40 protein-coding genes (2 of these 40 running past the window's edge) are annotated in these 57,671 nt (G+C 52.2%); 12 read left to right on the top strand and 28 right to left on the bottom strand.

Features of this window, described 5'->3' with window-relative positions:
* From K7G70_RS12875 to K7G70_RS12895, 5 genes are all read right to left on the bottom strand, one after another.
* Nucleotides 1-1,518, bottom strand: partial view of a DUF2207 domain-containing protein gene (locus K7G70_RS12875; RefSeq protein WP_223789063.1) — the 5' portion only. Its footprint begins 348 nt before the window's first position; 1,518 of the gene's 1,866 nt are visible here — the first part of the coding sequence; the start codon lies at nucleotides 1,516-1,518; its stop codon lies off the left edge, out of view.
* 7 nt (nucleotides 1,519-1,525) lie between these two features.
* The gene (locus tag K7G70_RS12880; RefSeq protein WP_223789064.1) at nucleotides 1,526-2,104 is read right to left on the bottom strand and encodes a LemA family protein; all 579 of its coding nucleotides are present in this window, start codon (nucleotides 2,102-2,104) and stop codon (nucleotides 1,526-1,528) included.
* A 151-nt stretch (nucleotides 2,105-2,255) separates the two neighbouring features.
* On the bottom strand, nucleotides 2,256-2,846 hold the full coding sequence (locus tag K7G70_RS12885) for a hypothetical protein (protein WP_223789065.1): 591 nt from the start codon (nucleotides 2,844-2,846) through the stop codon (nucleotides 2,256-2,258).
* A 25-nt stretch (nucleotides 2,847-2,871) separates the two neighbouring features.
* On the bottom strand, nucleotides 2,872-3,459 hold the full coding sequence (locus tag K7G70_RS12890) for a hypothetical protein (RefSeq protein ID WP_223789066.1): 588 nt from the start codon (nucleotides 3,457-3,459) through the stop codon (nucleotides 2,872-2,874).
* 338 nt (nucleotides 3,460-3,797) lie between these two features.
* Nucleotides 3,798-5,252, bottom strand: coding sequence for a WS/DGAT/MGAT family O-acyltransferase (locus K7G70_RS12895; RefSeq protein WP_223789067.1), 1,455 nt, complete (start codon nucleotides 5,250-5,252; stop codon nucleotides 3,798-3,800).
* Between the two features lie 82 nt (nucleotides 5,253-5,334).
* Between K7G70_RS12895 and K7G70_RS12900 the strand changes: the two genes are divergently transcribed.
* Nucleotides 5,335-6,516 (top strand): serine/threonine protein kinase, encoded by a 1,182-nt coding sequence (locus tag K7G70_RS12900; protein ID WP_223789068.1) that lies wholly within the window; start codon nucleotides 5,335-5,337, stop codon nucleotides 6,514-6,516.
* A 67-nt stretch (nucleotides 6,517-6,583) separates the two neighbouring features.
* Here the strand turns inward: K7G70_RS12900 and K7G70_RS12905 are convergent, their stop codons facing one another.
* From K7G70_RS12905 to carA, 6 genes are all read right to left on the bottom strand, one after another.
* Nucleotides 6,584-8,557 carry a caspase family protein gene (locus K7G70_RS12905; protein WP_223789069.1) on the bottom strand — a complete coding sequence of 658 codons (1,974 nt, stop codon included), beginning with the start codon at nucleotides 8,555-8,557 and terminating at the stop codon, nucleotides 6,584-6,586.
* Between the two features lie 11 nt (nucleotides 8,558-8,568).
* Entirely contained in the window at nucleotides 8,569-14,586 is a 6,018-nt protein-coding gene (locus K7G70_RS12910; protein WP_223789070.1) for an autotransporter domain-containing protein, read from the bottom strand.
* Nucleotides 14,587-14,870: 284 nt separating this feature from the next.
* The gene (gene recJ, locus K7G70_RS12915; protein WP_223789071.1) at nucleotides 14,871-16,598 is read right to left on the bottom strand and encodes a single-stranded-DNA-specific exonuclease RecJ; all 1,728 of its coding nucleotides are present in this window, start codon (nucleotides 16,596-16,598) and stop codon (nucleotides 14,871-14,873) included.
* A gap of 21 nt (nucleotides 16,599-16,619) precedes the next feature.
* A complete protein-coding gene (gene greA / locus K7G70_RS12920) occupies nucleotides 16,620-17,096 on the bottom strand; it encodes a transcription elongation factor GreA (RefSeq protein ID WP_223789072.1) in 477 nt (158 codons plus the stop codon).
* A 38-nt stretch (nucleotides 17,097-17,134) separates the two neighbouring features.
* Nucleotides 17,135-20,347: a carbamoyl-phosphate synthase large subunit gene (carB, locus tag K7G70_RS12925; protein ID WP_223789073.1), complete on the bottom strand. Its 3,213-nt coding sequence runs from the start codon at nucleotides 20,345-20,347 to the stop codon at nucleotides 17,135-17,137.
* On the bottom strand, nucleotides 20,340-21,422 hold the full coding sequence (gene carA / locus K7G70_RS12930) for a glutamine-hydrolyzing carbamoyl-phosphate synthase small subunit (protein ID WP_255590055.1): 1,083 nt from the start codon (nucleotides 21,420-21,422) through the stop codon (nucleotides 20,340-20,342). Before carA ends, carB begins: the two co-directional genes overlap by 8 nt.
* Between carA and K7G70_RS12935 the strand changes: the two genes are divergently transcribed.
* Genes K7G70_RS12935 through K7G70_RS12945 form a run of 3 tightly spaced genes read left to right on the top strand, consistent with a single transcriptional unit; the run spans nucleotide 21,413 to nucleotide 23,899 of the window.
* Entirely contained in the window at nucleotides 21,413-21,706 is a 294-nt protein-coding gene (locus K7G70_RS12935; protein ID WP_223789197.1) for a hypothetical protein, read from the top strand. The genes carA and K7G70_RS12935 overlap by 10 nt on opposite strands.
* Nucleotides 21,707-21,742: 36 nt before the next feature.
* A complete protein-coding gene (locus K7G70_RS12940; protein WP_223789075.1) occupies nucleotides 21,743-22,864 on the top strand; it encodes a Card1-like endonuclease domain-containing protein in 1,122 nt (373 codons plus the stop codon).
* A 12-nt stretch (nucleotides 22,865-22,876) separates the two neighbouring features.
* Nucleotides 22,877-23,899: a threonine aldolase family protein gene (locus K7G70_RS12945; RefSeq protein ID WP_223789076.1), complete on the top strand. Its 1,023-nt coding sequence runs from the start codon at nucleotides 22,877-22,879 to the stop codon at nucleotides 23,897-23,899.
* A gap of 23 nt (nucleotides 23,900-23,922) precedes the next feature.
* Here the strand turns inward: K7G70_RS12945 and K7G70_RS12950 are convergent, their stop codons facing one another.
* From K7G70_RS12950 to K7G70_RS12995, 10 genes are all read right to left on the bottom strand, one after another.
* Complete coding sequence (locus K7G70_RS12950; RefSeq protein WP_223789077.1) at nucleotides 23,923-26,109, bottom strand: putative bifunctional diguanylate cyclase/phosphodiesterase; 2,187 nt, start codon at nucleotides 26,107-26,109, stop codon at nucleotides 23,923-23,925.
* A gap of 72 nt (nucleotides 26,110-26,181) precedes the next feature.
* Nucleotides 26,182-28,065: a DNA topoisomerase IV subunit B gene (parE, locus tag K7G70_RS12955; RefSeq protein ID WP_223789078.1), complete on the bottom strand. Its 1,884-nt coding sequence runs from the start codon at nucleotides 28,063-28,065 to the stop codon at nucleotides 26,182-26,184.
* Between the two features lie 10 nt (nucleotides 28,066-28,075).
* The gene (locus tag K7G70_RS12960) at nucleotides 28,076-28,633 is read right to left on the bottom strand and encodes a thioredoxin family protein (RefSeq protein WP_223789079.1); all 558 of its coding nucleotides are present in this window, start codon (nucleotides 28,631-28,633) and stop codon (nucleotides 28,076-28,078) included.
* Nucleotides 28,605-29,450 (bottom strand): BPSS1780 family membrane protein, encoded by an 846-nt coding sequence (locus K7G70_RS12965; RefSeq protein ID WP_223789080.1) that lies wholly within the window; start codon nucleotides 29,448-29,450, stop codon nucleotides 28,605-28,607. Before K7G70_RS12965 ends, K7G70_RS12960 begins: the two co-directional genes overlap by 29 nt.
* Nucleotides 29,451-29,474: 24 nt before the next feature.
* The gene (gene sufU / locus K7G70_RS12970; RefSeq protein ID WP_223789081.1) at nucleotides 29,475-29,921 is read right to left on the bottom strand and encodes a Fe-S cluster assembly sulfur transfer protein SufU; all 447 of its coding nucleotides are present in this window, start codon (nucleotides 29,919-29,921) and stop codon (nucleotides 29,475-29,477) included.
* Nucleotides 29,922-31,124 carry an aminotransferase class V-fold PLP-dependent enzyme gene (locus K7G70_RS12975; protein WP_223789082.1) on the bottom strand — a complete coding sequence of 401 codons (1,203 nt, stop codon included), beginning with the start codon at nucleotides 31,122-31,124 and terminating at the stop codon, nucleotides 29,922-29,924. It abuts the gene before it with no gap.
* Nucleotides 31,118-32,299, bottom strand: a complete 1,182-nt coding sequence (locus tag K7G70_RS12980) for a SufD family Fe-S cluster assembly protein (protein ID WP_223789083.1) — start codon at nucleotides 32,297-32,299, stop codon at nucleotides 31,118-31,120. The genes K7G70_RS12975 and K7G70_RS12980 overlap by 7 nt, the downstream gene beginning before the upstream one ends.
* Nucleotides 32,280-33,020 carry a Fe-S cluster assembly ATPase SufC gene (gene sufC, locus K7G70_RS12985; protein WP_223789084.1) on the bottom strand — a complete coding sequence of 247 codons (741 nt, stop codon included), beginning with the start codon at nucleotides 33,018-33,020 and terminating at the stop codon, nucleotides 32,280-32,282. The genes K7G70_RS12980 and sufC overlap by 20 nt, the downstream gene beginning before the upstream one ends.
* Nucleotides 33,020-34,504 carry a Fe-S cluster assembly protein SufB gene (sufB, locus tag K7G70_RS12990; protein ID WP_223789085.1) on the bottom strand — a complete coding sequence of 495 codons (1,485 nt, stop codon included), beginning with the start codon at nucleotides 34,502-34,504 and terminating at the stop codon, nucleotides 33,020-33,022. The genes sufC and sufB overlap by 1 nt, the downstream gene beginning before the upstream one ends.
* A 5-nt stretch (nucleotides 34,505-34,509) precedes the next feature.
* Nucleotides 34,510-34,938, bottom strand: a complete 429-nt coding sequence (locus K7G70_RS12995; protein WP_223789086.1) for an SUF system Fe-S cluster assembly regulator — start codon at nucleotides 34,936-34,938, stop codon at nucleotides 34,510-34,512.
* Nucleotides 34,939-35,111: 173 nt separating this feature from the next.
* Between K7G70_RS12995 and K7G70_RS17945 the strand changes: the two genes are divergently transcribed.
* Nucleotides 35,112-35,246: a hypothetical protein gene (locus tag K7G70_RS17945; protein WP_255590059.1), complete on the top strand. Its 135-nt coding sequence runs from the start codon at nucleotides 35,112-35,114 to the stop codon at nucleotides 35,244-35,246.
* Nucleotides 35,247-35,310: 64 nt separating this feature from the next.
* On the opposite strand, the gene K7G70_RS13000 is transcribed toward K7G70_RS17945, so the two are convergent.
* Both K7G70_RS13000 and K7G70_RS13005 read right to left on the bottom strand, forming a co-directional pair.
* Nucleotides 35,311-36,360: an efflux RND transporter periplasmic adaptor subunit gene (locus K7G70_RS13000; RefSeq protein WP_223789087.1), complete on the bottom strand. Its 1,050-nt coding sequence runs from the start codon at nucleotides 36,358-36,360 to the stop codon at nucleotides 35,311-35,313.
* Nucleotides 36,357-39,509 (bottom strand): efflux RND transporter permease subunit, encoded by a 3,153-nt coding sequence (locus tag K7G70_RS13005; protein WP_223789088.1) that lies wholly within the window; start codon nucleotides 39,507-39,509, stop codon nucleotides 36,357-36,359. Before K7G70_RS13005 ends, K7G70_RS13000 begins: the two co-directional genes overlap by 4 nt.
* A 215-nt stretch (nucleotides 39,510-39,724) precedes the next feature.
* Between K7G70_RS13005 and K7G70_RS13010 the strand changes: the two genes are divergently transcribed.
* From K7G70_RS13010 to K7G70_RS13020, 3 genes are all read left to right on the top strand, one after another.
* Complete coding sequence (locus K7G70_RS13010) at nucleotides 39,725-41,134, top strand: MBOAT family O-acyltransferase (RefSeq protein WP_223789089.1); 1,410 nt, start codon at nucleotides 39,725-39,727, stop codon at nucleotides 41,132-41,134.
* Nucleotides 41,135-41,136: 2 nt separating this feature from the next.
* Nucleotides 41,137-42,252 (top strand): SGNH/GDSL hydrolase family protein, encoded by a 1,116-nt coding sequence (locus K7G70_RS13015; RefSeq protein WP_223789090.1) that lies wholly within the window; start codon nucleotides 41,137-41,139, stop codon nucleotides 42,250-42,252.
* A 118-nt stretch (nucleotides 42,253-42,370) separates the two neighbouring features.
* Entirely contained in the window at nucleotides 42,371-43,969 is a 1,599-nt protein-coding gene (locus K7G70_RS13020) for an ABC-F family ATPase (RefSeq protein WP_223789091.1), read from the top strand.
* On the opposite strand, the gene K7G70_RS13025 is transcribed toward K7G70_RS13020, so the two are convergent.
* From K7G70_RS13025 to K7G70_RS13035, 3 genes are read right to left on the bottom strand one after another with little or no spacing between them, the layout of a single operon-like run.
* The gene (locus K7G70_RS13025) at nucleotides 43,966-44,256 is read right to left on the bottom strand and encodes a DUF6122 family protein (RefSeq protein WP_223789092.1); all 291 of its coding nucleotides are present in this window, start codon (nucleotides 44,254-44,256) and stop codon (nucleotides 43,966-43,968) included. The two genes, K7G70_RS13020 and K7G70_RS13025, sit on opposite strands and share 4 nt — an antisense overlap.
* 8 nt (nucleotides 44,257-44,264) lie before the next feature.
* Nucleotides 44,265-45,047 carry an esterase/lipase family protein gene (locus K7G70_RS13030; protein ID WP_223789093.1) on the bottom strand — a complete coding sequence of 261 codons (783 nt, stop codon included), beginning with the start codon at nucleotides 45,045-45,047 and terminating at the stop codon, nucleotides 44,265-44,267.
* A gap of 31 nt (nucleotides 45,048-45,078) precedes the next feature.
* Nucleotides 45,079-46,485, bottom strand: a complete 1,407-nt coding sequence (locus K7G70_RS13035; protein WP_223789094.1) for a WS/DGAT/MGAT family O-acyltransferase — start codon at nucleotides 46,483-46,485, stop codon at nucleotides 45,079-45,081.
* Nucleotides 46,486-46,590: 105 nt separating this feature from the next.
* Between K7G70_RS13035 and K7G70_RS13040 the strand changes: the two genes are divergently transcribed.
* Together K7G70_RS13040 and K7G70_RS13045 are read left to right on the top strand one after the other, a co-directional pair.
* Nucleotides 46,591-47,037, top strand: coding sequence for an SRPBCC family protein (locus K7G70_RS13040; RefSeq protein ID WP_223789095.1), 447 nt, complete (start codon nucleotides 46,591-46,593; stop codon nucleotides 47,035-47,037).
* Between the two features lie 7 nt (nucleotides 47,038-47,044).
* Nucleotides 47,045-47,410 (top strand): YbaN family protein, encoded by a 366-nt coding sequence (locus K7G70_RS13045; RefSeq protein WP_223789096.1) that lies wholly within the window; start codon nucleotides 47,045-47,047, stop codon nucleotides 47,408-47,410.
* 286 nt (nucleotides 47,411-47,696) lie between these two features.
* Here the strand turns inward: K7G70_RS13045 and K7G70_RS13050 are convergent, their stop codons facing one another.
* A complete protein-coding gene (locus K7G70_RS13050; RefSeq protein ID WP_223789097.1) occupies nucleotides 47,697-49,319 on the bottom strand; it encodes an amidohydrolase in 1,623 nt (540 codons plus the stop codon).
* Nucleotides 49,320-49,472: 153 nt separating this feature from the next.
* Between K7G70_RS13050 and K7G70_RS13055 the strand changes: the two genes are divergently transcribed.
* The gene (locus tag K7G70_RS13055; protein WP_223789098.1) at nucleotides 49,473-50,603 is read left to right on the top strand and encodes a PQQ-dependent sugar dehydrogenase; all 1,131 of its coding nucleotides are present in this window, start codon (nucleotides 49,473-49,475) and stop codon (nucleotides 50,601-50,603) included.
* A 2-nt stretch (nucleotides 50,604-50,605) separates the two neighbouring features.
* Nucleotides 50,606-52,675: a TonB-dependent receptor family protein gene (locus K7G70_RS13060; protein ID WP_223789099.1), complete on the top strand. Its 2,070-nt coding sequence runs from the start codon at nucleotides 50,606-50,608 to the stop codon at nucleotides 52,673-52,675.
* Nucleotides 52,676-53,780: 1,105 nt separating this feature from the next.
* On the opposite strand, the gene K7G70_RS13065 is transcribed toward K7G70_RS13060, so the two are convergent.
* A protein-coding gene (locus tag K7G70_RS13065; RefSeq protein ID WP_223789100.1) for a DNA repair ATPase crosses the window boundary here: on the bottom strand, nucleotides 53,781-57,671 show its 3' portion. The gene runs 1,440 nt beyond the window's last position; the window shows 3,891 of its 5,331 coding nt (coding positions 1,441-5,331); the start codon falls outside the window, past its right edge — the gene reads right to left on this strand; its stop codon occupies nucleotides 53,781-53,783.

Genomic DNA, 57,671 nt, shown 5'->3' on the forward strand with positions numbered 1-57,671 from the left:
CTGTTCGGCGGTGGATAAATACAGTTTAAAGCCTTCAATTTGATCCATCAATTCACGGCCAAATGGGGTGGGTGATTTCAGCAGGTATATGAACAAACCATTGAGTGCCACCAAAAACACACTCATGATGATGAATTCGATGGGGAAACCGCCCACCGAAATGCCAAATCCCACCACCATCATGATGCCATGAAACAGCACCGCAATGCTGTCCAACCAACCGCGAGTGGCCCGGAAGATGGTGCCCATGACAAACAAAGTGAATATCAGAGGTGCCCAGCTGCGGGCCAAGTGCGGTCCGCTGAGTAAGTTCATGTGCAACATGAAGAAAACCAACACCAGCACACTGATGCCGATGCCATAAAAACCGAGCATCTTGTTGTCTTTGAAGCACTTCTCCTTGTATTCACTGATCAGCTTTTTGCTGACTTGTTTGATGGCCGTTTTGACCCTGCTGTCATATTTCTTGTCGATATACAGGCTGTTGCGGCTGCCCAACAAGCGTTTCATGATGATTTTTTCACCTGAAGATTGGGGCGGTAATTGGTTGTCACTGCTGGTGATTTTGTTGATTTGATAACCCGCTTTGAATTTTTTGATGGTGAGGTAGCCTTTCACTGCCAAATTGATCAAAGCCGCGGTGAAATTTTTGTGGTTGGTTTTTTCTTCCAAAATGTAACGCATGGCGGCCGGTGAAACCCCTTTGGGGGGATAAAACAAGGGCATGATCACCCCCGGTTCAGGATCCCTGCCCACTTGGTGCCAGGCTTGCACATAAAACATCAGCAAGGCCACCAAGGTCAACACCATCAACACCCACATCAAATTGTCACTGAAAAAATCCAACAGCCAATGGCTGTTATCGACCAAGTGTCCCTTGGGAATTTCCAGACTGAAGGTCAAACCTTGATAGGGCTCCAAAGGCTTGGTGCTGGTGATCTGCAAGGTGTTGCCATTGATTTCGGAATCAAAATCGGCGCCGGTCTCGCCGGCAAAACCGGTCCACACACCGTGTTTGACCATCGACATGGATACACCATCAGGCAACCGCACGGTGGCGGTGACCTGGTTCATGGCAAAGCGCCAATCATTACCGGTCACATTCCAAGCAAAGCGATCATGTTCATCCAAAAAGGCGATTTGCCGGTTGGTGCGGTAGCGAATGACATAGGTTTGTTCGCCCCGATCCACATACCGATTGCGCTCACCGATGTAAATCCTGACGCCGTTGCTCAAATCTTCCAGGTGATGTGGTTCGGTTTGCCCATTGCGCAAGACTTCTGTGACGGCAAAATCAACCGTTGATTTGGTCAGCAAGGCGGTGTTGTAAATGGTCGGAAAATCCCGATAAATCCCCCGCTTGATTTGGTCGTGTTCGACCTGTATTCGGATGGTTTCGGTGACCAAAACATTCCCATTGGCTTGGACCGTGATGTCACTGTGAAAATGTTTGATGTGTTCGACAGCCCCAACTGGCCAGGCCAATAGGCACAACCACAACATCCACCATCCTCTCATGGATGGCTCAGAATTTAATTTCTGGGTTTTCCGCATGTTTGGGGTTTTCCAGTTCAAAAAACTCCGCTTCACGAAAGTCGTAACGGTTGGCGATCAAATTGGATGGGAACGATTGCACTGCGGTGTTGTATTCCCTGACGGCCCCGTTGTAATAGCGCCTGGCGTATTGAATTTCTTCCTCGATTTTTTGCAGTTGTTGCTGCAGTTCGATGAAATTGGTGTTGGCTTTCAAATCTGGATAGGCTTCGACTTGCACCATCAAACCGGCCAAGGCCTGTGACAGCTTTTGTTCATCTAGACTTTTTTGACCCGGGGTGGCTGCACCGGGCTGATTTCCACCGCGGGCGGCATTGCGCAGGTTGATCACTTGTTCCAGGGTGGATTGTTCGTGCTGGGCATATTGTTTGACCACATTGACGATGTTGGGAATCAAATCATAACGGCGCTTAAGCTGCACATCGATGCCACTCCAACCATCTTCCACATGGTTGCGTTTTTTCACCAAGCGGTTGTAGAGGGAGACCCCCCAAAACACCGCTGCCCCAATCAGCAACACCAGAAAAAACAAAAAATTGGCTCCTCGCATAATGCCTCCTCAATTTGACTCCCAATCATTATAACCATTCATGGCCACTTTTGAGTAGTGCCTAAAGTGATGCACGACAAAGACTTAAAGACCGGGCAAAAAAAGAGCCGATCATATGACCGGCCCTCTTTTTACCTCGTTTTATGGTTGCTCAGTATTCGAACTTGTGTGCAAATACCGTTTCAGCCGCATACTCAGGTGGGATGTAGCCGACCCTGATCATGCAAGGATTGCCCGAAGGGGTGGCTTCAACATTCCAACGAACCACATAAGACTCACCAGCGGTGGTGGTGTCCCACAAATAGGCTCCTGCAGATGCGCTACCGCCCCCGGCTGCTGGGGTACTGACGAAGGCGTTGGTTGCAAAGGCACCCAAACCATCAAAATTGTAAATTTCAACGTCACCAGCATCATTTCCACTGTTGTTATAAAAACCACCCACCGAAACCAGGATGGAGCCATCTGGAATGGTGATGTTTTCATCAATGAACAAAGTGGTTGCCGTCGTGTTGCTGATGCAACCACCACCGGCATAATCAAACGTCGTGGTTCCATTTCTGATGGTCTGCATGGAAGATGCACCATAGCTCAAGAATTGGATGCCTCCGGTTGTGGGAAAACCTCCCAACACCGAATCTGTCATCACTTCGTTTGTCAGATCAGGCTCACCACCGTTGTCCTCAGCCAAGGCCAACGATCCTGTGGTCGTCAATAAGAAACCAAATATATAATGTTTTTTCATGGTATTTCTCCTTATTCAGCCCAAATCAGTTGGGGTTAACAACGAAGCGCACACCACAAGCCTCAATCAGATTGTCATCAACACCCTCAAAACGCACGATCAAAGCGCCAGCGGTGTTGTCGACCACATGGGTGAAGGTGGTGAAGTCAGAACCGGCTCCAGTATCGGTACTCGATACAACAGAATCGATGCTTGTGAATGTACCGTCACCATTCATCTGAAAAAGAATCGCTTGAGTGGTATCGCTGGCTGTTGAATCGACATAGTAAAACCGCATCAAACCGATGCTGTGGCCTGAAGGCAGATTCAAGTTTTGGTCCAACCAGGCAGTGCCACCGTTGCCCACGGCATTCATACAACCGCCGCCGGCATAATTGGTGGTGTAACCTGATTCATAAGGTGTGGCGCTGGAAGCGGCCAAGAACACAAAATAAGAACCACCGGCTTTGACACTGTCACCGGCCAAGATGGCTTCTTCAATGGGCGTCAGCTCCTCATAGTACGCTTTCGGTTGGTATTGCTCCATACCCAACTCACTGCCACCATCGGCGAAGGCTGATTGTGCACCCATAGACAGAATGGCTAATGCCGTTAATTTAGATTTAATTTTCATTTTTTTACCCCGTTTGTAGTTAATTAATGGTGATTCCATTGTACTGAGGAGCTAACAGATATGTAAAATTAATTTGGGACATTCATCACGTTTTTGGTATTTTTTTGGTGAAAAAACGCCTTTCAATCTGTGTTTTCTGAAATTCTTATCGCATTTTTCTGACCATTTGTCGATAAATTCTGACAAGTATTCGGGGCTTTATCATTGATTGGTCCAAGCACACAATGGTTTATGGGTTCAGCCAATAGACAGGCAATGGCCAAGGGCATCACCATGGACATGGTCATAGGAAACACCACAGACACATCACATGCCCATGATGACGAAATGCGGCTTGATTATATGAAAGATTCGAACAGGTCTTCGTGCACTTCCCCGTCCCAGGGATGCAACATCATCAGTTCACGCAACTTGGCAAACTGTTCAGGAAAACGCACAATGACATGGTGCGGTTGGGGGACAGACTTCTTGTCCACGATCAAGCCAAATTCCACTTGGCCGTTGTATGACAGGATGCTGATGCCCATACCAATGGTACCGTTTTGTGGTACCCAGAACATGGTTTTCTCCACCTTGCAACCGGCGATGTACAAGGGCACCGAAGGACCTGGCACATTGGTCAGTACGGCGGTGGCCTTTTTAGAAAACAAATTCAGCAGTTTGTTTTGCACTGCTTGCGGCGCCAAGCCAATCATGCTGAGCAAGCCCAATGAAACCAAGGCTTGCTTCGATTTTTTCAATTCATTCATCTCATGATGAACATACGACAGGCGTTTCAGCGGGTTGTCTTCAAAAATCGGCAGGTTCAGAAACACCAGGCCGAAGTGGTTACCCAGCTCTTTGGCGTGCTTTAAGGGCCGTAAATTGACTGGTACGGTGGCCCGAATGACTTTGGCATTGGGGTCATCACCGCTTTCCAGCATGTATTCACGCAAAGCGCCAGCCAAATTGGAAATCAACACATCATTCACCGTGGTACCGGTGGCTTTGGCAATGGCTTTGACTTCATCCAAGGGAATGGACTGGGCCCAGGCCACCCGTTTGCGGGTACACAGCTGGGTTTTATAGACCGTTTGTGGATCATCACTTAAGGTCAATGCATTGAACAATTCCTCGGCCATGTCAATGGAGTCACCCACGCCCTTCTCGATCAAACTGGGGTCTTGCAAGATTTTCTTACCCAGTTCAGTCATGTCATTCATCATTTTCAGTGAATGGACCCATTGTTTTTTGGCGGGGTTGATCACTTGTTTCAACAAACCCAACTTTTGGTGTTGTTCTTTGACCGTTTCGTCGACATCGAAATCCAAACTCTTTTCTCGGCTGGTGCTGGTCATTGACAACAGCACCTGAATCAAGGCGATGCCATCGGCGTAACAATGGTGAATGCGGGACACGACCACCGGCCCCTTTTCATAGTTTTCAACGATGTGGAAAGACCACAGGGGCTTGTGTTTGTCCAGCGGTGTGGAGGCCAGGTTGCTGACATAGTCTTGCAACTCACGGTAATCGGCTTTACCAGGCAAAGCCACCCGCCTGACGTGTGCGGCCATGTCAAAGTATTGGTCATCCTGCCAGTAAGAGCCACTGGCATTTTGGTGGGCCAATTGCCGAAAGCGGCGGTATTTCAAAAACTTTTTTTCCAAGGCCTCGGTGAATTGGGCCAAATCAGGCATTTGATCCAGAAACATCAACCCGGTGATCATCATCAAATTATGCGGAGATTCCATCCGCAACCAGGCCGTATCCACCTTGCGCATGGGTTCTTTCTTGTCATCGATGTACTGGAACATGGGCTGAAATTTTTTTGGTTTATATTTGTCCTGCCTTCATTATAATAGAAAGCATGAATAAGTATACAGCCCTCTGTTGCTAATGGAAGAATCCTTCGACATTGAAATCCCGAACTTCATACTGGGCAAAGAAATCGGCCGTGGTGGCATGGCGCGGGTGTTCATCGGGGAACAGTTGGAGCCGAAAAGACCGGTGGCCATCAAGATCGTTACCCCCCAAGGCAACGACCCCAAAATCCTGGAAGACCTGCAAAAAGAAGGTGACACGGTGGCCCAATTTTCGCACCCCAACATCGTCACGGTGTTCTCTTGTGGGGTGATTGAACAAAATTATTATTTGGCCATGGAAATCCTCAGCGGTGGGGATTTGAAGAAAAAGATTGAAGAAGGCATCACCGAATTGGAGGCTTTCAACATCATGGTGGACATGGCCAAAGCCCTGGAACATGCCCACAAACGCGGTACCCTACACCGCGATATCAAGCCAGAAAACATTCTGTTCCATGAGGATGGCCAGGCGGTGTTGGTGGACTTTGGCATCGCCAAAGCACAGAACACCGTCAGTGAATTCACCCGCGTCGGCGCGGTGGTTGGCACCCCCCACTACATGAGCCCTGAACGGGCTTTGGGCAAAGAAATCGACGAACGCTCTGACCTCTATGCGTTGGGGGTGGTGTTGTACGAGATGCTGATTGGCAAGAAAGTGTTTGAAGGCAGTGACACCTTTGCCATCAGCTATGCCCATGTGCACGAGCCGGTACCCGATCTGCCCGAAGAAAAAGCCAAGTACCAAACCTTGCTGAATAAGTTGTTGGCGAAAAATCCGGATGACCGCTTCCAAACGGCCACACAGCTGGTGGCGCAGCTGAAAAAGTATTTGCGGCGGTTAAAACCGATCACCGACACCACCCATTCCTTCGCCCCACTGCCGGATCTGGCGGCGAAGAAAAAGTCCAGCCCCCTGCCCTTCATCATCACCGGTGTGATTGTGGTGGTGGCGGTGTTGGTTGGGGTGTGGTTCATGAATCAACAAGCAGCGATCGAAATCAACCAAACCGATTTGACCACCGAACAGCAGATAGAAATGTCGGACAAATTATTGGCCGCCGAATCCCAATTCAGATTGGGCAATGTGGCCATGGCTGAGCAATTGTATGAATCGGTGCTGGTTGACTACGATTGCAACAATGAGGAAGCCGGCAACCGCATGAAAACCATCAACAAAGCCAAATTGGATCAAATCATGGCCGCCTGCGAACCGTGATCACGCCGTGATTTGGGCACAAAAAAAGCAGCCAGTTGGCTGCTTTTTTTTGACCAGAATAAGCTGGTCAGATGCTGGCTGGCAAGAAGTAAAATTCACTGCCTTCATGGCCGGCATGGCGCACTGCGGTGTATTCAGGGCTTTGTTGGATGCCCGTCAACTTGGAGCGCAATCGGACCTGTTGGTCCAGTGCTTTGTACAAGCGATACCCTTCCATCACCCCGTCGTTTTCTTTCAACACGTCCAACAAGGCCGAGGCAAAGATGGAATGACCGTCACCGCCACTGTCCAGCACCGGCTGTAAGCCACCAGAGGTCAACACCGTGCGGGCCTTGACCCGGGAAGTGAAAAGGATGTCATTTTCCGCCACATCTTCTGGGAAGGGCCTAATGGCTGAGCCTGACATGGTGCCAGAATAACAAGAATCGGCGATCACCATCACGTGCTTGGCATTCATGCTGGACATGAACTCACTGATCACGTTGTTGGGGATCCAGGTTTTTTTGTCATCCAATTTGGCATCGGTGGGGATCCAATAACCGTCTTGCCGCTCATCAATCAAACCGTGACCGGCATAATAAACCACCAGATTATCCAACTTACCCAGTTTTTCCTGGTAATCGGCCAAGGCCTGAACGATCTCTAAATGCGTCGCGTTTTCCAGAATCTGGGTTTGGTAGCCGTAGTTTTCTGACAACACCTTGCCGACTTGTTGGGCATCATTGATGGCGGTGCCCAAGTCTTCCAGGTCGTTGTAATTGTTGTTGCCAATCACCAACGCGTGGTAAGTACCCAAATCTTGTTTGAAACGTTTGGTAAAAATGTCGGACAAGTAGCGTGGTTTGATTTGTTCCAGCAGTTGTCGCACCACCACAAAGCGTTCCACCGATTTGGAACCGTCATTCTTCACTGCTTCAATGCTCACCGGCGTGTCATCGTTCTCAATCAATGGCACATCCACACTGAAGATGCCGGTGTCGGTCAGTTTATCGGTGATGTTTTCATTGTTCAAAGTCAAGCCAGCCACTTCTTCAGGCGGATTGACACTGCCCATGATGGACATCGACTTGGCTTGGTTGTTGGCGATTGGGATGCTGCGAATGCCCCGGGTTAACAAGATGTCCGGCGTGATCACATTGATGCCAAATTGATCGGTGTTCATGGCCAACTCTTGACCATTTTCAGCAGCAATCTTGCGCACCAAGGTGGAAGCCAATTCGCGGCTTTCTGCATTTTTAGATGTCAGGTCTTTGACCTGTTGTTCCAATTCAGCAATTTGCTGCTTGACCCTAGGATCATCATTCTTCTCACGCAATTCGGCTTGCAAGCGTTGCAGCTCGGTGTTGGCTGATTGGATGTAGTCCTGGGTTTTTTGGTAATTTTCATTGACCGCTGACAACTCGTTTTTCAAGGTAAAGACTTGACGTTCCAATTGGATGCGTTGGTGTTCTTTTTCCCGACGATCCCGCAAATCTTGCTCAGTCACCAATTCCAACTTGGCCTCTGTGACGCCAGCTGCTTGGCGGTATAGGTTGATGGCTTTGACCGCATCCTGAGGCACACCCAAGCCTTTTTCATACAAGTTACCCAGGTTCAACTGCGCGGCCGACAAACCTTGATCGGCGGCCTTTTGATACCAGGCTGCGGCTGACTGATAATCGGGCGTGCCGTTGATGCCACGCTCGAACAATTCACCCATGTAATTTTGCGCGGTGGCATCACCGCCATCGGCTTGTTGCTTCCACACCTTGGCCACGGTGGCAAAATTGGACTCGTCATAAGCCACGTATTCACCGCCACGCAAAGCGCATTCCTTGGCCGTTAATTTGGCTGGTTTGCGCGGTGGAATGTAAGTGAAGTTTTGCCCCAACTGCCGAATTTGTGGCGGCAACAGACAATCCACAATGTACAGTTGGTCTGGCGTGATCTGACCTTGTTTCACCTCTGTGACCTTTTTCGACCGCTTGGCGCTGACATCGGTCACCACCATTGATGTCATGGCCAGGTAGACGCCGATGTATTTAAAGATAACGTTTTTCATGATTTCACCTGTTAAAACTCAAATCTGGCACCGATGTTGATGGTGCCTCGTGTAAATCCTTCCAACCCAAAGATGCTGCGGTAGTTGATATACGCTTGCTTGCCGTTGGCACCAATGAACACCAAACCCAAGCCGGCTGAGCCGAAGGTGCGGTCTGGTTCATCGGTGGCGATGAAGAAGATTTCATCATCCGGGGCATCAATGAAGCGGGCCTCAATGAAACCGCCATCGTTCTCAGTTTCGCGACTGATGTTGATGTCAAATTGCGGTGACAACACCCCGTTTTTCAAACTGATGGCTTTGGACACGCTGGTGCCCACTGACCACACCATGCTTTTCACTTCTTGGTCGGCAAAGGCAAAATTGAAGCCGCCAGCGCCGGTTTCCTGGAAGCCATCGATGGACGTTTTGACGTACCTGACCGAGGCATTGGGGGTGATGTTCCAAGAATTCTTATTGAAGTGATAGCCCATACTCATGGCCACCGAATACTGGTTGGAATCGGTCTTACCGGTGGCCACCCGGTCAACCGCGATGTTGTCCAAGTTGAAGTTGATGCGGCGTTTTTGCTCGAAGTCAGGGTTGCCGTAACTGATGCGGCCATCCACATAGAAATTGTCTTTGATGTAGAATGAACCATAGCCAGTCAGGGTCAGGCCGGTGGATTTGACCTCCGCTTCCCCTTCGATTTCAGAATCAAAATTGGCATAACCCAAGGCCACACCAGCCACTTTGGTGGGACTGAAGCGATAGTCCACCCCGGCGGTCAAGCCATAGGTGTCAAAATCAAAGCCCAGTTCGCGACCCGTGGCATCCCGCTCGCCCATGGAGATGGTGCCGTTCACGAACATGCCCCACGGCGAAACAAAGTCATTGATGTTACTGGTGGCAGCGGCTTCCTCGTCGTCATTCAAGTAAGCCAGCATGCCCAAGGGGATGGATTCATTGCCGTAACGAGCGGTCAAGCCGTTGACACTGAAACCGGCCCCGCCTCCGCCACGCAATTGCGCCAATCGCGAATCGACATTGCGGAATTGTGAAGTGATGATTTCAGCCGCAGACGTGGACTGGGCCGTGACCTCGTTGGGGGTGATTTCTTCCATCAGGTTGATGATGTCGCCCCGGTTGTCCGGACGGGCTCCGGCGATCAATTCTTCACACAAACCTTCAATGGCCATGAAATAACTGCGCGCACAGTAACTGGACACATTGCGGATGGTTTGCATCACGGTGTCACTGGCCCCGGAACCAACGGCTTCATCGAACAAGGCAAAGATTTCCTCTTCAGTCGGCGTGCGGCGCACTTCGTTGCTGAAACTGGCCAGGTTGTTGCCCGGCTGACTGTCCATGGAATCGGATTCGATGCTGGCGTTGAACACGATCGGCTGGGAAGTTTGCACCACTTGTTGGGTCACCACCCGCAAATCGATCTGTGAAGCGGTACCCACCATGAAATTCCCCGGATAGGCACAGGACAAGCTGGTGTTGTTCACCTGACAGGCCCAGCCACCGGCGTTCAGCACTTGTACGTTTTGGATCAGACCGGTCAAGCTCGCATTCAAACGCGCATTGACTGCCAAATCAGGTCCTTGGTTGCTGGCCAGGAATGACAGTTCAAAGGTGTCGCCTTGCTGGATGTCTTGTTGATCCACGTTCAACGACAGCGACAGATCGGCATCCAAATCTTCCACCGCATTGACGGTGACTTGGGTGGTGCTTTGGTTGTTGCTGGGGTTGCTGTCAATGGCATCAGACATGACTTCGACGTCGTTGATGATGACGCCACTGAAGCCTGCAGCAAAACTGCCCTCCAGCACGATCAATTGCACCTGGTTGTTGGGCAATGACAAGATGTCGCAAGTCAATGACATGGACAAAAGTGTACAGTTCACCCCGGAACCCACTTGCACCGAATCGGCCACAAAACCCATTGGCAATGGATTGGTCAATTGCACATTGGTGGCGGTGTCAGGGCCCATGTTGGCCACTTCGATTTCCCACGCAATGGTGTCGGTATTGAGTACAGTCGAAGCACTCGGCGCGATGGTCACGGCCAGGTCGGCTCGGGTCACGCCACCGCCGCCGCCTTGGCTGACATTGACCGCCACTGCGGAGGTGTCGTTGTCTGGGTTTTCATCACCGGCCAATGACACACTGGCGGTGTTGGTCACAGAACCGGGTGTTTCGGGGCTGATCACATTCAGTTGCAACTGACTGCTTTGCCCAGAAGGCAAGGTGCCGTTGAACGCGCAGTTGACCACGGTGCTGCCTTCACAAGACCATTCGGCGCCAACAAAATCTTGCAACACCATGCCAGCTGGCAAGGCATCAGACACGGCGAAGGCGGTTTGGGTCTCGCTGCCGACGTTCAACACCTCCAACACATAGCTCAATGGCGAATTGGTACCCACTTCTGACACCGGTGCCGTCTTGAACAAAGCCACATCATGGCGCGCATTGCCCACAATATTAACGCTGTCGTTGGCGGTTCTGATCAACCCATCGGCGTTCACTGTGACGTTGTTGCTGAACACCCCGCTGCCGCTGTTGATGAGCAAATCAACTTCGATGATGGCATTGCCATTGGGCAGCATCGGTGCCGAGTTGGTGCAGGTCAACACGCCACTGCTTGGCACACATGTGAAATCACTGCTGCTGGCTCCCAGCACCGTGATGTTGCTCGGCACATTGTAAAAACTGCTGATGTTCACCAAGGGGAACACACCGGTGTTGCTGATGCTGATGGTTTGGGTGAACGGCGTGCCCAAGGCCACTTGCGGCACCGAAGAGAACAGGTTCACAAACACGTCACTGAGGCTGAACACCACGGTCAAGCTGGCATTCACCGCAGCCACCAATTCATTGGCATCCAAGGTGGTGTCCAACGTGTAGCTTTGCCCTGCCACTGGGGAGGCGATGGCTGTGGTTTGGATCGACAGGTTGATGGTGCCACCGGCGGTCAGCGTTGGCGTGTAGATGCAATTGACCATGCCAGCGTTTTCGGCACAGCTGACACCTGGATCTGCGGTGAAACCCACATAAACAAAGCCCAATGGCAGCAGGTTGTCAATTTGCACCCCAGTCAAATCACCGGTACCGGTGTTGACCACCTGAACCGCGAAGTCAACCGCGGCTCCGGGGTCCACCGGCGATGGATTTTGGGCCAGATTCAAGCTGGCTGTGGCCGTGACAAAATTCAACACCAGGGTGTCGTCCACGGCGGCTCCGGTGTTGGTCCCAATCGCACTCATTTGATTGGTGACGCTGGTGACCGCTGTGTTGTTGGTGGCGGTCACGTCCAGCACAATCTGCGCGGTGCTGCCAGAGGCCAATGGCGCGGTCAAAGTACAGTCAATATCGGGACCTGGGTTACAAGCCCAACCAACAGACTGGGTGTTGTTCAAGGTCACATCTGCAGGAATCAGGTCGGTCACATTGACGTTCAAGGCATCCACCGGTCCGGTGTTTTGGACCTCCAAGACATACTCAAATGTCTGGCCATAATTCAACTCGGTGATGGGCACCCCAGCCACTGAAGCCGATTTGGTCGCCACCAGGGTGGTGGCTCCCCCGCCAGCAATCACCACCGTGGGTGCGGAACCCAGGTTGTTGCCAGTGGTGCCATCTGGGTCAACGGCAGTGGCCACTGTGGCCGAGTTGTTGACGTTGTTGCTGGCGACAGCGGCGGTGACGTTGATGTCAACAGTGACCGTTTCTCCAATGGCAAACGGCGCCCCACCCGTGTCACAAGTCAATACCCCACCGTTGGTGGCACCGTCGTGGACACAACTGAATGGCGTGCCCAAAGCGGTGCCAATGATGGTACCGGTGAAACTGACTTCATTGGGTAAGGTGTCGCTGACCACCACATCCACTGGACTGGCGGTGGAGCCCACTGGGTTGTCAATGGTCAACACGTAGGTGAAGGGGTCATTGATGGCAAAGTTGGTGCCACTGACGTTCTTGGTGATGCTGAAATCACTGGCGCCTGCGTTGATGTCATCGGTTTGGTTGTCGTTGTTGTTCAATAAATTGGAATCCGCTGTACTGGCGACATTGGCATTGACCAAAACACCCGTTCCGGGGGTCACTGCCACCACGTTGATCCTGAAATTGTGGGTGGTGAAACTGATGAAAGGTGAGCCACCGCGGTCACACAGCACGGTGCCACCATTGGTGGAACCGTCGTGGTTACAGGACCAGCCTGGGGCAGCGACCAAGTCGGTGTTGGAGAACCTCACCTCAGGCGGCAAGGTCACGTCAACCACCACATCGGTTGGGTTGGCTGAAGATCCCATGGGGTTTTCAACCAAGAATTCGTAACTGATGGGATCTCCTTGGGTGTAAACACCTGAAGTTGAGGTGAAAAACAAGGCCAAATCAGCATCACCCGGATTCACCACAAAGGGCCCAAAGTCGGTGTCGTTGCTGGGATTCGGGTCCAAGCCACTGGTGACCGTGGCGGTGGCACCGGTGCCGGTGGCATCCGAGTCGGCCAGGGCCAGAACCTGGATGAAGGTGTTGGTCCCAATCGGCACCGGGTTGCCTTGGCTGTCACAGGTGACATCGCCACCCACAGTCGAACCATCGTGGGTACACAACCAGCCGGTGGCATTGGTCACTTGCGCCGAATTGAAGACCAACTGCGACGGCAGTGAGACTGTGACCACCGCGTCGGTGGGTGCGGCACTGGAGGCAAAGGGGTTGTGCAAGGTCACATCCAAAGTGACCAAATCGCCCACGGTATAAACCGGCTGATCCGGCACGATGCCGATGTCCAAGTCAGCGGTGGGCGCCACCACATCAAACTGTGCCGAGTCCACATTATCGGCCGAATTGCTGTCGAAAAATGTGGAAGACGCGGTGTTGATGATGGTGTCACCGTCGTTACCAGTCACCTGCACCGTGATTCTCACGCCGTCCACCGCAGCGGTGTTCGGCAAGGTGGGCGCCAAGCAGTTCAAAGTTGGCGCCGTGAAAGTACAGGCAAAATTGGGTCCCAGTTCCACATGACTTTGGTATTGGACACCCGCTGGAAGGGTGTCTTGCAAATCCACATTGAGGGCGTCACCCACACCGGTGTTCCTCACTTGAATTTCATAATCCAAGCTGGACCCAGGTGCAGCTTGGGTGATGCCCCCGACCACCGATTTGAACACCTCGATTTCAGGGGTGCCACCTATACTGACAGTGAATGCCTGACTGTCTGAATTGTTACTGGGGAAGGGATCGGTTTCAGTCGCCGACACATCGGCAACGTTGGTTTTGGGCCCAGGCTGGGCATTGATGTCGACGATGCCAACCAAGGTGAAGACAAAGTCGTCCCCTGTGGGCAAGTCCAACAAAGAACATTGGATCACCGAACCGGTGTCATTGCATTCTGGGCTGGAACTGTTGGCATCAAAAATCAAATCGTTGATCAGGAAATCATCGATCACCACCACATTGTTGGCATCGGGCCCTGCAGGATTGCTGACGGTGATGTCAAAACTGATGGCTTCCCCAGGCTGAACATTGTTGGGTGAAGACGCAGACAAGGTTTTGACCAGACCCAAATCCACCCCACCTGATGAATATTGAATGTCGACAAAGGCATCGTTGTCACTGAGATTGACCTCAACCCCACCGACATCGGTGACCGTGGCTGACAAAGCCGGCGTAAAGGTGATGTCTCCTGGTTGGGTGATGATACCCACTTCCAAGGTGGTTGAGCCACCAAAGGCATTCAAAGCACCCTGAAAGGTGCAACTACCGTCGGATATGATGGCGGCACAATCCCATAAGGGATCGCCCAAGACAGTCCCTTCAAACTGCAACAGTTGATCTTGCAAGAAAATGTCAATGGTGATGCCATCGCCCGCAATCAAATCACCGTCGTTGTTGACGAAAAATTCAACGAAATGGACCTGTCCATCACCTGGAAATTGATACGGTGACCCCGTATTCACATTCAAATCAGGTTGTGCCCACACCGCAGCACTGAATAAGACAAACACGAGCGCCAGGCCGCGCTGATAGTATTTTTTCATTTCCCTTCTCTCTTTTTTCGCCCTTTAAGGGCCGTCAATTGCAATTAAACTATAGATTATTTTGACCACGAAGCAATTAATTTTCAATGGTTTACACTTTTAATTGAATAATTTGTGTGCCGTTTCACAAAAACCATTCATAAAATTGGTTATGGGATCGGGAATGGAATGCGGCCTGCTGAGACACGCCTGGAACCTTGATTATGGTGTTTTGTTGTGCGGTTCTGTATTGATTATGACATCAAAAGGAGCCACTGGCCACCCCATTGTCATGTTTTTATGACTCACAAGATGTGATCAATTTTTAATTGTAAACTGCGTTTTTGGCGAAATTCGTTGACCATCATTTGATAACACAGGTGCATGCGGTGTTCGGGTTCGAGGAAATCATTGGGGTGGCGGTTAAAAGCAATGGCTGCGATTTGCTTTTGTTGATCGGGGGTTTGCAGGGTGAGTTTGGTGTGGTTGTCACCGACCAATGACTTTTGCTTGATGATGAACCAATCATCGAACAGCGGCGGTTCAAAGCGCTGCCCCCAGGGACCGGCTTGTTGAATCAACTCAGCCACATGCAAAGACAAGTCTTCGGTGGCGACCGAGCCATCGCTGTGGATGGTGCGGTGTTTCAAGTCTGCCGTCAGGCTTAGTGCCACCTCTTCAGCAAACGCTTGTTTGAAGTCTTTGAGTTTGGCCTTTTTGATGGTCAGTCCTGCGGCCATGGCGTGGCCACCAAATTGCTCAATCAATTCTGGGTGCCGGGTCGAAACATTGACCAAAGCATCGCGGATGTGCAAACCCTGGATGCTGCGGGCTGAACCTTTGACCCGATCGGATTCAGCACTTTCCAGGGCAAACGCCACCACCGGGCGGTGGGTGAATTCTTTGACTTTGGAAGCCAACAGGCCCACCACACCCTGGTGCCAGTTTTCATGAAACAGACACAAAGCCGGGGGCAATTCAGCCCGTTGTTTCAGTTGTGCCACCACCGAATCCGCAAACCGTTGCATGTCGGCTTGGATGGCTTTGCGTTGTTGGTTGATGTCGTGCAATTGTGCCGCCAAAACCCGAGCCTCTGCGGGATCATCCGTGAGCAATAAATTGATGCCGATGCCCATGTCCTCCAGGCGACCGGCGGCATTCAACCGTGGCGCGATGTAAAAGGCCAAGGCATTGGCATCGGCACTGGCCTGCTGACAGCCAGCCACGGTAAACAAAGCCGACAGGCCGATCACACAACTGCCTTGCGCGATCCGTTTCAAACCGGCATCGATCAGGATGCGGTTGTTGGCATCCAATGGCACCACATCGGCCACCGTGCCCAAGGCCACCAAGTCCAGCAAAGTCGTTAGATTCGGCTCAGGCAGGGACCGCTGCTCAAACCATTGGCGCTGTGACAGCTCTTGTTTCACCACCGTCATCAAATAAAAAGCCACCCCCACGCCGGCCAGGGCTTTGCTGGGGAAGCCATCGTCGGCGCAATTGGGGTTGACGATGGCCGCGGCGGCCGGTAATTCATCGGGGGGTAAATGGTGGTCGGTGATGATCACCGACATGCCGGCTTGGTTGGCCGCATCCACCCCGCGCAATGAAGAAATGCCATTATCAACCGTGATCACCAGATCGGCTTTGAGCTTGACCAACTCAGCCACCAGCTCAACGGTCAAACCATAGCCATACTCAAAGCGATTGGGCACCAAGAAATTCAGGTGCTCAGCACCCATTGCTCGCAACGCCCGAATCACCACCGCAGTGGCAGTGGCGCCATCGGCATCAAAATCGCCAACCACCACCACGCGTTGTTGCTGGGCCATGGCATCGCAAATCTGCTCGGCCGCCTGCTTGATGCCTTTGAAGCCGCTGGGATGGTGGAGGTGTTTGAGTTGGTAATTGACTTGGGCATAATCGGTGATGCCACGGGTCAAATACAAGCGTTGGATCAATGGGTGCAGGTGTTCGCCACCGGCCAATTCGGTGTCAGGGCTGGGTCGACGAATGAGTTTCGCTGAGGTCATCAGCCCTGACCGCACGTCCGATCAGACGTATTGGATGGATTCAATGAAGTAGGTGATCTCACCACCTGGGGCTTGCACTGCCACTTCATCGTCTACACTTTTGCCGATCAAAGCCCGGGAAATTGGGCTGCTGATGGAAATTTTGCCGGCATCGATGTCGGCCTCGGCATCGCCCACAATTTGGTAGGTGACGTGTTCGCCACTGGCTTCTTCTTCCAGCACCACAGTGGCGCCAAACACCACTTTGTCGCCCACATTTAAACTCGACACGTCGATGATTTGGGCGTTGCCAATCAGGCCTTCCAATTCGGCAATGCGCCCTTCGGTGAAGGATTGTTGTTCACGCGCCGCATGGTACTCGGCATTTTCTTTCAAGTCCCCATGGGCCCTGGCCTCGGCCACGGCATCAATGATTTTGGGGCGTTCTTCGGTTTTCAGCCTTTTCAATTCGGCTTTCAGCATTTCAGCACCCTTCAGGGTGATCGGAGCTCTGTTCATGTTGTTCTTCTATCCAGTTGATGAATGACCCATGTCATTCAGTGTTCATGCAGTTCTTTCAATGCATATATTTCTTGTTGGTTCAAATAGTCATAGGCCGCAATCGTGGCGGCTGCGCCGGCAATGGTGGTGCTGTAGTTGATGCTTTGTTTCAGCGCCTCTTTGCGGATGGATGCCGAATCGGCGATCGCTTGCGCCCCTTCTGTGGTGTTGATGATGAAGTCGATTTCTTTTGATTTGATCCGGTCCACGATGTGTGGGCGACCTTCAATCACCTTGTTAACACTTTCACAAAACAGCCCGGCTTTTCGCAACAAGTCACAAGTACCATGTGTGGCCACCAACTCAAAATTCAATGCCCGCAGCTGTTTGGCCAAGGGAATCAATTTCTGTTTGTCGGCTTCGCGCACACTGACAAAAGCCTTGCCTTGTCTGGGCATGAACACATTGGCCGCCAATTTGGCAGCAGCCACCGCCGCACCAAAGGATTTACCAATGCCCATCACCTCACCAGTGGAACGCATCTCCGGACCCAAAATCGGATCCACCCCGGGGAATTTCACAAAAGGGAACACCGGCTCTTTGATGGAATAGTGGTTCAAGTCGAGTCGTGGTCGCACACCCTGCTCGGCCAGGCTAATGCCAGCCATACACAATGCCGCGATCTTGGCCAACGGCAAACCAGAGGCTTTGGACACAAAAGGCACCGTGCGTGAAGCCCTGGGGTTGACCTCTAAAATGTATATGTCCTCACCTTGGATGGCAAACTGGGTGTTCATCAAACCCACCACATTGAGTTCTTTGGCCATCAGTTCACACTGTCGGGACAACTCGGCTTGCAGCTCAGCCGATAAGGTGAAAGGCGGGATGCAACAGGCCGAATCACCCGAATGCACACCCGCCTGTTCGATGTGTTCCATGATGCCGCCAACCATGAAATCGGAGCCGTCACAAATGACATCGACATCGACTTCAATGGCGTGATCCAAAAAGCGATCCAACAGCACCGGTGAGTCATTGGAAACTTGCACCGCTTCGGTCATGTAGCGCAACAAATCCTGCTGGGAATGAACCACTTCCATGGCCCGACCACCCAACACATAGGAAGGCCTGACCACCAATGGAAAGCCTATGTTATCGGCCACCGCCGCGGCCTGTTCGACCGAAGTGACGGTGCCATTGGGTGGCTGTCTCAGGTTCAATTTGTCGAGCATGGCTTTGAATTGTTCGCGGTCTTCGGCGCGGTCAATACATTCGGGTGAAGAACCGATGATCGGCACCCCTGCTTGGGCCAAGTCTTCGGCCAAATTCAATGGGGTTTGGCCACCGTATTGGACAATCACGCCCTTGGGCTGTTCCAAGGCCACAATCGCCAGCACGTCTTCCAAGGTCAAAGATTCGAAATACAGGCGATCCGAAGTGTCATAATCGGTGGATACAGTCTCGGGGTTGCAGTTGACCATGATGGTTTCAAAGCCAGCTTCTTTCAACGCCAGCGAAGCATGCACACAACAGTAATCAAACTCAATGCCCTGTCCGATGCGATTGGGGCCGCCACCCAGAATCATGATCTTGTCACGGTCGGTGGGGTTGGCCTCACAATGGGTCTCATAGGTCGAATAAAAATAGGCAGTCGGCGCCTCAAATTCGGCCGCACACGAGTCCACCCGTTTGAACACCGGCTTGATGTCCATGGCCAAGCGATGGGCACGCACCGCCGCTTCATCCACGTCCATCAAGGTCGCCAGTCGGGCATCCGCGAATCCTTCTCGTTTCAACTGCATCATTTGCGCCGCGGTGATGTCTGCCAGTTCGGTTTCTTGCAAGGCGGCTTCAATCTGCACCAAGCGTTCGATGTGCTGCAAAAACCAAGGATCGATGTTGGAAATTTGGTGAATTTTTGCCACATCCAAGCCATGGCGGAAACCATCGGCCACATAAAACAAGCGTTCTGAAGAGGGCTCGCGGATTTCTTTGACCAAATCAAACCCTTCGGCCAGTTGTTGGGCATCGACCTTGGGGTCAAGTCCGGATTTACCGGTTTCCAAACCCCTGAGGGCTTTTTGTAACGATTCGTTGAAGGTGCGGCCAATGGCCATCACTTCACCGACCGATTTCATTTGGGTGCTCAGGCGATCCACGCTGTTGTTGAATTTTTCAAAGGCAAATCGAGGTATTTTGGTGACCACATAATCAATGGTCGGCTCAAATGACGCCGGGGTGGCCCCACCGGTGATTTCATTCTTCAATTCATCCAAAGTGTAGCCTATGGCCAATTTGGCAGCCACTTTGGCAATTGGAAAGCCCGTGGCTTTGGAAGCCAGGGCCGAAGAACGCGACACCCGTGGATTCATTTCGATCACGATCATGCGACCGTTGTCTGGATTGATCGAGAATTGCACGTTGGAGCCGCCGGTTTCAACCCCAATTTTGCGCAACACAGCCAATGAAGCATCACGCATCACCTGGTATTCTTTGTCGGTCAAAGTTTGGGCCGGTGCCACGGTGATTGAATCACCGGTGTGGACCCCCATCGGATCCAAGTTTTCAATCGAGCAGATGATGATGCAATTGTCCGCTTTGTCACGCACCACTTCCATTTCATATTCTTTCCAGCCCAGCAGCGATTCTTCCAACAACACTTCGGTGGTGGGTGACATCTTCAGGCCTTCGGCGGTGATTGATTCAAATTCTTCCAAATTGTAGGCGATGCCACCACCGGTACCGCCCAGGGTGAATGATGGCCGGATGATCACCGGGTAACCGATGTGTTGCTGCGCTTCGCGGGCTTCGTCCATGTTGTGCACAATGTATGACTTGGCGCATTCCAAGCCAATGTCTTCCATCGCTTCACGAAATTGTTCGCGGTCTTCGGCCATGTCAATGGCTTCACGAGAAGCGCCAATCATCTCCACCCCAAAGCGTTCCAACACCCCTTGACTGACCAGGTCCAGTGAACAGTTCAAGGCAGTTTGGCCACCCATGGTGGGCAACAAGGCATCGGGTTTTTCGCGCTCAATGATTTGCGCCACGGTTTGCCAGTTGATCGGCTGGATGTAAATGCTGTCAGCGGTTTCCGGATCGGTCATGATGGTGGCCGGATTGGAATTCACCAAGATCACCCGGTAACCTTCATCCTTCAGTGCTTTACAGGCCTGGGTGCCTGAATAATCAAACTCACAAGCCTGGCCAATCACAATGGGACCGGCGCCCAACACCAGGATGCTGTTGATGTCTGTTCTTTTACCCACGGCTTTTCTCCTGTTGCATGGCGTCGATGAACGGTTGGAATAATTGCTTGGCCTCATGCGGTCCAGGACTGGCTTCTGGGTGGCCTTGGAAGCCATAAGCCGCTTGCTGTTGGTGGCTGATGCCCTGAATGCTGCCATCAAACAGTGACTGGTGGGTGACGGTCAAGCTGTCTGGCAAGCCATCAGCGGCCACCGCAAAGTTGTGGTTCTGACTGGTGATCAACACCGTGCTGTTGGCATTGTCTGCCACCGGGTGGTTGGCGCCGTGGTGACCAAACTTCATCTTCATGGTTTGCGCCCCCAAAGCCAGGGCCATGATTTGGTGTCCCAAACAGATGCCAAACAAAGGTACTTTTGCGGCCAACAACTCTTGACAGGCCGCCACTGCATAATCACAGGCCGCCGGATCTCCGGGACCATTGGACAAAAACACCCCATCGGGATGCATCGCCAACACTTCAGCCGCGGGTGTTTGCGCCGGCACCACGGTCAAATCGCAACCCAAATCCTTGAGAATTCGCAAGATGTTGCGTTTGATCCCAAAGTCGTAACAAACCACCTTGAAGCGGTTTGCTGCCGGCCTGGTGGCTTGGTTTTCGGCCAAGGAAAAGGTGCCTTCAGACCACGCGTATTCGGTGGCACAGGTGACCTCTTTGGCCAAGTCTTTGCCCGCCATGCTGGGGCATTTCTTGGCCCGCTGCACGGCTTCATTTTCATTGATGTCATGACCGCTCATGATGCAGCCATTCATGGAACCATTCAGGCGCAGCAAATTGGTCAGCTCACGGGTGTCGATGCCACTGATGCCGACCACTTGGTGTTGTTGCAAATAGCTGTTCAAATCGGCCTCATCACGCCAATTACTGGGCACCAGGTGCAAATCCCGGACGATCAAGCCTTTGGCATGAATGGCCGCCGATTCATTGTCGGCTTGGTTGGTGCCGGTGTTGCCGATGTGGGGATAGGTCAAAGTCACCATTTGCCCGGCATAAGAAGGGTCAGACAAGATTTCTTGGTAGCCAGTCATGGCGGTGTTGAACACCACCTCAGCCGTGGCTTCACCACATGAACCCATGGCTTGTCCGTGAAAAATGGTGCCATCCTCCAAAGCCAAAATGGCTGGAGTTTGATGACTCGGGGGGAACAATATTTGGTTTAATTTGGACACTGTGCTCAACTCTCAAAGGCGTAAAAAAAGCTGGCGTTAACCAACTTTTTACTGTGATCGAATTGAAAGCGAATTGTAACCCAAGTACCCGACAAACACCAACCAGTAAGTGGTTTTTTTGTGGGCCATCACAAGCAGCCCAAGCAGGGCTTGGGTTGCTGCTGAAAAATACCGGTCCAAACTCACGTTGACATGAACCCAAACTGAATCTGTCATATAATGCTGGGATGAAAATTCATTTGGCCTTTTATCACCCGCAACATGCCGGTATTCTCAGCGCTGCCATCGAATTACAAGCCGATCAAGTGGTTTTGATGCACCATGCAGATGATGAGATCAGTGGTTTGAAATCGGCCATCCAGGCCCGGGGCATACAATGCCACACCAGGGTGGCTGAATTTGACACCCAACTGGCCCGTGAACAGCTGGCGGCGTTGATCGAACATCACCAACAAGATGACATCCAACTGAACGCCTCCAGTGGTTACAGCAAATTGTTGTTGTTGGCTTTTGAACAATTCACCGCCTATGGCTATCCGGTGTTTTTGGTCGACAAATTCACCGACGAACTGTCCTGGTTGAACACCAAACACACCCATGAAGACATCCACATGGGCCATCACATCAAGCTCAAGGAATACCTCAAGTCGTTCAACACCCAAGTCATCGAACAAGGCCAGAACACCCCGGAGCCAGAAGCCTCCCGTGATTTAACCAATTGGATCATCTCGCAACTGGGTACCATGGACAAGGCCATAGGCAGCCTCAATTACATGGCCAGTTCGGCCTCGGCCGACCACCGCTATCAGTTGGATTCGGGGTTGTTGCGCAACCACCACCTGCAGCAGTTACTCGATCGCTTTGAAGCGGCTGGCAAATTAACCATACGCGGTCGCAAACTCAAGTTTGCCAGCACCGAAAGCCGTTTTTACTGCAACGGTGGCTGGTTGGAAAACCATGTGTTTTCTTTGTTGTTTGGGATGCGAAAAAACCGCCCGCAGTTGGCGGATTTGGCCAAAGGCATGACCATCGTCAGAAGTCAGGGCACGGTCAAGAATGAATTGGATGTGGCGGCCATCATCCACAACCGCTTGCACATCATTGAATGCAAAACCCGGCGCTTCACCCACGGCAAAACCGACCAAGCCGCGGCCAGTTCGGCCATTTATCGCCTGGACACCATCAAATCCCTCACCGGCGGCCTGTCCGGTCGGGCCATGCTGGTCAGCTATCAGCCGCTGAACAAATATACCTTGTCCCGGGCCCGGGACCTGGGCATTTATTGTTGCTCTCACACCCAGCTGAAAAACCTGCAACAACACCTGTACCGTTTCATTGACCAATCATAAAATAGGAACCCCATGAATTTTCGCAGTGACAACGAAGCCCCCGTACACCAAGCCATCATGCAGGCATTGCTGGACGCCAACCAAGGATTCACCGAGTCCTATGGCTACGACCCTTACAGTGAACAATTCACTGAGCAATGTCAGCAATTGTTTGAAACCTGGTGTGAGGTGTTGCCGTTGACCACCGGCACCGCCGCTAACTCGATTGCCATGACTTTGGCCTGTCCACCTTATGGCTCGATCCTGTGTCATGAACATTCGCACCTGAATGCCGATGAATGCGGTGCCCCGGAGTTTTTCACTGCTGGGGCCAAGCTGATTCCTTTGCCTGGCGCCCATGGCAAAATCGATTTGCCGCACTTGGATCGTTATCTGGCAGGCACTGGCACCCATGGCGAACATGAATGTTTGCCCAGTGTCATCAGCATCACCCAATGCACCGAATCTGGCACCTTGTATTCGCTGGATGAATTGCGCCAGCTACAAGCCATCAAGGACAAATATGGCTTGGCCCTGCACATGGATGGGGCCCGCTTCGCCAATGCGCTGAGCACCCTGGGCTGCTCACCGGCAGCCATGACCTGGCAAGCTGGCATTGACATGCTGTCATTCGGCGCCACCAAAAACGGTGCCATGATGGCCGAGGCACTGATAGTGTTCAACCCTCAACTCACCCAACAGATCAAGCGCTTGCGAAAGCGGGCCGGGCATTTGATCAGTAAGATGCGTTATGTCAGTGCGCAACTGTGCGCTTATTTGCAAGATGATTTGTGGTTGCAATTGGCCCAACACGCCAATCAAATGGCCCAGCAGTTCCATCAGGGCACCACTGGGGCGGTGGAATTCATTCACCCCGTTGAAGCCAATGAAGTTTTTTGTCGCTTACCACTGGCGATGATTGAATCGTTGCAACAGCAAGGCTTTGAGTTTCATGTGTGGCCCGGATCCGATGACATCATCCGCTTGGTATTCTCGCACGCCACCCAAACAGAACAAGTGAATCAATTGGTGACGGCCATCAAGGCCCATGGTTGAATGAGGCGCCATATGGCGTGCAGTCAGGAATTGACCAACTGATAATAGTCGTAGAACTTCATCGCGGTCTTGAAATAGTGTCCTTGCACCTGGTCACAGTCTTCGGTCCGCAACAATTGCAGTTGGGCCTCATTTTCGACCCCTTCGGCCACCGTGGTGATGTTCAGGTTTTTACCCATGGTGATCATGGTCCGCACCAACTCCAGGTCATCCTTGTCCGAGTCAATGTCCCGAATGAATGATTGATCGATTTTCAGCACATCCACCGGGAAATTTTTCAGGTAAGACAATGAAGAATAACCGGTACCAAAATCGTCGATGGCGATGGCGATGCCCAGTTGCGTGACCTCGCTCAAAATGTATTGGCTGTTTTCTACGTTCTGAATCAGGGTTTGTTCGGTCAGTTCCAGTTCCAGATTGCTTGGTGGAAACTGGGTTTCGGACAAGGTGGTTTTCAACCTGTGCAGAAAATCAGGGTGCTCCAGTTGTTTGGCCGACACATTGAATGACATGATCAGCTCAGGATTGGCCTCTAACAATTTCACGAACTGCTTACAACTGGATTCCAGCATGCGCCAGGAAACCGGGATGATCAACGAGGTTTCTTCCAATAAATTGATGAACTCCACCGGTTCAATCACCGCCCCATTGCGGTTCCAGCGCAACAAAGCTTCGGCCCCACATACGGTGTTGTTTTTCAGGTTGTATCGCGGCTGAAAGTGCATTTCAAATTCTTCGTTGTCCTTGGCCAAATGCAAACGCGCGATCAATTGAATGCGGTCTTTGGCTTTCTGTTCAATCTCAGAATCGTAGATGGCAAAGGTGTTGCGGCCCTCATCTTTGGCCCGATACAAGGCGGCATCGGCATGCGACAACAACTCGGTGACGGTGGAACCATGCTGCGGATAAAATGCCACCCCAACACTACCAGTCAAACGAATCAAATGTTCATCAATTTGAATGGGGTATTCCAGCGACTGCAAGAACCGTTTAACCAGTTTGGTCACGTGCTCGGTGCTCATTTCTCCCGGCAAATACACCACAAACTCATCCCCGCCCATGCGGGCAATGACGTCATCATGGCGAAACACCCGGTTGAACAACACCGGTAGTTTTTTCAGCATTTCATCACCCACAGCGTGGCCCAGGGTGTCATTGATGTCTTTGAAATGATCCAGGTCGATGAACAAGATGGTGAATTTCTGTTGGCTGGTTTGGGAGAATTTGACCCGCTTTTCAATGAAATTGGTGATGTAATGGCGGTTGGGCAAATGGGTCAAGGTGTCGTGGTTGGCCAGGTATTCCAACTCAAACTGGACCTTTTCCTTCTCACTGATTTCATTGGCCAGTTGGGCTGACTTGTTTTGGGCTTTTTGCCGCGACATCAGGGTCAGCATGAACAACAACGAAATCAAGGAGCCAGCGCCGGCAATGAAATAAGGCATCGGTGAAATGATCAGCGCCAATGACGACTCGGTCGGATAAACTTTGAACACCCAGCCATTGCTGTCACTGTCCAGGTTTAATTCAAAAAATTCCAAATAGGAATCATCGGTCAAAGTTGGGCCATTTTGAAACACCACATCCTGGCTTGAATAGGCTTTGGTGTAATGGCCGGAGTTGGCCGGATCACCCAATAAATGGTCGATGAATTCTTTGACATGCACCTCTATGCCGAGGAATCCGGCAAAATTTTGTCCTTGGCCAATCGGTTGAAAGATGTACACCACATGGCCGTCGTCGTAGAAAAAGGTGTGGGTGATTTCGGGTTGAAAATTCTCTTTGGAACGGATCAATTTCAATACCACGTCCTCGTCTTGCAGCACTTCGGTGCTCCGTGAACTGTGGTTCTGTAAATAGCCTTCTGACCACTGGCTGTTGAAATCGGCGTCGACCCACCAAATGGAATCAACCCCTTCAATGCGTTCGATGAAGTCATTGGCATCGGAACGCCAGTTGGCTTCTGGCGTGTTGTTGTCTTTGACCCAGCGTTTGCTCATGGCCTTGAGGTCGGCCATCAAATCGAAGGTGCTTTGAATCAAGCGTTTTTCGGTGCGCTCGGCTTGTCCTTTGAGGATTTGTTGCAACACGCCATATTGTTGGTGTTGCACGTAAAAAGCAATGGCGATCGATAAACCAAACAAGATCAGCGCAATGAAAACAGTGCCGATATTGGATTGTTTTTGATTCTGTGGATTAGGTTCCGTCAAGCATGCGCCCTGAGTTGGTTTGCCCGTCAAAGCATAGCATGTAGGTACCGACAAAACAATGCTTTATCGGCATCACAACACCGCCAAATCACCCTTTTCCTGGAGCCAGGATTTGCGTTCAGCCGCGCGTTTTTTGGCCAGCAGCATGTCCATGATTCCATGGGTGTTGTCACCGGCGTTGACCGACAATTGCAACAGCCTTCTGGTGTCCGGTGCAATGGCGCTTTCACGCAATTGACTGGGGTTCATTTCACCCAAGCCCTTGAAACGTGTGACACTGACCTTGCCAGTCATTTTATCCCGTTCAATGCGGTGCAGGATTTGGTCGCGTTCGCTGGAGTCCACTGCATAGAATTTCTTTTTGCCCACATCAATGCGGAACAATGGCGGCATGGCCACAAAAATGTGCCCGGCCCGCACCACCGGCTCAAAATGCCGCAAGAACAAGGCACACAACAAGGTCGCAATGTGCAAACCATCAGAATCCGCATCGGCCAAAATGATGATCTTGCCGTAACGCAAACCCGCCAAGTCGGTGCTGCCAGGATCCACCCCGATGGCCACCGCCAAGTCATGGACTTCTTGCGATGCCATGACCTGATTGGACTCCACTTCCCACGAATTCAGAATTTTTCCTCGCAGCGGCATGATCGCCTGAAACTCTCGGTCACGGGCTTGTTTGGCCGAACCACCGGCCGAGTCACCTTCCACCAAAAACAGCTCGCCCTGCATGGGGTCCTCAGAACTGCAGTCGGCCAATTTACCTGGCAAAGCCGGGCCGGTGGTGACTTTTTTGCGCACCACTTGCTTGGCTTTGCGCAAGCGGTTTTGTGCGTTGTTGATGGCAATCATGGCAATTTGCTCACCTTCTGCCACATGCTGATTCATCCACAAGATGAGGGCGTCTTTGACGTTGTTGGCCACATAAGAGGCCACCGACCGGGAAGACAACCGTTCTTTGGTCTGCCCGGAAAACTGCGGGTCTTTCATTTTGGCTGACAACACATAACTGACCCGGTCCCAGACGTCATCAGGCGCCAGTTTCAGGCCCCTGGGCAGCAAGTTGTGGGCATCGGCAAAATCACGGATGGCCTCGGTCAAACCCGTGCGCAAGCCGTTGACGTGGGTGCCGCCTTGGGCGGTGGGGATCAGGTTCACATAACTTTCGGTGACCAATTCACCTTGGGGGATCCAGGTCAGGGCCCAATCAACAGCAAAGTCTTCATCTTGGTGGTGGCCAATGAATCCCGCTTGCGGTACCTTTTCTTCGACTTCGATGGCGTCCAACAGGTATTCCTGCAAGCCATCCTGGTACTGCCATGACTCGCTGCTGTCATCCAGTTTGTTATTGAATTGCACGGTCAGACCAGAACACAGCACGGCTTTGGCTTTGAGCAGGTGCTTGAGTTTTCTCACCCCCACTTTGGTGGTGTCAAAGTACTCAGCAGCTGGGGTGAACTGGACCCGGGTGCCGGTGTTCTTTTGACCCACTTGACCGACCACTTGCAGGTCGCTGACTTTGTCACCGTGTTCAAAGGCAATGTGGTGTTCTTTGCCATCTCTTTTGATCCACACATCCAAGCGCTCACTCAGGGCATTCACCACCGACACACCCACCCCATGCAAACCGCCGGAAAAGGTGTAGTTTTTGTTGGAGAATTTGCCGCCGGCATGCAATTTGGATAAGATCAATTCAACCCCGGTGACGCCGTGTTCCTGATGCACATCCACCGGCATGCCCCGGCCGTCATCAGCCACTTCGATGCTGCCATCGGTATGCAAGGTCACAGCGATTTTACTGGCATGGCCTTCCAAGGCCTCATCCACGGAATTATCAACCACTTCTTGAATGAGGTGGTTGGGTCTTGAGGTTTCGGTGTACATGCCTGGACGTCGTTTAACGGGGTCCAGACCTGACAACACCTCAATGTCTGATGATTGGTAAGTTTTGGTCATCGGTGCTTCGTCACTCCTGTTCTTTCCATTTGATTGAACAACCCATGGAAGGGTGTTGTTCGCTGTTCACAATACCGGTTTCGATCATTTCCTGCATCGCCAGCAGCAAGTCACGGCGCAAATCAGTGGCCTGGTCATTGATTCCGGCTGCGTTCAAACGACCTCGATAGCGGATGATCCCGGTGGCGTCCATGGCAAATATGTCTGGCGTACACACGGCACCATAGGCTTTGGCCACGGCTTGGGTTTCGTCCCATAAATAAGCAAAAGGATAACCCATTTGTGCGGCCACTGCTTGCATGTTTGGGTAGTCATCTGCCGGATATTGGGTGGTGTCATTGGACATGATGCCTACCACATGAATACCCATGTCAATCAAGGCCTGGCTGTCTTTAACCAAAGCAGTCTGAATCGATTTCACATAAGGACAATGATTACAAATGAACATCACCACCAAGCCCTTCGGCCCCATGGCTTTGGCCAGGTTCCAGCGGGCACCGTCCACCCCCAACAAATCAAAGTCAGGGGCCTTTGTGGCGTTAAATTTCGGCGTATACTTCAGTCCCATCATCATTTCCGTTTGGCTTATCAGGCTCGTCTTCTGTCACAAACACTTCGGTGTAAGCCTGGTATTGGGCACCCAACCCCATGCCACCGGCGGTCACCAATAAAAACAGCACCACCACATTGATCATCATGGCATGGATGCCCCCGGCCAAAGTCATCATCAATGAGAACAACAAACTGGCCACCATCAAGATGGCAAAAAACAACAACATGAACAGCAAGGTCAATGCCATAAAGGCCTTCCAGGTCCGCAGCACGGCCACAGCACTGTACTGCATGGCCTTGAACGGCAGGGTCTGGTGAAACAGAATCAAGGCCGGTGCAAAAGCCAAAGCCACCACCACCGGCAATTGGGTCAACAGACTCAGCAAAGCCCTGAACAAGGATTCTCGGCCAGACATGTTTTTCACCAATTCTTCGGTTAACACCACCGGCAGGCCATAGGCCAGCAGGATTTGATCATGGACATAACTGAACAACACGCTCAACAAGCCTGACAACACCCCCAACACCAGCAGTGGTGCCAATTGGGCTCCGACGGCCTGCCAGCCAGTGCTGGTTGGGTTGGCGGTTTGGCCAGCCAAACGACAACAATTCATCATATAGGCGGTCAACACCGGTGCCACAAACACCATCGCCACCGACATCAACTGGGGGTTGATGCCGCCGACCAGCACCATCAACAAACCCACCAAAATGCAGGCCACAAACCATTGTTTCTTGACCCGTAAAAAGATTTGAATACCGGCGTCAAACCAGCCTTTGCCGTGTTTCCAGGTGAAGGGTTGTGGGTTGAATTGTGGGATGTTGTCACTCATCTTTACTGGTCATCTGGCGCAAATTCATTCGGTGGTGGCTGTCGGCCGGCCGTGGATGGCGGCATCCACCGCATACCAACACAAGGTGGCGGACTTGATTCTGGAAGGGAATTTTTTCACCGTGACCAGGGTGCTGACCTGACCCAATTCAGCAAAAGTTTGGTCTTGGCTGCGTTTGTCCATCATTTGTTTGAACTGGGCAAAGCGGGCTTGCCATTGGGCCACCGACAAGCCGGTGGTCACTTCGGTCATCATCGATGCCGAAGCGGTGGCTATGGCACAACTCTCACCGTCGAAATGGACCGCTTCAAGCACGCCATCCTTGATGGTCAAATAGACTTCAACCAAATCTCCGCAAATGGCATTCAAACCCTCGGCATGGTGAGTCCAAGCGTCAGGTTTGCCAAAATTCCTCGGGTTTCGGTTGTGTTCCAGGATGGCTTGTTTGTACAGTAGATTCAGGTCGCTCATTCAGGCAAACATGGCTTTTGCTTTGAGCAGGGATTCTACCAGAACATCCACTTCTTGTTCAGTATTATAAAACGCCAATGAAGCCCGACAGCTGCCAGCCAACCCAAAAAATTGAAAGATGGGCATGGTGCAATGATGGCCGGTGCGCACCGCCACCCCATAATGGTCAATGATGGTACCGATGTCATGCGCATGGACGCCGTCAATCACGAAGGAAAACACCGGTGACTTTTGTGCTGCGGTACCGATGATGCGCAAACCGTCTACTTGTTGCAGCGCCTGTTCGGTGTAGATCCGCAGTTCATGATCACGCTGTTCAATGCGCTCCAACCCCACCGACAGCATGAATTCAGCAGCGGCTCCCAGGCCAATGCCGCCAGCGATGTTTGGCGTACCGGCTTCGAATTTGGCCGGCACCGCGTTGTACACAGTGGACTCAAAAGTGACCTTGCTGATCATCTCGCCACCACCTTGATAAGGTGGCATGGCATTCAGGTGTTCGGCTTTGCCATACAACACACCTGAGCCAGTTGGACCATACATTTTGTGCCCAGAGACCGTATAAAAGTCACAGTCCAGATCTTGCACATCCACTTTGATGTGTGGTGCGGCTTGAGCACCATCAACCAGGATCGGAACGCCCTGGTCATGGGCCGCCTTGATCAGTTTTTTAACCGGATTGATGGTCCCCAGTGAATTGGAGATGTGCACCACCGACATGAACTTGGTGCGGGCATTGAGCAATCGGTCCAAATCATCCAACACCAACTCGCCTTGTTCATTCATCGGGATGACTTTCAACACCGCACCGGTTTGCTCACACAGGATTTGCCATGGCACGATGTTGGAGTGGTGCTCCAAATGTGAAATCAGGATTTCATCACCGGCTTTGAGGCGACTGCGAACAAAGGTCTGGGCCACCAAATTGACCCCTTCGGTGCAACCCCGCACAAAGATCAGGTCCTTGGGTGACGGCGCATTGATCAGCCGCGCCAGCGAGCCACGGGCCTGCTCATACAGCTCGGTGGCCGATTCACTCATGGCGTGCACCCCGCGATGGATGTTGGCATTGTGGTGCAGGTAATAACCATTGACCGCATCCAATACGGCCAGGGGCCGTTGGGCCGTGGCGGCATTGTCCAGATAGACCAACGGCTTGCCATGGACCTGGTTGTTCAATCCAGGAAACTGATCTCTCAACATACCTGGGCCTCTTGTTCAAATGACTCGATCATGATTTCTCTGGCTTGGGTCAATTCAATGCCTCGCGATTGCAAATAAAACAGCGACTGCTCATCCAATGCCCCAATGGTCGAACCATGGGCCGCCACCACCTCATCGGCATACACTTCCAATTCTGGCTTGCTGAAAATTTTGGCGTCTGCTGACAGCAGGATGTTCTTCAAGTCCTGTTCGATCTCTGATTGATCGGCACCCACGGCCACCAACGCCCTGGCGTTGTTGAAAATTTGTGACTGGTCTTTGGCGATCGATCGGTGGGTGACTTCTGAGCGGTTGTTTTTTTGATTATGAATCACATTAACAATATCGCATATATTATTGTTTAATATGGATTTATTTATTGATCCAGAAACGTATTTTGCCCCTACTCCTGCAAACTGGACTTGCCTTTGGTGGTGCTGCAGCGCGCCATTGCTGCGCTGGTGCATGGCCCGCACGTCAGCCCCATCGGCCAACTCCATGTGATCGAATTGCACCAACATGGCCTCTGGCTGCAGCCGCGATGTGACTTCACGTTTGACCTGAGCCCCTGGCCCCACAGCCCAATGCGACACCAGGTTGATGCGATCGCCAACATGGGTTTCCTTGATGGTGACCTGACAGTTGCTGGCCAGTTTGAACTGGTTCCTCAAATTAAGCCAATGTTCGCCCTCATGCACATAAATCAACTCAACCACATGGGCTGGATTGGTTTGTTCTGCGGCCACGACCAGGAACACCCCGCCATGCAGCCCAGCTTGGTTCAACACCACCATGCCCTGTTCGCTTGGATGTGCCTGTGGCTGCACGTCTTGCCAATCAGCCGCGGCCATTTGGCTGATCGGTTCAACGGTCAACCAATCGGGTTGATCCGAATGCCACTGGATACCCTGCTGGCTGACCACAATCACGGTGTGATCGACTGCATTCGGTGTGGGTAACTCAGGCGCATTTTCAGCAGTCATTTGGGCTTGCAGGCGGTTGACATCGGCATAACGCCAGATTTCCATTTTGCGGTGCGGTACCGACATCGATGACAGTTGCTGAATGGCCGCTTGCTGTTTGTCGCGCAGCCATTGTGGCGCCCCAGCCGGCAATGATTGGCCTGACTCTGCTGGCCCCAACCACGTCATCGCCTCACTCATTGAGCCAGCCATAGCCTTGCTCCTCCAATTCCAATGCCAAACCCTTGTCACCGGATTTGACGATTTTGCCATCAGCCAACACATGCACATAGTCTGGCTGGATGTGGTCCAACAACCGTTGGTAGTGGGTGATGATGATGAACGAACGATCCGGTGAGCGCAATTGATTGACGCCATCGGCGACGATTTTCAATGCGTCGATGTCCAGACCGGAATCGGTTTCATCCAAGATCGCCAATTTGGGTTCCAACACGCCCATCTGAAACACTTCATTGCGTTTTTTCTCGCCACCCGAAAAACCCACATTCACCGGCCTTTTAAGCAAATCATCACGCATGTTCAAATCTTTGATCTTTTGTTTCACCATGCGCAAGAATTGGGCCGAATCCATCGGCTCTTCACCACGGTATTTGCGTTGAGAATTCAAGGCGGTGCGCAAAAAGTACATGTTGTTCACACCGGGAATCTCCACCGGGTACTGGAAGGCCAGAAACACCCCTTCGGCGGCCCGCTCTTCAGGCTCCAGCTCCAGCAGGTTTTTGCCCATGTACTCAACGCTGCCGCTGGTCAGCTCAACATGCGGCATGCCCGCCAGTAAGTTACCCAGGGTGCTTTTACCGGCCCCATTGGGCCCCATGATGGCATGCACTTCACCGGGTTTCACCGTCAGGTTCAAACCTTTAAGGATTTCTTTGTCGCCGGCATTGGCGACCACTTGGTCAATTTTTAACATCAGCCGATGGCTCCTTCTAATGAGATGTCTAACAAGGCTTTTGCTTCCACAGCAAACTCCATGGGTAATTCTTTGAACACTTCTTTGCAAAACCCATCAACAATTAAGGAGATGGCGTCTTCCTCGGTGATGCCGCGTTGCAAGCAATAATTCAATTGGTCTTCAGATATTTTTGACGTGGTCGCCTCGTGTTCCAGCTTGGCCGTCATGTTGGCCGATTCGGTGTAGGGAAAGGTATGGGCACCACAGGATTTACCAATCAACAGGGAATCACATTGGGTGAAATTACGGGCATGATCGGCTTTCTTGGCCACCCGCACCAAGCCGCGGTAGGCATTTTGGCTTTTACCCACTGAAATGCCTTTGGATATGACCGTGCTTTTGGTGTTTTTGCCCAAATGAATCATTTTGGTGCCGGTGTCGGCTTGTTGGTGGTTGTTGGTCAAAGCCACCGAATAAAACTCACCACTGGAATGGTCACCGCGCAACACACAACTGGGGTATTTCCAGGTGATGGCCGAACCGGTTTCCACTTGAGTCCAAGAGATTTTCGAGTTCTTACCCAAGCAATTACCCCGCTTGGTGACAAAGTTGTAAATGCCCCCTTTGCCGTCTTCATCACCCGGGTACCAATTTTGCACCGTGGAATATTTGATTTTGGCATCGTCCATGGCCACCAGCTCCACCACCGCTGCGTGTAACTGATTTTCATCGCGCATTGGTGCGGTACAGCCTTCCAGATAACTGACGTATGAACCGGCTTCGGCCACGATCAAGGTGCGCTCAAACTGGCCCGTGTTGATGGCATTGATGCGAAAATAGGTCGACAACTCCATGGGACAGCGCACCCCTTTGGGGATGTAGACAAATGAGCCATCACTGAACACCGCCGCATTTAAAGCAGCGAAGTAGTTGTCTGAAGCCGGCACCACCGAACCCAAGTATTGCTTGATCAATTCCGGGTGATCCTGCACCGCCTCGGAAAACGAGGAAAATATCACCCCCACCTGTTCCAGTTCGGCTTTGAAGGTGGTGCCCACCGACACCGAATCAAACACCGCATCCACCGCCACCCCGGCCAAGCGTTCACGTTCATGCAGTGGCACACCCAGCTTGTCATAGGTTTCCAGCAATTTAGGATCCACTTCATCCAAAGACTTGGGGGCGTTTTCCTTGTTGGCATTGGGTGATGAATAATAGGAAATGGCCTGAAAATCAATCGGTGGGATGTTCAACTTGGCCCATTCAGGCTGCTGCATGTTCTGCCACTTGCGAAAGGCATCCAAGCGATAATCCAACAACCACTGTGGTTCATCTTTCTTGGCCGAAATCAAGCGGATGGTGTCCTCATCCAAGCCAGGCGGTATGGTATAGGACTCAATGTCGGTCACAAAGCCTTCTTTGTATTTTTTTCGGGCCCGGTCTTTGACCACTCGATTGGGTTCTTCCGCAGCCGCCGCTGGGTTGTCTGTGTTTTGCTTCATGGTGTTCACGGTTTGATTTGTAAAGTGATTTTTTTCTGGTCGTCCAGAATGTCACTGACGGTGACACTCTCCAGGGCTTTGAGAATGACCTGGTTGACCCGCTTCATGCCGGCGCTCATGTAACATGCATCGGTTAAATGACAGGCGGCATCGTCTTCAGCACAATCGGTCAGCGACATGCCCCCCTCCATCGCCTTGATCACTTCGTGCAAAGAGATGTCTTGTTTGCTTTTGACCAAAAAGTAACCGCCGGTGGCGCCGCGCTTGGCGGCCAACAAACCGGCTTTTTTCAACTGCTTGAGGATTTTGCTGGCGGTCGGCGTTTCCAAGCCAGTGGCCCGGGCCACCTGTTCGGCAGACGCCGGCACATCTGACTTTTTCAAAGCCATGATCACCATAAAGGCATACTCGGTTAATTTGGACATTTTCAGCATGGCGCGGATTATAGCACCAAATAGGACTGATTAAGTACTATTTAAAATCAAAAGCCCCCATTTCAAGCCACCGCCTGGCAATGATGTGATGCAATGTTCACCCGTTCGTGATTTTTTTGTGATCTTTTGTTGGCACAATGTGGGTCATTGAATCCAGCAAATCAGGAGCCACCATGACCCACATCATCAGCTCAATCAAACAGCAGAAAAAGATCCAGATTGACCCACAAATCAACGAACAAATCAAAGCCCTGCACCGCCAATTGGTGGCTTTAAGTTTTTCTCAAGGCAGCCAATCAGTGGCTTAACGCAAAACCTTGGATCAGATCCATGCCTTGCGGCAGTCAGGCTAACCGTTGGGTTCGTTGCTGCTTAACCCTGGCTGTTCTTGATTTCAACCGCGGTACCTGGCTGTAAGTTGTCGGCACCGCGAATCACCACTTGGTCACCGGCTTTGAGGTCGGCATCAATGGCAATCAAATCACCGACATTTTCATTGGCTTTGACACTGACTTGCTCCACCGTGTTGGCCGCCGACACTTTGAACACGAAGGTGCCGTTTTCGCGCAACACCAAGGCATCCTGATTGACCACCAGAGACGATCGTGCCTGATACATGGGCACCGAAACACTGACCAATTGACCAATGGTCAGGTCATGGGTGTTGGTAAATTGCAGCCTGAGCTCATAGGACTGGTTGCGGTTGTTGCCCGCAGGCACCAACGATTTGACCACGCCCTGTTGGTTGATTTCATGCGCAAACAAATCCAGTGATTGTCCCACTTGGATGAATTTGGCATAGCGCAATGGCACCTGAGCCCGAATTTCCAAGTTGTCCATGTCGGTGACCGCAGCCAGCACCGTGCCTGCCGCCACTGTTTCACCTTCACGCCGGTCGCGTTGCGACACCACCCCATGGAATTGGGCTTTGATCACCGACCGCTCCAACTGCTCTTGAATCTGTGCCAAGCGCAGCTGCGCCACTTCCAAATCACTGGCCGCGACGTCGCGTTGAGACTCCGATTGTTCCACCGCGTTGGCCGCTATGGACTGGGCTTTGACCAGGTCTTGCTGTCGCCGCAGTGTGGTTTCCAGGTAATTGAGTTGGGCGGTGGCCCGTTTGATCAAAGCCTGTTGCTCTGCTTGTTGCAGTTCCAGTGCTTGGGTGTTCATTTTGACAATCACATCACCCGGTGCCAAGGCGGTCCCGGGTTCGGCCACAAATTCCAATTGACCGGTGATGGCGGCCGTAATCTGTAAGGCATTTTGGCTGTGAACATTGCCGGTAACCGGCATGGTCGGCACCACTTCTGTTTGTTTCACGGTGTCAGTGATGACCGGCACACCGGGGACTTGAACGGGCTCTTGGGCCCAGGCCCAGGGGCCACTGAGCAACAACGCCCAGGTGAAGATTTTTTTCATGATTGTACTCCAGGATCTTGGGCCACTTGGGCCATGCCTTTGGCGGATTGGGGTGATTCACTGGGCTGTTGGCCGCCAATGGCTTGCTTGATGCGTTCAAGCCAGCCACCAGGTTGTCCCAGCAACAGCAAGCTGGGCATCAGCAACAAGGTGAACAACAAACTGAACACCATGCCGCCGATGATGACGGTGGCCAATCCCCGGTAGATGTCGGACCCAACCCCCGGGATGACCAACAAGGGCAGCATGCCAAAGATGCTGGTCAAGGTACTCATATACACCGGCCTGACCCGCACCCGCACCGCTTGTTGGACGGCTTCCCAGCGCGCCAAGCCTTGGCGTTCGCCGTCGCGGGTTTGACTGACCAACAAGATGGCGTTGTTGACCACCAGGCCCAGCAAGATGATGAAGCCAATCATGGTCAACATGTCCAGGGATTGGTAAGCCACCAGGTTCAGTAATTTCAAAGCCAACAGGCCACCAGCCAGGGCCAGTGGCATCACGGCCAACACCAACAAGGAATCGCGCATTGATTTGAAAATGGCGGCCATCATCAAAAACAAAATCAACACCGCCAGCAAGAAATTCTTCAACATGTCACCCAAGGCCGATTCCAAACGGTCGGCACTGCCCTTGTATTGGATGGCGGCCCCATCAGGCAGGAATTCACGCATCTGTGGTCCGGCCACCAGGCGCAATTTCTCCAAGGCCTCTTCCACCGTCATGTGGGCCGCAGGCAGCACTTGCAGGCTGATGGTTTTTTGACCATCAACCCGTTGGATGCTGCTGGGCCCCACCGTGCGTTCGATGCGCGCCAAAGAGCCAATGGTTTGGGCCCCGGCCAATGGGGTGGCCACCGGAATGGCGGCCAGTTGATCGGGATTGGACCAACCGGCAGAACGCAAAATCATGTTGTAGCGGTTGTTGCCATCAAAATATTCACCCACAAACAAACCACCGGTGAAGGAGCGGATGGCACTGGCCAGCCCCCGTGAAGTCAAGCCCACTTCGGTGATGCGGTGTTCATTGGGAATGATCTGTAATTCGGGTTCAGACAATGACAAGCCAGACAAGGGACGGACCATGGCTCCGGGCAAGGCTTGCTGCAGGACCGGCATGCTTTGCCTGGCCGCCTGCATCAAACCAGAGATGTCAGAGCCTTGCAAATTGACGGTGATGGAGCGCCCACCGTTGTTGCCCACACCCAGCAGGGAGGCCCGGCTGGGAAACGCGGTGGTGTCAGGTATGCCTTTGAGCAAGTCGCCACTGAGCAGTTCGACAAATTGTTCGGTGTCTTCTGGGTTCAGGGGATACAAGTACAAAATGCTGTTGGTGCCAAACATCGACAGGTTGTAGCCTTTGATGAACGGTGCTTTTTGGTGTTCCATGTGGGGTCGCAAACGGTCCACAATCAATTGCCCAATCTCATGTTCATACACATCGGTGGTCACCCCCGGCGGGGCATTGAAGAACACCTGCACGGCATCGGCTTTGGCTGGCGGTAAGAAGTCCGCTTTCGGCATCAAAAACACCACGATGGCCAAAGACATGGCGGCCAAACCACCCACCCATGACAGCCGTTTGACCGGCGTACCGGTGGCCCGCATGACCCAAGCGGTGATGCGTTCCCAAGCCGATTCACAGGGGTCGGCTTTTTGTTGGCCTTGCAACCACAACCGACTGGCCACCGGAATGATCGAAATGGCGGCCAAAAAAGAGGCCATGACACTGACCGACAGGGTGATGGCCAAATCTGAAAACATCTGACCTTCCATGCCTTCCAAAAACAAAATGGGTAAAAAGATCGCGATGGTGGTGACGGTGGAAGCAAACAAGGCCCCTTTGACTTGTTCGGTGCCTTTGACCACGGCCTCCTGCAATGACACCCCGTTTTGTTTGTAACGCACGATGTTTTCTTGCACGATGATTGCCGCGTCCAAGATCAATCCTACGGCAAAGGCCAAGCCGGCCAATGAAATCACATTCAACGACAACTCAAACACTTTGAGGGCCATGAAGGCCACCATCAAAGACACCGGAATGGCGGTGGCAATGATCAAGGTGGCCCGCCGATCCCGCAAGAAGAAGAACAACACGGCGATCGACAGCATCACACCCAGGCCCAAATTGTTCTTGACCAAATCAATGGCCCGTCGAATGTAAACCGACGAGTCATAACTCAATTCAATGATCAAACCGGCCTCATCCAAGGGACCCTCATTCAATTCTTTGATGGCCACATTGACTTCATCCAAGATCTCCACGGTGTTGGAGTCGGTGCCACTTTGTAAGGTGATGTAATAAGACGGGTAGCCATTGCGTTTGTTGACCCCAAAACCATCCACCGGGATTTTTTCCACGGTGGCCACTTCATGCAATTGGATCGGCCGCCCATCCACCCAGGCGATGATCATCGACTCCAAACCGTCCAAATCGTGCTGGCCCAAAAACCGCACGGTGTATTGCCGCCGGCCCACATCGGCAAAGCCAGCCGACACGTCATTGGCCGCGGCGATGGATTGTGAAATGCTGCTCACCGGCACCCCCAAAGCGGCGGCCTGATAGGGGTCAAAGTTGATCCGCACTTCCAATGGTCGGCGGCTGTTCATGTTGACCCGGCTGACCCCTGGGATGCGGGCCAAGCGGGGCTCAATCACTTCATCAAAAACATATTCATAGCGCTCTGAAGTGTAATCGGCATCCACATTGTCTTTTTGGGTGTAAACTTGGATCGATGCCACGTTGGGCTGCCCTTGCCCACCGACCGCCACAAAAGGCTCGCCAGCATCGGCCGGTAATGGTGGGGCTTGGTTGAGGTTGTTGATGACATTGATCAGCGCTTGTTGCAGATCGGTGTCTTGTTCAAAGGTCAAGGTGGTGTTGGTGAAACCCCGATTGATGTTGCTGGTGATTTCTTTCAGACCTGGGGTGCGTCGGAGAATGGTTTCCTGCGGCTCTATGATGTTGGATTCCATTTCCGCAGGAGCGGCTGCTCGCCAGTTGTTGAAAATGGATATTTGGGGTTGTGACAATGGCGGTAACAATTGCAAGGGGCGGTCCTTGATGGACAAATAACCAAACAACACAATGAGGGCGAGGATGACCGCCATGCTGGCCGGGTTGTTCAAACTGACTTTGGTTATGTTCATGCCACACCTGATTTTTTCAGCCAGTTTACCAACGGGTCAACCCGCTTCAATGTGCCATTAGACCCTATTTACGAAGAACGCTGTAGGCCAAAAGTCACGGTCTGTCAATCCATGAACAAAAAATAGCCAGCCATACATTCGGCGCTTAACGCTTGTAAATTTCGGTGTATAATGCAGCACTTTTTACAGACGGCCACCGACGGAATTGATCCCCCATGTTGTTTAACAGCCTATCGTTTTTTGTGTTTCTGGTGGTTGTGCTGGTGGTCAGTGCCATCCTGCGTCGGTTGCACAAAGGCTCTGAACTGTGGTTTTTGGTGTTTGCCAGTGCTTATTTTTATGGCCAGTGGAATTGGTCCTATCTGATCCTGATCTACATCACCATCGTCTGTGACTTCATCTTGGGTCTCAAGTACTTTCGCAGTGACCAGCCACACAAATTCCTGTACCTCAGTTTGACCGTCAATTTGGGTATTCTGGGGATCTTCAAGTACCTCAACTTCCTGGTGGATTCCTCCAATGCGGTGTTGCAGGGTGCGGGGTTTTCTTATGCCATCCCAGGTGTTGAGTTGTTGTTACCGGTGGGCATCTCGTTTTACACCTTCCAGAGCATGAGCTACATGATTGACATCCACCGCGGCCAGTTACAACCGCGAACCCGTTTTGTTGATTATGCTTTGTTTGTTTCCTTCTTTCCGCAACTGGTGGCAGGACCCATCGTGCGGGCCTCGGAGTTTTTCAAACAACTGGATGAAAAACGCCATTTCAGTTTTGCCATGGCCCAATCCGGCTTGTTGTTGATCATGTTGGGCTTGGTCAAGAAAGTGGTGTTTGCCGACAACCTGGCCTTATTTGTTGACCCCGTTTTCAACAACCCGCAAGGCTATTCAGGCATGATGAATTTGTTGGCCGTGTATGCTTTTGCCTTTCAAATTTATTTTGATTTTTCCGGGTATTCAGACATCGCCATCGGTGTGGCCAAACTGTTGGGCTTCACCTTTCCCCGCAACTTCATGCACCCTTATGTGTCTTTGAGCTTCCAAGACTTCTGGCGACGCTGGCACATGACCCTGTCGCGTTGGTTGCGTGATTACCTGTACATCTCTTTGGGCGGCAACCGCAAGGGGGCCTACAAAACCATGCGCAATCTGTTTTTGACCATGTTTTTGGGTGGCTTGTGGCACGGCGCATCATGGAATTTTGCCATCTGGGGCGTGTTGCACGGGGTCTATCTGGCCGTGGAACGCTTCAACAGCAAGTTCCAATGGATTGTGTTGAATAACAAACATTTGATATTCCGCTTGTTGAAATGGTTGTTGGTGTTCCATCTGGTGTGTTTCGCTTGGATCTTTTTCCGGGCCGCCGATTTCACTGACAGCGCCACCATGATCCACCACATTTTCACCCTGCACGGTGAATTCAAATTCACCACCAACAACACCATACCCATTTTGGTCATTGCCCTGTTGCCCCTGTTGCACCTGCTGCAAGCCAAACTTGACTTGTTTGAAAAATCCAGCACTTTGAAGACCGCACCTTATGTCACATTGCAGTGTCTTTTGGCCATCGTGTTGTATTTGTTCAGCAGCCAAAACACCGGCTCATTCATGTATTTCCAATTCTGATTATGATTGAATTTTTGAAGCACAAAAAGTTTTGGTTACCTTTGGTGATTTTGTCTGCTTTGCTGCTGATGATTGAAGGAATGTTGCGCGCTGGCTGGTATGATCGCATGCTGTCGCCCTTGTCACACATGGGCAACACCGTGACGCGACTCAATGCATTTGAACGATTTGGCCTAAAGCGCATCCATTGGGTGACTTTGGGCGACTCCAAGATGGATTGGGGCATTGATCATGGACAACTGCGTGACGCCAGGGCTGAACGCGACATCAATCACTTGCGGCTCTCCTTGGCAGGCTCCAATTTCTTGGCCACCCACACCGCTGCCGAGTGGTCCATCGACCATTTGCCAGAGTTGCAAGGCATCATGTTGGGTTTGTATGAACATGAATTCGTCAACCTGGGCAACACCCAAAAAGAATTCAAAATCACCTGGCCATTTAAAGACTATTGGCAATTTGACACGTTCGACTATTTCAGAAATGCCAGTGACAACGACATTTGGCTGAATCAAATGGCCCTGCAGAACTATGCCGGTGACATCAAAGATTGGGTCTTGAATCCACTCAAGCGACATCGCCAGCATCAACACCACGCCAACAAGTGGTCAGAGGTGCTGGATTACAGCCGAGCCATGTCGGGTGATTTGTGTGCCCATGATTTGAGCAGTTTGGCCAGTTGTATCAACAGCGCCAGTCAATTCAAAAACCTCAGCCAGGTCCCTCACGAATTCGTGCCGGCTTATAAAAACTGTTCCAATCGGCGAGCCAAAGCCCGTTTGAAAAAACAACAATGGCATCCGGTGTCAATTGACCTTCAACCCCATGCCGAAAAATGGCGGTATTTATTTGATCGCATCTTACAAGCCGACAAACAACTGACTTTGTTGCTGCTGCCTGAGAACGAATTCTTTGAATACATGGTCAAACCCAGCAACATCGATGAATTGGTGGATGCCTTGCTGCTGGAATACCTCGATCACCCGAATTTTCAGTTGATTGACCTGCGCGAACTGTTTGCCGCTGAGCGACAGTGCCAGTTCTATTATGACACCCTACACTTCAACAACGAAGGCATCCAACGCGTCACTGAAGCCCTGATTGAAGCCCTGAATCCGTAAAGCGACCCCCAACGCCGGCCATTCTGGCATTATTTCTGCAATTGACCTCATAAAAAAAGGAACATTGACGCCGAACCTCTGTATAATCGCGCCCTCGTTCTAACACAGCCTCAAAGCCATGATCACCACCGCCAACATCACCATGCAATTCGGATCCAAACCATTGTTTGAGAACATCTCAGTCAAACTGGGTAACGGCAACCGCTATGGCCTGATAGGCGCCAACGGCTGCGGCAAGTCCACCTTCATGAAAATCCTCACCGGCCAACAAGTCCCGTCTTCTGGCAATGTCAGTTACGACCCGGATGAGCGCATTGGGGTGTTGGGTCAGGATCAGTATGCGTTTGAAGAATTTTCAGTGATTGACACCGTGATCATGGGGCACAAAGAACTGTGGGAAGTCAAAGCCGAACGCGATCGCATTTACGCGCTGCCGGAAATGTCCGATGAAGAAGGCATGTTGGTGGGCGAATTGGAAAACACCTTTGCTGAAATGGATGGTTACTCAGCCGAAGCCCGCGCGGGTGAGTTGTTGTTGGGGCTGGACATTCCAGAAGCACAACATTACGGACCGATGTCCGCAGTGGCGCCAGGTTGGAAACTGCGGGTGCTGTTGGCCCAGGCCTTGTTTGCCGATCCAGACATCTTGCTGTTGGATGAGCCGACCAACAACTTGGACATCAACACCATCCGCTGGTTGGAAGAAACCCTGAACAACCGCAAATCAACCATGGTCATCATTTCACATGACCGCCATTTTTTGAATGCCGTGTGCACCCACATGGCCGACATGGACTATGGTGAATTGCGGGTATTTCCAGGCAACTACGACGAGTACATGACCGCCGCCACCCAAGCGCGGGAACGCCAATACACGGAAAATGCCAAGAAAAAAGCCCAAATTGCCGAGCTGCAAAGCTTCGTTTCGCGATTTTCGGCCAACGCCTCCAAAGCCAAGCAAGCCACTTCGCGACAAAGGCAATTGGAAAAAATCAAATTGGAAGACATCAAGCCTTCATCCCGGGTGAACCCATACATCGTCTTCGAACAAGAGAAAAAGTTGTTCCGCAATGCCTTGCAAATCAATGGCTTGAGCAAGTCCTTTGATGATCTCACCTTGTTCAAAGACGTGGATTTGTTGTTGGAAGTCGGTGAGCGCCTGGCCGTGATCGGTGCCAATGGCATCGGTAAAACCACCTTCTTGAACTGCATCACCGAAACCATTGAGGCCGATACCGGCACCATCAAATGGTCTGAGAATGTGGACATCGCCTACTTCAAACAGGACAACATGGGCGCCTTCAAACAGGACATCACTGCTTTCCAATGGATGGAACAATTCAAAAAACCCGAAGACGATGAACAAGCTATCCGTTCGGTCATGGGGCGCATGTTGTTTTCCAAGGAAGACTCACAGAAAAAAGTTTCGGTGTTGTCAGGGGGCGAAAAAGGCCGCTTGATGTTTGGTAAGCTGATGCTGCAACAACCCAATGTGATCATCATGGACGAACCGACCAACCACTTGGATATGGAGTCGATTGAGTCATTGAACCTGGCCTTGGAAAACTACCCAGGGACTTTGATATTTGTCTCACATGACCGCCAGTTCGTGTCATCCATCGCCACCCGGGTGCTGGAAATCCTGCCCCATGAAGTGGTCGATTTCAGGGGCACCTATGCTGAATACCTGGAACGCCAGGGCATCAAGGCCGCTTAAAGACAATCCAGCCCATCCAGAACCATGTGAATCAACAACCCCAAACCCACCAAACGGGTTTTGGGGTGGACCATCAGCAAGGCATAGATGGGCAACAGCCCAGGGTGGTGCAAAGGATGGAAGCCAATGCTGCAACGTTCAGGGTCATAGATGGGATCGGCCCATAAATGGTCCACATCCACCAGCATGGTCAACAACATGATCAGCATGGCTTTGAACCATTTGTCTCGATAAAACAACACAGCCACCAACAAGGGAACCAAGACATGCAACAGGATGTGAAACATCAGAACCCTTACTGATAAATCAGTCTTTCCACATGCCTGGCTTTGAAAGGACGCCACCCATCCTCAGGCAGGGCCAAGCGGTCGGCCAAAGCCCACATCACCGCCGGATGATGGCCATAGCCCAAGTGAGAACAATTGATTTCGATGTTCTGGGTGAATTCACTTTCTTGCTCCAAGCAGCATTGCCATGCGGTGATGCCATCGGTCTTGGAGTAGAACGCGGTACTGGGCACCGGCGGTGGCAATGGCATGTTCTTGATCAATTGGGGACACATGTCAGACAGTTTGTGGCCACTGGTTTTTTCAAAAATTTTGATCGCATGGTTGGCCCGACGGTTGGGCCCAAACGGACTGCCCATGCTCACCACTTGTCGCACCATTTCAGGATGCATTCGGGCCAATTCCCGGGCATAGATGCCACCCAATGACCAGCCAATCACGCTGACTTTTACACCGTGCTTTTGGTGGATGTCGTGCAAGCGGCGGATGATGGCCGGGCCGCAGGCGGTTTCTGGATGGCTGTGACGTCCGAGGTTGCGGCCCAAGCGCCAACCATAGGCTCGGTAATTGCGACTTTTTAAAAAGGTTCTGAGTAAGTGGGTGGAAAAATCAGAGGCCAGAAAACCGGGTAACACCAGCACCGGATGACCATCGCCTTTGGGGGTGGTTTGTAGCAAGGGGAAACTCAGAGCCAATGAACCGGCCTCAAAAAATGTGGGCATTTCCAGCGCCACCTTGAGCCATGATGGGCGTTGCGGAGCATGGGCAGTTTGGGTGTTGGCTGCAGTCATGGTGTTGATGTGGGGTTGTTGGGCTCGGCTTTCAATTGGATGCCAGGTGCTGTTCCAGTTCGTTGGCCGCTTCCCGGATGTAACGGGTGAACAAGTCCACATCTGGCATCACTTTGGCCGCCACTGTAGGACTGATTGAAATCACCCCATTGTAACTGAACACAGGCATGATCAAACCCATGCCATCAAACACCGGCGCCATGCCCATGTGGGCCAACATTTTGTGCCCGTTCATGTACAGCGGCACCTGGGGACCTGGCACGTTGGTGATCACCAGGTTAAAAAATGGCCGATGGTAGCGGCTGGCTTGCATGCGGGTATACAGGCGGGTGGCTTGCGAACCCAGGGCAAAAGGGATGAATTCAGCATAATCAATCAATTGCTTGGCGCCGATGGCATTTTGGTAGGATTTGCCTTGTTGGGTGTGTTGGTGGATCTTTTGCAGCTGGATCACTGGATCGGCTTGGTCGGTGGGCAGTTGCACCAACATCGCGGACACCTGGTTACCCATGTTTTGCTGTTCCTCCTGGGTGCGGGTCGAAACCGGCACCATGGCCACCAAAGGTTTGTCAGGCAACGCATCTTTTTCCAACAGGTACCGACGTAAGGCTCCGGTACAAATGGCCAACACCACATCATTCAAGGTGGCTCCCGCCACCCCTTGGCGCAGGGCTTTGACCCGGCTTAAGTCCAACAAAGCGCTGTTCCACAGGCGCTTGGCGGTGATCGATTGATTCAAAAGGCTCGGTGGGGCATTAAAAATCGACCGCGGAATGTCTGGGCTTTGGACCCGTGACAAGCGCCCGGCATGCCAGGTGGATTTGGCGGTTTCCAACAACAGGCCTGGCAGTTTCAATGGCCGTTTGATGAAATTCATGGTGCTGCGACGCAACAGGGTCAAATCACTGGGCAATGGCGCCACCTCTTTGGGCGGCATGGGTGGAATTTTTCGGGGCTTTTTGGTCACATCGAACAACAATCCCAAGATGGCCGCACCCGAAGCCCCATCGATGGCCGCATGGTGAATCTTGCTGATCACCGCCACCGACCCCTTGGGTACCTGCGGGATGGCGTCCAAGCCTTCAACGAACACGAACTCCCACAAGGGCCGGGAGCGGTCCAGTTTTTGACCAAAAATGCGTGAAGTGAGTTGGCGCAAAGCCCGCCAATCCCCGGGCTTGGGTAAGGCCGCATGGTGTAAATGCAGGTCCAGATCAAAATCCGGATCATCCACCCAATAGGGATGATCAAAACTCAACGGCACCTGGACGAGGCGTTGTGACAAACGGGGTGCCAAGGGCAAACGTTCCGCCAAAAAAGCCTTGAAGTCATCGAAGGCCAAAGAACCTTCATACACATTCAGGCCACCCACGTGCATCGGCTGGCTGTCGGTTTCCAAATACAAAAATGATGAGTCCAGTCCGCTGAGGGGTTGCATGCAGATCAGGCCAGGCTGGGGTCGGTCAGAATCATCAATCAATCATAGCAGAAATTCAAAGGCTCAGCATATAATAAACAGATTGAACAATGAAGTATATGTCTGATGCATCAAGTCCATGTCACCGCGCATTATAACCACCCCTTGACGGCTGTGTTTGCCCACATCAGTGACCACCGAAAATTCCTCACCGGCGGCGGTTTGACCTGCCGCATGATGAAGGCCGGTGACCCGGACAAAAATGGCCTCGGAGCGGTGCGCATGGTGCGGGCGCCCAAAATCACCTTCATCGAAGAAATCAATGGCTTTGAACTGAACAAAAGCTATGATTACCAAATCACCGAAACCCGCCCCAAAATGCCGCTGAAACACCACAACGGCTGGCTGGAGTTCACTGAGGTGGGTGAGCAGGTCAAAGTCGACTGGCATTCACATTTCACCATCACCACCCCCGTCATCGGTCACTTGATGGGCTGGTGGTTCAAAAGACGCTTGGAAAAGGTGTTTAAAAAGCGCTTGGATCACGTCAAATGGGTTTTGGCCCAAGCATGATCTGCGTTTGATTGCCCGCGTCAAAAGGCTGCTGTGGGTGACGCTGGGTTTGGTCAGCCTGGTGTTGGGCATCATTGGCGTTTTTATGCCACTGCTGCCCACCACCCCCTTCATCTTGCTGTCGGCCTTGGCCTTCGCTGAGTCATCACCCCGCTTACACCAATGGTTACTCAGCCACCCACGCTGGGGGGTGATCATCAAAAACTGGCAAGACGGCGGCCGCATCGACCGCAAGAGCAAAACCATTGCTGTCAGCGTGATGGCTGCCATGCCGTTACTAAGCTGGGCATTGGGCGCCCCTTTGTGGGCCATCGGCGCCCAAGTCTTGGTGCTGATCGCCGTAGCCACTTTCATCTTGACCAGGCCGTCATGAGCCCATCAGCTCAGGCATCAGTCAGGTGGTTTGGCGGTCTGATGTTAAATTGTTAACTGGCACATTGTCGGCGGCAATGCCAAACGACTGTTGCAACCATTCTTTGATCTGCCAAACATGACGAAAGGTTTGGGCCCGACCCTGGGCATTGACCAAAACATGCGTTGCGCCATGTGCGTTGATGATGAGATAACACGTTTACTGCAAGCGCTGCACTGCTAATGACTCATAATCGCCACTTGCCAAAGCCGTCATGTGCTGTTGGCGCAGATCAGTTGGTGTTGTTTCAGCGTTCATAAACAGGCTGTCCAGACACCCAAGTTTGTAACACCTGGGTTTTCCAGATGTCTTGGGGCTTGATCTCAAAAATGTCTTGATCAATGACAATGAAATCAGCCTGCTTGCCAACCTCCAAAGAACCACTGAACGATTCGGCATGGGCTGCATAAGCGGCGTTGATGGTGAAGGTCTGCAAGGCCTGTGCCACCGTCATGTTTTCCTCTGGGTACCAACCACCGATCGGTTGGTTTTGGTGATTTTGGCGGGTGACCGCCGCATGCAAACCATGAAATGGATTGATCAACTCCACCGGGAAATCAGAACCCGAAGCAATCACCACCCCCGCTTGAATCAGTTTTTGCCAGGCATAAGCCCCTTTGATGCGCTCGGGACCCACCCGATCTTCGGCCATGTTCATGTCGGATGTGGCGTGGGTGGGTTGCATGGAAGCGATCAAGTTGTGTTGTTTGAATTTGGCGATGTCAGACAGGCGCAAGATTTGGGCATGCTCCACCCGGTGGCGCAATTCACTGGACTTCATGGCTGGCCTGGCCAACAAATCAATCACTTCGGTGTTGCCGCGATCCCCAATGGCATGAACATTGGCCTGGAAATTGGCTTGGACCACTGAATCCAGCAGTTGCTCAATCTGCGCCGGGGTTTGTACATAGGCACCGCGCATCTCGGGTTTGTCTGAATACGGTTCATGCATGATCGCCCCATAACTGCCCAAAGCCCCGTCAATCATCAACTTAACCGAACGCACCATGAAGCGATTCTCGATGTTCAGTTGACCTTGCCCGAGGAGTTCAACGAACAGAGGATCGCCACTGGCCAGCATGGCATACACCCGGATTGGCAATTGTTCCTTGGTGGCCAGGTCGGTAAAAATCCGGTGGCTGTCACCACCGATGCCAGCGTCATGCACAAAGGTCAAACCCGCTGCTGCCAAATCATTCAAGGCCAATTTCATGGCTTTGACTTTCATCTCAGGGGTGATGGCAGGCACCAACCGATCCACCGCATACATGGCGTTGTCAATCAAAATGCCGGTGGGAATGCCTTCGGCATCTTTCAAAATCAAATCATTGCCTTTGGCCGTATCTCGATTGATGCCAGCGAGTTCCAGGGCTTTGGAATTGGCCCAGCCCGCATGGCCATCAATGCGCTCCAACCAAATCGGTTTTTCGGTGGAAATTTGATCCAAATCGTGACGCGATGGGAAGGCTTTACCCGGCCACAACACCTGGTTCCAGCCGCGACCTACAATCCATGGCAAGTCTTGGTTTTCGGCCGCGTATTGGGTGGCTTGGGCCACAGTATCGGACAGGCTTTGAAAGCCCCTGAGATCCACTTTCAAGCGCGACAAGCCATAATTCAAAATGTGGCCGTGGGCATCGTGCAGACCCGGCAACACCACCTGCCCTTGACCATCGACCACCCGGGCACCTTTGAGGTTCTCTGCTGTGGGGGCCAGGATTTGGCCTGATGCGGTATCAAACAGCAATTGGTCCAGTTGCTGTAAGGCCTGACCATTGTGGCTGTAGCCTTTGATGTGGGTCAAGTGGATAATTTCAGCCGGCACGGTGGCGGCCCAAAACAAGGTCAGCAGCAAAAGGGGTAAGCGCATGGTCATTCCTGTGGTCATTGAAAGCCAAACATTCTAACAAAACTCGTCTCAACGCGTCAGCCGCTCAATTCAGCCGTTCCAAGCCCAGGTTCGACACAACCTTCACCATTTGCGTTTACAATGATGGTTTTGAAAACCATTGGGTGAATGCACATGAAACACTTGAATTGGATGTTGGCAACAACCGTCACTGCCTTGCTGGCCTGGTCCGGCTCAACACCGGCCAAATCATATCCCAGCCACGAAATCAGCGTGAGCACTTATGCCGAAGGCATTGAAAAACCCTGGGGCATGACCTTTTTACCCGATGGCCGCTTGCTGGTCACCGAAAAAGCCGGCAACCTGCGAGTGGTGAACACCGATGGCTCGGTTTCGGCCCCATTGGCGGGGTTGATGGCGGTCAATGACACTGGCCAAGGCGGCTTGTTGGATGTGGTGTTGGACCCCGATTTTGCCAACAATCAGATGATTTATTTTTCCTATGCCAAAGCAGAAGGCAGCGATCAGTCACGCACCGCGGTGGGCAAAGCCAAACTGACCGACGAGGGTCTGGAGGGCACCACCGAAATCTGGCACCAAGCCCAAGCCTGCCGGGCTGGTTACCATTATGGTTCGCGGTTGGTGTTTGATCGCACCGGGCACCTGTTCGTGACCTTGGGCGACCGCAATTGTGGCAAAGGTGACGTTCAAGACATGGGCACCCATTACGGCAAAGTGGTGCGCATAGACACCAACGGACAGCCGGCCGCTGACAATCCATTCATTGGCCAGGATGGTGTGTTGCCGGACATTTGGAGTTCCGGTCACCGCAACATCCAAGGCGCTTTTTTGCACCCGGAAACCGGCGCATTGTGGGGCAATGAGCACGGCCCCAAGGGCGGTGATGAAATCAATCACATCGAAGCCGGCAAAAATTATGGCTGGCCAGTGATCACCTACGGCATCAATTACAACGGCACGCCAATCACCGACAAAACCAAAATGCCGGGCATGGAACAACCCATCCACTACTGGGACCCATCGATCGCCACCTCAGGCATGCTGATCTACTCCGGTGACGCGTTTCCCAATTGGCGTGGCGACATCTTCACCGGCGCTTTGAAGCTGATGCACCTGAACCGCATCAAACTGAAAGACGGCAGCCATGTGGTGTCAGAAGAGCGTCTGCTGAAAGATCAGAAGTCACGCATCCGGGCCATTGAACAAGGTCCTGATGGCTTAATTTATGTGGCCACTGACCACCCCGATGGCCGCATTTTGAAGATTTCACCGGCCGCCCAGTAAACATGCACAAACCGTTGATTTGGCTGGTGTTGAGCAGCACCGTGCTGACCGCTGCTGCCCAACAAAGCCTCAACAGCAAGGAGGCTGATCAAGACAAGCCTGCTGTGGCACAACCGGTGATGGTGGTGTCCAGCGAACAACAAGCCTTGCCAGCGCCATTGTTGCCTGAAGCCCGTCGGGTGAACGACACGGCTGGAGGCGCCAGCATCACCACCCCTGAGCTGTGGGACCAGCAGAAAGCCTCCAACATCAAAGACTTGTTGGATTTCACCCCAGGGGTCTTTGTGCAACCGCGCAACGGCGCCGAAAGCGCTCGGGTGTCCATCCGTGGCTCTGGCTTGGGCCGCCAATTCCAAGGTGGCGGTCTGCAGCTGCTCTACGATGGCTTGCCCTTGCACACCGCCGACGGTTCATTCGATTTTCAAGCCATCGACCCTTGGCTGACCGACTATGTGACGGTCTACCGTGGTGCCAATGGCATGCGCCAAGGAGCCAGCGGCCTGGGTGGGGTGATCAACTTTGGCACCACCGAACCACAAGCCGATGCGGATCACCAACTGCGATTGGCCGCCGGCAGCTTTGCCACCCAACAAGCCTTGGTGTCATGGAGCCCCGCATTCGATGAGGGATCCGCCCACGCCATGCGCCTGCGCGCCAGCCATTTCAGTCAAAACGGCTTTCGGGTACAAAACCAGCAACGCAGCAGCCGCTTTGATTGGCAGCACCGATACCAAAAAGACCGCACTACCCGCCACAAAAGCAGCTTGTTTCACCTCAACACCCATGCCGAGTTGCCCAGCAGCCTGTCCAAAAGCCTGTTGTTGGCCGATCCCCGCCAATCCCGGGGGTTCAACATCAATGGCAACTTCCACCGCAATTTGACCATGACCCGACTGGGCCATCGTCTGCAACACCAAAGCCACTCTGGTGGCCAATTCAACTTCGCCTTGTTCCATGCCGACAAAAACCTGGTCAACCCGGTGTTCACATACATTGACCGCGATTCGGCAGACACCGGATTACAATTCACCTGGACCCATGGGTTCAATACCCTGAGTCTGCACAGCCACTACGGCACGCAAGATGAGCGGCGGCGGGAAAATGAAGCCGGTTTGCCCGGTGCCGACCGTTTGTCCCGCCAGCAACAAGCCTGGACCACCACCCTCACCTACGAGCGCCAACAACCGTTGCTGGTCGACCACTTTGGTGACCGGCTCACCGCCACCGCGGCCATTCAAGCGGTCCACGCCCAACGTGACATCACCGAAACTTGGCCCAACCGCGTGATCAGCAAGCGCGATTATCAGCAAGTCAACCCCCGCCTGAGCCTGCTGTATCGAACGGGCAACAGCCAATGGTTCAGCAACCTGTCGCGCAGTTTCGAAGCCCCGTCATTCGCCGAATTGAACAACGGCAACCAACCGGGCATCAATGCCCCGATTCGGGCCCAAAGCGCCGACACCCTGGAGTTGGGCACCCGTGGCACCCAAGGCACCCTGAGTTGGGATGTGGCCGTGTATTACAGCCAATTGGATCATGAGTTCATCCGTTTTCGTTTTCCTGATGGGGCCACCCGCACCACCAATGCCGATGACTCAACGCACTGGGGATTGGAAGCCGCCTTGCAATGGCGTGTGGCGGAGTCAGTGTTGATCGAAATGGATCAATTCCAATGGCAAGTCAATTACCAATGGACCCGCTTCAAACTGGATGATGATCCAGAATTTGGCAACAACCGGATCCCAGGCATCCCCGAACATTATGTGCAAGCCAAGCTGAGTTACCAAACGCCCACTGGCTGGCGCATCGCCCCACACATCGAATGGGTGCCCACCGCTTATTACATTGATTTGGCCAACAGTTTCCGCACCGACAACTACCTGCTGACCGGCTTAACCGTGTCCTATCAATCAACTGCAGGCTTTGAATGGTACCTCGATGCCAAGAACCTCACTGATCAGACTTACATTTCGACCAGCCTACCAATCCCCGATGCCGGTGGCACCGATGGCAATTACTTCTACAGCGGCGAAGGCCGGGCTTTTTATGCCGGTATCAAATGGTCTTTTTGAGCCCACACAAATCAAAGGAATGAACTGTCATTGCTGACCGCGGCAGCCTCCAAAAGCTGGCGTTGAGCGCATTCTTTTCGTTTAACTCTTTGACTAAAAACATTTGTCATCCTGCGGCTTGACCGCAAATTGAAATGCAAGGACAGCATTTCAACCACGCGAAGCGACCCGAAGGGTTGAGCGCAGGAGCGCGAATTCAATCCAGGTAGGTGATCTGTCTTCTGGTATTGACTGTTTTTTTCCATTGAGATTCATTCGACCTGGATGTATCTGTTGGCATCCATGCCAACAGCCCTTCGGGTGCTGCACATGGTAAAACGGCAATCCTGCCATTTGATCCGGATCAAGTCCGGGATGACGGTTTGGGGGGATTGAATTCATGATTCTACTCATTACCGGCCACAGATGGAGAATGCCATGCTTCTCTCATTGACGCCAACGTTAAACCAATACGCTCCTGTGGATGGGCTGATAAAAAAAAGATCCCTGAGCTTGTCGAAGGGACCAATGATCAGGTCAAAACCAATTTAAGGCAGTCCATTGCTGTTGAGCCTGAAGAAAACAAAAAAGATCCCTGAGCTTGTCGAAGGGTCCAATGATCAGGTCAATCCCAATTTAAGGCAGTCCATCGCTGTTGAGCCTGAAGAAAACAAAAAAGATCCCTGAGCTTGTCGAAGGGTCCAATGATCAGGTCAATCCCAATTTAAGGCAGTCCATCGCTGTTGAGCTTGAAGAAAACAAAAAATATCCCTGATCTTGTCGAAGGGTCCAATGATCAGGTCAATCCCAATTTAAGGCAGTCCATCGCTGTTGAGCCTGAAGAAAACAAAAAAGATCCCTGAGCTTGTCGAAGGGTCCAATGATCAGGTCAATCCCAATTTAAGGCAGTCCATCGCGCTATTGACCCTGAAGGAAATCAGAAAAGATCCCTGAGCTTGTCGAAGGGACCAATGATCAGGTCAAAACCAATTTAAGGCAGTCCATTGCTGTTGAGCCTGAAGAAAACAAAAAAGATCCCTGAGCTTATCGAAGGGACCTGGGGTCAGGTCAATGCCTCTGAACGTTGAAACCACTTCGATAAGCTCAGTGAACTTGATCACCTGCTTTAAGTCGTCTTCTTGGTGGTTTTTTTCTTTGTCACTTTATTGGCTGCTTTCTTTTTCGTCACTTTTTTGGCCGCTGGCTTGTTGGCTGCTTGACGGCTGCTGGTTTGACTGACCGTGCGGATGGACTTCTGTTGACTCAGCCGTTGGATTTTTTGGCTCAGTGCGGTGACCCGCTCCAACACTTCGGTGTGGATGCCGAGTTTTTTGTTCATGGTCATGATCACCGGAATGAACGAAGTTTCCAAAGTTTCAGACAAGGAACCCAAGGCCGCATCCAAGCCCGGCAACGGCTCATTAGACACATGAACTTCCAGGTTCAGGTCACTGATGGCTTTGGATAATTGTTGGCTCATGTTATCCAAGTTTTGTTGGTTTTGGGTGGCCGCTGCTTGTTGTTTGTTGGCCACCGCGGCACTGACTTCACCCAACGCTTGTTGCAAAGCCGATATCTGACTGGCAATCTTGGTGGCACCATCGGCTTCATCCCCGGCCACCGCATTGCGAATTTTGAATTCTTTTTTGATGTCAGCCCAACGCGCGGCTTCTTCGGGGGTCAATACACCGCGCAGCTCCTTCAGTTTCAACAGGTTCTCTTCGGCGCCAGTGGTCAACAACTGGGCTTCACCCATGTAGTGGTCATTGATCAATTCCTGCAGTTCTGCATCATCCATGATGGCCACCACTTTTTCGGCCAATTTGTTCATGTTACGGTAACTGCCTTGCAGTTTGAACGGCGGCTCCTCGCGGTAGCGGTCATCCATCGCCGCCGAGCGGATGTATTGTTGGTTGACCTTGAGGATGACGTCCTGAATTTGGTACATTTTCTGTAACACCGAAATGATCTCATTGATTTCACTGGTGGCATAGCTGTGCGACAAGTCAGTACTGGGCACATTCTTGCCGTGGGCCATGTCCATCAACAGGTACAGATCATTCAAATCACGCAAAGCCAAAGGCGCCAGCACCGCATTGGAGGTCAGTGAATTCTCGATGTAACTCTTGGCAAACACGTCGTCTTGACCACTGAGCACATCACCCAGGTTGTACACATCGGCGCGGTTGGCCAGCATGTCGGGGATGCGGAACACTTCGCCCGATTCGGTGTAGGGGTTACCGGCCATGATCACACAGAATTTTTTACCCCGCATGTCATAGGTTTTGCTCACCCCTTGCCACACCCCTTCGATTTTGCGGGTGCCGTCACACAAGGAAATGAACTTTTGCAAAAACTCCGGATGGGTGTGTTGGATGTCATCCAAATACAGCATCACATTGTTGCCCATTTCCAGCGCCAGATTCAATTTATTCAATTCCTGGGCCGCGGTGGCATTGGGCGCGTTGTCCGGATCCAGGGATTTCACTTCATGACCCAGTGAGGGACAATTGATTTTCATGAAATTCAGGCCCAGGCGGTTGGCGGTGTACTCCATCAAGGTGGTCTTGCCGTAACCAGGGGGTGAAATCAACAGCAGCAAGCCCATCAAATCGCTGCGTTTTTGTTGTCCCAGCGCGCCCATTTGTTTGGCCAGGTTGTCTCCAATGATCGGTAAATAGGATTCATTGATCAATTGGTTGCGGACAAACGATGACAAGGGGCGGGCTTTGAACGATTCCAGCTCCATGGTGCTTTTCTGCGACTGCATCACCGCTTGTTTGACCTTGCGATAAGCCTGAAACTGTGGGTGCACCACCCCGGCAAAGTGCCCCAACCGTGCCATGAACTCATCAAATTCAAATCGCAAGGTGCGGTCTTTGATGTTGCCATGATCGCCCAACAACTCATCCACGGCACAACTCAGTGACACGGGGGAGTCATCGAATTGCTTGGCATCATCACACAACAGAAAGACAATGGCTTCATCGACATAGCGGTGCCAATCGGTGACCACACCGGCTTGTTTTTGTTGTTGGATCAAACCTTTGAGCCAATAGGACACCAACTGCCATTGTTTTTGCGGCTGGTCTTGCCACTGTTTGAGCTGTTGTTTGAATGGCTTGTACTCGGAAGTGGATTCCAAATGGGATTGTAACAAGCCCACCAACTTGGCGGCATGCGCCGACAATCGAAATCGATGGGTTTCATTGGGCTGGGTCAGGCAGGCAAACAAGAATTGGGCCGCGGTGGCCATTTGCGCTTCGCTGAATGTCAGGCCGATGGCCCCGTGGTGTGCTTGCATGTCGGCTTGTAAGGCGGCACACAAATCCAGACCCATGTCGCGACCGCCCAAACGGCTGGCGATTTTGTGGGCGGTTTGTGACTGTTCTCGAAAAGCCGCCTGACTGGCCTGGGTGGGGTGATTGAGCCAATAATGGATGGCGATGGCACGGGCGGTGGGCGCGTACATCAACAGCGGGGCCCGCTCATAAGCCTGTAGCAACTGTTGCAAAATCAGACTGGCATCATGGTCATGCACACCTTTTTCATAACCTTCCTGGTAACGCGGGCTGGCATAGGCCTTGACCACCGCCAACAGCTCGGCCGAGTCCATGGCCGACAAGTCCGCCAGGCGGTGCTCACCGGAGCCATCCAAAGCCCCTTGAAACAGGCTGAAGGCCAGGTATTCCGCCCGATACACGGTCGAATTTTCTGAGCCCATGGCTTGACCCCAGAATTCTTGAAAACTCAGCAAACGGTCGTCATTGACCGGCTCATAAAAATCAGTGCCCGACAAATGGAACACCAAATCATCACCTTTGGGCAAAATGGTCAAATCCAACGGCTGGGTGTTGACACTGAACTTGTGTTTGCCCAGCTTGATGGCATTGCCACCGTCTTCAAAGATGTCTTTTTTGTCACGCAGGCTGCGAATCGCCTGTTCTTTGACCGCTTTGAGGCGGGCTTCGACGTCATCGGCTTTGACGTTGTCATCCAATTCGCGCAATTGCGCCACCAATTCGGCCACTTTGTGCACCATGGGGTCGGATGAATAGTAGGTATTCAGTTGGTCATTGTCGGTGAATTTCAAGGACCGCCGTTCGATGCTCTTCAGCACCCGCGAAGCCGCTGATTGCACATTTTCCGCCTTGCGTTGGCGTTGATCAATCAGGCTTTGTTTTTTGTTTTCAAAGGTTTCGTGCAATTCCTCCCGTTTGTTGAGGATCTCATCGAGGAATTGTTCGTTGTCGCTGAATTGGCTTTCCAACTCTTCCAATTGCACCATCAAACGGGCCAATTGTTCATCACAGCCATCGGGGGTTTCGGCCAAAGCCACCCCAGACGTGATGCTTTGTGACAACACCGCCAGCTGTGCCCCAAACTCAGCCACCGACTCGGTGGCTGACAATTCCTTGATGGTTAAGCGGGCGTGTGCTTTGGTTTGGTTGATGCGGCTATAAACGGTGGACACCGATTCCAGAATCGCGGTTTTCATCAAGGTATCATCGATTTCCAAGCCATTGATGACTTCAGACAAGGCATCCAAGCCCAGGGCCATTTCCTCCAGCTCCTCATTGAGGGGTTTGAGGTCTTTGACCGTTTTCATCTCGCCGATTTTGCCGTGCACGTTTTCCACCACCAGGTTGTAGTGGTTCATGGCTTTTTCATCGGCCAGAAAATTCACCGTGCGCTTGCCCAGGGCTACTATTTCTTCGTCCACTTGGGTCGACAGACCATCGATGGTCTCGGTGTCGATGTAGCGGTATTCTCGCAAGGACAACAGATGGCCTTTCTGGCGCTTGAGGTCAAGCAAGCCGTTGACAAACGGTTCTGGGGTGTCCCAGTTGGCAATCTGAATTTGTCGCAACAGCTGTTTCAGGTCCTGCTGCGCTTGATTCAGCGCCTTGCCGGACTCTTGGCTGATGGAGCTGACCTTTTCAAATTCATCCAACACCAACTCGGCGGTCTCGCCAATGGTCTTCAAATGCGTGGCCACCCCACCCAGTTCGGCGTG

It is taken from the genome of Marinicella meishanensis (assembly GCF_019931145.1).
Lineage (GTDB): Bacteria > Pseudomonadota > Gammaproteobacteria > Xanthomonadales > Marinicellaceae > Marinicella > Marinicella meishanensis.

Coding starts and splice junctions, on each gene's coding strand:
- K7G70_RS13010 (WP_223789089.1), top strand. CDS start 39,725: ATGTTGTTTAACAGCCTATCGTTTTTTGTGTTTCTGGTGGTTGTGCTG.
- K7G70_RS13035 (WP_223789094.1), bottom strand. CDS start 46,485: ATGCAACCCCTCAGCGGACTGGACTCATCATTTTTGTATTTGGAAACC.
- K7G70_RS12935 (WP_223789197.1), top strand. CDS start 21,413: ATGAACCCATGGCTTGTCCGTGAAAAATGGTGCCATCCTCCAAAGCCA.
- sufB (WP_223789085.1), bottom strand. CDS start 34,504: ATGAAGCAAAACACAGACAACCCAGCGGCGGCTGCGGAAGAACCCAAT.
- K7G70_RS12895 (WP_223789067.1), bottom strand. CDS start 5,252: ATGTTCCAGTACATCGATGACAAGAAAGAACCCATGCGCAAGGTGGAT.
- recJ (WP_223789071.1), bottom strand. CDS start 16,598: ATGACCTCAGCGAAACTCATTCGTCGACCCAGCCCTGACACCGAATTG.
- K7G70_RS13015 (WP_223789090.1), top strand. CDS start 41,137: ATGATTGAATTTTTGAAGCACAAAAAGTTTTGGTTACCTTTGGTGATT.
- K7G70_RS13055 (WP_223789098.1), top strand. CDS start 49,473: ATGAAACACTTGAATTGGATGTTGGCAACAACCGTCACTGCCTTGCTG.
- greA (WP_223789072.1), bottom strand. CDS start 17,096: ATGAACAGAGCTCCGATCACCCTGAAGGGTGCTGAAATGCTGAAAGCC.
- K7G70_RS13025 (WP_223789092.1), bottom strand. CDS start 44,256: ATGTTTCACATCCTGTTGCATGTCTTGGTTCCCTTGTTGGTGGCTGTG.
- K7G70_RS13040 (WP_223789095.1), top strand. CDS start 46,591: ATGCATCAAGTCCATGTCACCGCGCATTATAACCACCCCTTGACGGCT.
- K7G70_RS17945 (WP_255590059.1), top strand. CDS start 35,112: ATGACCCACATCATCAGCTCAATCAAACAGCAGAAAAAGATCCAGATT.
- carA (WP_255590055.1), bottom strand. CDS start 21,422: ATGGGTTCATGTGGTGAAGCCACGGCTGAGGTGGTGTTCAACACCGCC.
- K7G70_RS12910 (WP_223789070.1), bottom strand. CDS start 14,586: ATGAAAAAATACTATCAGCGCGGCCTGGCGCTCGTGTTTGTCTTATTC.
- K7G70_RS12980 (WP_223789083.1), bottom strand. CDS start 32,299: ATGGCTGGCTCAATGAGTGAGGCGATGACGTGGTTGGGGCCAGCAGAG.
- K7G70_RS13000 (WP_223789087.1), bottom strand. CDS start 36,360: ATGAAAAAAATCTTCACCTGGGCGTTGTTGCTCAGTGGCCCCTGGGCC.
- sufU (WP_223789081.1), bottom strand. CDS start 29,921: ATGAGCGACCTGAATCTACTGTACAAACAAGCCATCCTGGAACACAAC.
- K7G70_RS12880 (WP_223789064.1), bottom strand. CDS start 2,104: ATGCGAGGAGCCAATTTTTTGTTTTTTCTGGTGTTGCTGATTGGGGCA.
- K7G70_RS12940 (WP_223789075.1), top strand. CDS start 21,743: ATGAAAATTCATTTGGCCTTTTATCACCCGCAACATGCCGGTATTCTC.
- K7G70_RS12890 (WP_223789066.1), bottom strand. CDS start 3,459: ATGAAAATTAAATCTAAATTAACGGCATTAGCCATTCTGTCTATGGGT.
- K7G70_RS13060 (WP_223789099.1), top strand. CDS start 50,606: ATGCACAAACCGTTGATTTGGCTGGTGTTGAGCAGCACCGTGCTGACC.
- K7G70_RS12945 (WP_223789076.1), top strand. CDS start 22,877: ATGAATTTTCGCAGTGACAACGAAGCCCCCGTACACCAAGCCATCATG.
- parE (WP_223789078.1), bottom strand. CDS start 28,065: ATGACCAAAACTTACCAATCATCAGACATTGAGGTGTTGTCAGGTCTG.
- K7G70_RS12960 (WP_223789079.1), bottom strand. CDS start 28,633: ATGGGACTGAAGTATACGCCGAAATTTAACGCCACAAAGGCCCCTGAC.
- K7G70_RS13005 (WP_223789088.1), bottom strand. CDS start 39,509: ATGAACATAACCAAAGTCAGTTTGAACAACCCGGCCAGCATGGCGGTC.
- K7G70_RS12975 (WP_223789082.1), bottom strand. CDS start 31,124: ATGTTGAGAGATCAGTTTCCTGGATTGAACAACCAGGTCCATGGCAAG.
- K7G70_RS12965 (WP_223789080.1), bottom strand. CDS start 29,450: ATGAGTGACAACATCCCACAATTCAACCCACAACCCTTCACCTGGAAA.
- K7G70_RS13020 (WP_223789091.1), top strand. CDS start 42,371: ATGATCACCACCGCCAACATCACCATGCAATTCGGATCCAAACCATTG.
- K7G70_RS12885 (WP_223789065.1), bottom strand. CDS start 2,846: ATGAAAAAACATTATATATTTGGTTTCTTATTGACGACCACAGGATCG.
- K7G70_RS12900 (WP_223789068.1), top strand. CDS start 5,335: ATGGAAGAATCCTTCGACATTGAAATCCCGAACTTCATACTGGGCAAA.
- K7G70_RS13050 (WP_223789097.1), bottom strand. CDS start 49,319: ATGCGCTTACCCCTTTTGCTGCTGACCTTGTTTTGGGCCGCCACCGTG.
- sufC (WP_223789084.1), bottom strand. CDS start 33,020: ATGTTAAAAATTGACCAAGTGGTCGCCAATGCCGGCGACAAAGAAATC.
- K7G70_RS12905 (WP_223789069.1), bottom strand. CDS start 8,557: ATGAAAAACGTTATCTTTAAATACATCGGCGTCTACCTGGCCATGACA.
- K7G70_RS12995 (WP_223789086.1), bottom strand. CDS start 34,938: ATGCTGAAAATGTCCAAATTAACCGAGTATGCCTTTATGGTGATCATG.
- K7G70_RS13030 (WP_223789093.1), bottom strand. CDS start 45,047: ATGACTGCAGCCAACACCCAAACTGCCCATGCTCCGCAACGCCCATCA.